Below are 55756 nucleotides of genomic sequence, written 5' to 3'. Positions count from 1 at the left end.
TCACGATTCCCACGGACTGTGTCACACGCCCAATGGTCCCATTCGGCCACCATCGCAGGCTCGAACCCCGCCAAGCCGCAGCCTAAAGCCAGGCCCCCGGCGCCTGCGAACAACTCCACTGATCTCACTTCATGACCGTACCGCAGTAGACGAAGACCAGGCCACAACATCGAACAGTTGGTCGAAAACCTGCAGGGGACGACGGTCAGCCGAGGCGGGTGACGACGGCGTCGCAGAGGAGTTCGAGGGCGGCGCGGGCGGGGATGTCGGGGAGGTTCGCCAGCAGAGCGCGGGCGGCGTCGGCCTCGGCCTGGACGTGGGCGCGGGCGGCGTCCATCGCGGGGTGGGCGCGCAGCGCGGCCAGGACCTCGGCGTGCTCGGCGTCGTCGGTGAGCGGCTTGCCCAACAACTCGCGCAGCCGGGCGTCGGCCGGGTCGTCGGAGGCGAGCGCGATGAGCACCGGCAGGGTCGGCACGCCCTCGCGCAGGTCGGTGCCGGGAGTCTTGCCGGAGTCGCCTGTCTCGCTGGCGACGTCGATGATGTCGTCGGCCAGCTGGAAGGCCGCGCCGATGCGCTCGCCGAACTCGGTCAGCGCCCGCTCGACCCCCATCGGGGCCGCCGCCATCATCGCGCCGAAGCGCGCGGCGGTGGCGATGAGCGAGCCGGTCTTGTCGGCCACGACGTCCAGGTAGTGCTGCAACGGGTCGGCGTCGCCCGGGCCGATGGTCTCGCGGATCTGCCCCTGCACGAGCCGGGCGAAGGTGCGCGCCTGGATGCGCACCGCCTCCGGGCCGAGCCCCGCGACCACGTCGGAGGCCTGCGCGAACAGATAGTCGCCGACGAGGATCGCGAGGGTGTTGTCCCAGCGGGCGTTGGCGCTGTCGGCCCCGCGCCGCTTGTCGGCCTCGTCCATGACGTCGTCGTGGTAAAGCGTCGCCAGATGGGTCAACTCGACCACGACCGCCGCGGGCACGACCCCTGGCGCGGCGGGGTCGCCGAACTCGGCGCACAGCGTCACCAGCAGCGGACGGAAGCGCTTGCCGCCGGCGCGCAACAGGTGCGACGCGGCATCGGCGACGAACGGCTCGTCGCTGTCGGCGGCCTCGGCCAGCTGCCGCTCGATCTCGGACACCCCGGCCAGAATGCGAGCCTCCAGCGCGGGGTCGTCGATGTCGAACGGAAGAACAGACGACGGGTCCTGCACGGTCTCTCCCTCATCGGACGGTCACAGCGGCATCAGGTCGAGCACCGGGCCCGGCATGACGCCGAGGGTCACGGTACCCACGGCCGCGGCGACCACGACACAGGTGGTGAGCGTCCGGCCCGGCACGACCGCGAGGCCGTCGGGCTCGGCGAAGAACACCACCGCGATCATACGCACATAGAAGAAGGCCGCCGCCGCGCTCGCGAGCACGCCCAGCACGACCACCCACCAAAAACCTGCCGCCCCGGCCTGGGTGAACACCGCCCACTTGCCGATGAAGCCGCCGGTCAGCGGAATGCCGGCGAAGGACAGCATGAACACCGCGAGGCTCGCGCCGAGGACGGGCCGCTGTCGTCCGAGCCCGGCCCAGCGCGCCATGGCGGTGGCCTCGCCCGACGCGTCGCGCACCAGCACGACCAGCGCGAAGGCGCCGAGCGAGGACAGGCCGTAGACGAAGACGTAGAACAGGACCGCGCCCGCGCCGCCGTCGCCCAGCACGCCGGTCAGCAGGAAGCCCGCGTGCGCCACCGACGAGTAGGCGAGCATGCGCTTGACGTCGGTCTGCGCGACGGCCAGCAGCGATCCGCCGATCATCGTCACCGTCGCGAGGACGGCGACCGTCGGCTGCCACTCGACGCCGGTCGCCGAGGACAGCACCCGCAGCAGCGCGACCATCGCGGCGGCCTTCGTGCCGGCGGCCATGAAGGCGGTGACGGGCGTCGGGGCGCCGGTGTAGACGTCGGGCGTCCAGGCGTGGAAGGGGGCCGCGCCGATCTTGAACAGCAGGCCGACCGTCATCAGCGCGAGCCCCGCGACCCCGACCTCGTCGCTCGTGTCGAGGTCGGCGAGGGCGAAGGAGCCGGACGCCCCGAAGGCCAACGCCACGCCGTACAGGAAGACCGCCGAGCTGAACGCGCCCAGCACGAAGTACTTCATCGCGGCCTCTTGGCTGAGCAGGCGGCGGTGGCGGGCGAGCGCGCACAGCAGGTACAGCGGCAGGCTCAGCACCTCCAGCGCGACGAACAGCGTCAGCATGTCGGCGCTCGCGGCGAAGATCATCATGCCGAGCAGCGCGAACATCGCCAGCGGGAACACCTCGGCGTGCTCCAGGCGGGCGCGGGTCGCCTCGGCCTCCTCGGGCGTTCCCGGACGATCGGCGGCGCGGCCGGTGAACGCGCTGAGGCCGCCGCCGGGCGCGCGGTCGGCGAACAGCAACACCGCCAGCGCGGCGAACAGCGTCAGCAGGATCCAGGCGAGCACCGCGACCTGATCGGCGACGACCGTGTGGCCGGGGTCGTCGGCGACGCCGAAGTCGCCGGCCCGCCACAGCCACACGCTCGCGGCCAGCGCGGCGAGCGACCCGATGAGCGCCAGCGCGGCCTGGGTCGAGAAGCGCCGCGAGCGGGGTCCGAAGGCCTCCACCAGCACCCCGAGCAGCGCCGTCGCGGCGACGATCAGCAGCGGCGACAGCCGGGCGTAGTCGAGTTCGGGGGCCGGGATCATGAGAGGCCTCCCATCGTCGCGGCGACGGCCGGGCCGACGAGGTCGAGCAGCGGCTGCGGATACAGGCCGAGCCCGATGATCAGCACGACGAGCGGCGACAGCGCGGCCGTCTCCCGCACGCTCAGGTCGGTGACGACGCCGGCCTGCGGGCCGAGCGGTCCGGTCATCGTCCGCTGGTACAGCACCAGCACGTAGACGGCGGCGAGCACAATGCCGAGCGTGGCGAGCACGCCGAGCGGCGTGGAGACCTGGAAGGTCCCGGCGAGCACCAGGAACTCCGACACGAAGGGCGCGAGACCGGGCAGCGACAGGCTCGACAGGCCCGCGATCAGCAACATGCCCGACAGCACCGGGGCGATCTTCTGCACGCCGCCGAAGGCCGCGATGTCGGCCGAGCCGCGCCGCGCGATCATCACGCCGGTCACCAGGAACAGCGCGGCGGTCGACAAGCCGTGGTTGAACATGTAGAGCACCGCGCCGACGCCGGAGGTCTGCGTGAAGGCGAAGATCCCGAGAATGATGAAGCCGAAGTGCGACACCGACGTGTACGCGACCAACCGACGGATGTCGGTCTGCCCGACGGCGGCGAGCGCCCCGTAGAGCACGCTGACCGCGGCGAGCGCCATCACCGTCGGCGAGGCCCACTGCGCCGCCTCCGGGAACAGTTCCAGCGCCCACCGGATCATGCCGAAGGTGCCGATCTTGTCGATGACGCTGACCATGAGCACCGACGTCGCGGGGGTCGCCGAGGCCGCAGCCTCCGGCAGCCAGGTGTGCAGCGGCCACAGCGGCGCCTTGACACAGAACGCCGCCATGAAGCCGACGAACAGCCAGCGGGCGGCGCCCTCGTCCATCGGCAGCGCGGCGAGGTCGACGAGGCGGTAGCTGGCCTCGCCATGCTGCGCGGAGACGACGTGCAGACCGATGACGGCGGCGAGCATGAGCAGCCCGCCGAGCAAGTTGTAGATCAGGAAGGTCATCGCCGCCCGCCGCCGGTCGCCTGTGCCATAGCTGCCGATCAGCACGTAGATCGGGATGAGCGTGGCCTCGAAGGCGACGTAGAACAGGAAGGCGTCGGTCGCGGCGAACACGCAGAACGCGAGGCCCTCCAGCACCAGCATCCACGCGACGTAGGAGTTGGCGCTGCGGCGGCCGGGCAGCTCGTCGCGGTAGGACGCCAGGATCACGACGGGGGTCAGCACGGCGGTCAGCAGCAGCAACGTCAGGCCGATCCCGTCGACGCCGACCGAGTACCAGGCGCCGAGCGGTCCGATCCACTCGTGCTCGCGGGCGAAGCGGTAGCCGCCGGAGCCGGTGTCGAAGCGGGCCGCGAGCACCAGCGTCAGGCCGAGCGCGACCATGCTGACGAACAGCGCCGCGTGCCGGGCCATGAGCTGCTGCGCGGCGGTCCGGCGCGGCAGCGCGGTGACGACGAGCGCGCCGAGGATCGGGGTGCAGATGAGCAGCGAGATCATCGCGACACCACCGCCAGCAGCACGAGCGTGACGACGAGCGTTCCGGTGGCGAGGACGAGCGCGTAGCTGCGGACGTAGCCGTTCTGCCAGGTCCGCATCCCGTCGGCGGCCTCGCCGAGCAGCCGTGCGACACCGACGAGCGCGGCGTGCAGGCCGTGCCGGTCGAACCAGGCGAGGCCGCGCGCGAGGGCCATCGTCGGGCGGACCGCGACCCACTCGTTGACGGCGTCGCCGTAGAGGTCGTTGCGGGCGGCGCGGGTCAGCACCGACACCTTCGTCGGAGCCTCGTCGGGGGTGTCGCGGACGGTCAGCCAGGCGATCAGCACACCGACCGCGACCACGACAGTGACCAGCGCCGACACCGCGATGGGCGGCCACTCGGCGCCGGCGATCACCACGTGGTGCCCCCCTCCGTGATGGTGCTCGGCGTGCCCGACGACCGGCTCCAGCCAGTCGGTGATCCAGCCGCCGAGCAGCATCACGCCGCCCAGCACGGAGGCCGCGGCGAGCAGGACCAACGGGGTGGTCATCACGCCGGGCGACTCGTACGGGTGCACGTTCTCGCGCCAACGCTTCCGTCCGGCGAAGGTCATCAGCATGAGCCGGGTCATGTAGAAGGCGGTCACGCCCGCGCCGACGACCGTGGCCAGGCCGATCCAGACGTTATGGGCGAGCGCGGCCTCGATGATCTTGTCCTTGCTGAAGAAGCCCGACAGCCCGGGGAAGCCGATGATGGCGAGGTAGCCGAGGCCGAAGGTCGCGAAGGTGACCGGCAGGGCTTTGGCGAGCGCGCCGTAGTGCCGCATGTCGACGTCGTCGTCCATCGCGTGCATGACCGATCCGGCGCCGAGGAACATGTTCGCCTTGAAGAAGCCGTGGGTGAGCAGGTGGAAGATCGCGAAGGCGTAGCCGGCGGGGCCGAGGCCGGCGGCGAGCGTCATGTAGCCGATCTGGCTCATGGTCGACCCGGCGAGCGCCTTCTTGATGTCGTCCTTCGCGCAGCCGATGATCGCGCCGGCGATGAGCGTGACGAGGCCGACGACCACGACGGCCGTGCGAGCGGTCTCGGAGGCGTCGAAGATCGCGTGGCTGCGGACGATCAGGTAGACGCCCGCGGTGACCATGGTGGCGGCGTGGATGAGCGCCGAGACGGGAGTCGGGCCCTCCATCGCGTCGAGCAGCCAGGCCTGCAGCGGCACCTGGGCGGACTTGCCGCACGCCCCGACGAGCAGCAGCAGGCCGAGGGCCGTGATGGTCGTGGCCGCGGTGCCCGGCACGGAGTCGGCCACGGCGGCGATCTCGGTGGTGCCGAACTCCCGGATCATCAACAGCAGCGCCAGCACCATGCCGACGTCGCCGACCCGGTTGACGACGAAGGCCTTCTTGGCCGCGGCGGCCGCCGACGGCTTGTGCTGCCAGAAGCCGATGAGCAGGTAGGACGCCAGGCCGACGCCCTCCCAGCCGAGGAACAGCACGAGGTAGTCGCCGGCGAGCACCAGCGTCAGCATCGCCGCGACGAAGAGGTTGAGGAAGGCGAAGAAGCGGCGCCGACGCGCGTCGTGGGCCATGTAGCCGATGGAGTAGACGTGGATGAGGGTGCCGACGCCGGTGATGAGCAGCGTGAACACCGCCGACAGCGGGTCGAGGACGAGCAGCGCCTCGACGTGCAGCGATCCGGCCGAGATCCAGGTGAACAGCGACTCGGTGACCGTCCGGTCGCCGGCGTCGCGTCCGAGCAGATCGGCGAACAGCCACAGCGCCCACCCGAAGGACAGCGCGGACGCGGCGGTGGCGATGAGGTGGCCGAAGCGGTCGCTCTCCTTGCCCCAGGTGAGCAGCAGCGCGGCGCCGAACGCGGGCAGCGCGATGAGGATCCAGATCATCCGCGGGCCTGCCTCAACTCGTCGAGGTCGATCGTGCCGCGGGCGCGGTGGATCGCGATGACGATGGCCAGTCCGACGACCACCTCGGCGGCGGCCACGACCATCACGAAGAAGGCGGCCAACTGTCCGTCGAGGCTGCCGTGCTCGCGGGCGAAGCCGACGAAGGCGAGGTTGGCGGCGTTGAGCATGAGCTCGACGCACATGAACACGATGAGCGCGTTGCGCCGCACCAACACCCCGACCGCGCCGATGGTGAACAGGATCATCGACAGCCCCAGCAGCTCACTCATCGTCGTCCCCATCCGTCGGAGCGAGGGGCGGACGGACCACCTGGCCGCGCTCCACGAGACTGCCCGGCACCGACTCCGGCACGGGCGTGCCGTCGGGCAGCAGGGCGGGAACGTCGACGGCGTTGTGCCGGGCGTAGACGCCGGGGGTCGGCGCGTTGCCGGGGTGGCGTCCGGTCTCGGCGTACTCGCGCAGCCGGGCGGCGGCCCGTTCGGCCTGGGTCGGCGGCGCGGTCAGCCGCTCGCGGTGGGCCAGCACCATCGCCCCCAGCACAGCGGTGACCAGCAGCGCGGCGGTGAACTGGAAGGCCAGCACACAGGGGCCGAACATGAGCGCGGCGAGCCCTTCGACGTTCTCGTCGGCCACGGCGGCGACCGGCGTGCTGAACCCGCCCGCGACCCCTTGCGCGACACCGACCAGCAGCATCGCCGCGAAGCCGAGCCCGACGAAGGCCGCCGCGACCCGTTGTCCGGGCAACCGTTCGGCGACCGCGCTCGGCCCGGACTCGACGCCGACCAGCATCACCACGAACAGGAAGAGCATCATGACCGCGCCGGTGTAGACGATGATCTGCACCGCGAAGAGGAAGGGCGCCCCATTGGCCGCGTACAGCACCGCCAGCCCGATCATCACCGCCGCCAGGCACAGCGCCGCGTGCACCGCCTTGCGGCAGAACAACAACCCCAGCGCCGCGACCACGATGATCGGCGCGACCACGTCAAAGGCGCTCATGCGACCTCCCGGAGACGCAGAATGATGCCTTTGGGCAGCCCCAGCGACCTCAATCCATCATTCTCCGTCTCAGACGGAACTGAGAATGATGGCTTTAGGTAGCCCGGACGACCGAAACCCATCATCGTGCGTCCCCCGCCTCGACGATGGGGAGCTGCTTGCCTCGGTAGTAGTCGTGGTGGTCGTCGCTGAGGAGCATGGCGTGCGGGGGCTCGGTCATGCCGGGCAGGAGCGGGGCGAGCAGGTCGGACTTCTCATAGATGAGGTCGGCGCGGTTGTCGTCGGCGAGCTCGTACTCGTTGGTCATGGTCAGCGCGCGGGTCGGGCAGGCCTCGATGCACAGGCCGCACAGGATGCAGCGCAGGTAGTTGATCTGATAGACCCGGCCGTACCGCTCGCCGGGACTGAACCGGCCGGAGCCGTCGGGGCGATCCTCGTTCGGCGCACCCTCGACGTAGATCGCGTCGGCCGGGCAGGCCCACGCGCACAGCTCGCAGCCGACACACTTCTCCAGCCCGTCAGGCCAACGGTTGAGCTGATGGCGGCCATGGAAACGCGGCGCGGTCGGCACCTTCTCGAAAGGGTACTGCTCAGTGACGACCTTCTTGAACATCGTCCGGAAGGTGACGCCGAAACCCGCCACCGGATCCCACAGATTCTCTTTCACACTCATCGGGAAGCCTCCTCATAGCGAAGCGGGACCGGGTAGCCGTCGTCGGCCGTGCCGGTCGCCTGCTCGGGGCGCGGCGGGGACGGCTTCTCCCGGCGCAGCGCGATCACCGCCAGCAGCAGGGCCGCCACCGCGACGCCCGCAGCGTCGACCGTCAGATCGCTGACGAGCCCCTCGTTCTGGGCCTTGCGCAGCAGCACGACCACGAAGATCCAGGCCAGCGAGACCGGGATGAGGATCTTCCAGCCGAAGGCCATGAACTGGTCGTAACGCAGGCGGGGCAGCGTGCCACGCAGCCAGATGAACACGAACATGAACGCGAGCGTCTTGCCGAGGAACCACAGCACCGGCCAGTAGCCCTCGTTCGCGCCCTCCCACACCTGCGCCAGGCCGAACGGGGCGCGCCAGCCGCCGAGGAACAGGGTCGTGGCGAGCGCCGAGACAGTGACCATGTTGATGTACTCGGCGAGGAAGAACAGCGCGAACTTCAGCGACGAGTACTCAGTGTGGAAGCCGCCGACCAGTTCGCCCTCGGCCTCCGGCAGGTCGAAGGGGGCGCGGTTGGTCTCGCCGACCATCGAGATGACGTAGACGACGAAGGACGGCAGCAGGGGCAGGAAGTACCAGAGGTCGGTCTGCGCGGCGACGATCTCCGAGGTCGACATGGTGCCCGCGTAGAGGAAGACCGTGACGAAGCTCAGGCCCATCGCGACCTCGTAACTGATGACCTGGGCGCTGGACCGCAGACCGCCGAGCAGCGCGTAGGTCGAGCCGGACGACCAGCCGGCCAGCACGATCCCGTAGACGCCGATCGAGGTGACCGCGAGGATGTAGAGCACCGCGACGGGCAGGTCGGTCAGTTGCAGCGGCGTGACCGTGTCGGTGAACGGGATGCGGACCTCCGGCCCGACCGGGATGACCGCCCAGGCGAGGAAGGCCGGGATGACCGCGAGGATCGGCGCGAGGACGTAGACGACTTTGTCGGCCGCCGTGACGACCAGGTCCTCTTTGAGCGCCAGCTTCACGCCGTCGGCGAGGCTCTGCAACAGGCCGAAGGGGCCGTGGACGTTCGGCCCGACGCGATGCTGCATGCGCGCCACGACGCGTCGTTCCAGCCAGATGTTGAACAGGGTGTAGACGACGAGGATCACGAAGATCAGCCCCGCCTTGAGCGCCACCACCCAGAACGGCTCGTTCCCGAAGAGGTCGCTCATCGCGCACCGCCCGACTCGGCCGTGGTGAGGCTGCCATGACCCAAGCCCAGCTCGCGGAGGTTGACGCCGTTGTTCCCGGGGACCCAGACGACGCCGTCGGGGAGGTCGTCGGTGACGGCGGGGAACTCGGCCCGACCGGCGAGCACGACCCGGCCGCCGGGGCGCACGCCGAGCGCGGCCCAGGTGGCGGCGTTGGCACGGGCGACGGCGGGGCGGGCGCTGACGCGGTACTCGTCCTGTCCGTCCTGGCCGCGTCCATTGTCGACCATTTGTCGCCATATCGATAGAACGACTTGTCCCTTCGGTGGGCGCTGACCGGTGTCGGCGACCGCCCACGGGGCCTCGGCGCGGTCGCCGTCCCAGAGCCCGAGAGCGTCGTGGTCGGCGCGCGCCTCGGCGGGCGTGCGGAAACCGAGCGGGCGGCCCATCTCCTGCGCGATCCCGGCGAGCACCCGGACGTCGGGGACCGAGCCCGGCTCGGCGAGCACCTGGTCGAACGGGCGACGACGGCCCTCCCAGGTGACGAACGTCCCGGCCTTCTCGACTGGCGGGGCGACCGGCAGCACGACGTCGGCCGCCTGCGTCACCTCGCTCTCCCGCACTTCCAGACTGACCACGGCGGCACGGGCGAGCGCCTGGCGGGCGAGGGTCGGGTCGGGCAGGTCGGCGACCTCGACCCCGCCGACCAGCAGCGTCCCCAACTCGCCGGTGGCGGCGGCCTCGACGATGCCAGCGGTGTCGCGACCGCGCACGGCCGGTAGCGACGACCGCCCCCACGCGGCGGCGAGGTCGGCGCGCGCCTCGGCGGAGGTGAGCGGACGGCCGCCCGGCAGCAGATTCGGCAGGAGCCCGGCCTCGACGGCGGCCCGGTCGCCCGCCCGACGCGGGACCCAGGCCATGCGAACCTCCGGCGGCAGCTCGGCCACCATGGTCAGCAGGCCGGGAACCAACGCGGCACGCTCCCCCACCAGCAGCACGTCGCCCGGGCCGAGGTCGAGTCCGGCCAGCGCGGCGGCCTCCTGGCCGGGGACGGCCTGGACGAGGGTCGCGTCCAGCTTGCCCGCGCCCCGGCTGAGGTGACTCGCCACGGTCACCACCGACAGCCCGCGCCGACGGACGGCCTTGCGCAGCCGCAGGAAGAGCGTCGCCGCCTCGTCCTCGGGCTCCAGCGCGAGCAGCACCACCCGACGGGCCCGTTCGACCTCGGCGTAGGTGACGCCGACGCCCGTCCCGGCCACCTTCGCGGCGAGGAAGTCGGCCTCCTCCGGACCGATGGCGCGCGAGCGGAAGTCGACGTCGTGCGTGCCGAGCGCGACGCGGGTGAAGGCCGACCAGGCGTGCGCGTCCTCCAAGGTCAGCCGTCCGCCGGACAGCACGCCGACGGAGCCCTGACCGAGCAGACGGCCCGCGGCGGCGAGCGCCCCCGGCCACGACATCGGCTGTAGAACCCCATCGGAGTCCCGCACGAGCGGCGTGCGGAGCCGGTCGTCGCCGCGCGACCAGGCGAAGGCGAAGCGGTCCTTGTCGCTCACCCACTCCTCGTTGACCTCGGGGTCGTCCCCGGCGAGCCGTCGCACGACCTGGCCGCGCCGGTGGTCGACGCGGATCGCCGCGCCACAGGCGTCGTGCTCGGCCACCGACGGGACCGAGACGAGGTCGAAGGGGCGCGCCCGGAAGCGGTAGTCGGCGCTGGTCAGCGCGCCGACGGGACAGATCTGGATGGTGTTGCCGGAGAAGTAGGAGCCGCCGTCGGGCGAGCCCGCGCGCTGCGGTCCGGCGCCGACCTGTTGGCGCGCGCCGCGTTCGACGAGCGCGATGAACCGGTCGCCCGCCACCTGGTCGGCGAAGCGGGTGCAGCGGGCGCAGAGCACGCAGCGCTCCCGGTCGAGCAGGACCTGCGGGGTAACCGCGACGGGCTTGGGGAAGGTCCGCTTGGTCTCGGCGAAACGCGACTCCGCCCGACCGGCGCTCATCGCCTGGTTCTGCAGCGGGCACTCGCCGCCCTTGTCGCAGACGGGACAGTCGAGCGGGTGGTTGACGAGCAGCAACTCCATCGTGCCGCGCTGGGCGCGTTCGGCGACCTCCGAGGAGTGCTGGGTGCGCACCACCATGCCCGGCGCGACCTCCAGCGTGCAGGACGCCTGCGGCTTCGGGAAGCCCCGGCCGTTGCCCGCGTCGGGCACGTCGACGAGGCACTGGCGGCACGCGCCGACCGGTTCGAGCAGCGGGTGGTCGCAGAAGCGCGGAACCTCCACGCCGATCAGCTCCGCCGCCCGGATGACCAGCGTCCCCTTCGGCACCGACACGCTCACGTCGTCGACGGTGAGCGTCACCAGGTCGACGGGGACCTGGGTCTCGGCCCCCTCTGACTCATACCGTGCCTCGATGGTCACGCGCCCACCCCCTCGGCGGCGAAGAGGGTGGAGGCGACGGGCGGGAACAGCTCCCACGACGGCGTGTGCAGGCCCGCTTCGAACTCCTCGCGGAAGTGCTGGATGCCGGAGGTGATCGGGCTGGTCGCGCCGTCGCCGAGGGCGCAGAAGGAGCGGCCGAGGACGTTGCCGCACAACTCCTGCAGCAGCTCGATGTCGCCGGAGCGGCCCGCGCCCCGGTTCAGCCGGTCGAGCACCTGCACGAGCCACCAGGTGCCCTCGCGGCAGGGCGTGCACTTGCCGCAAGACTCGTGCTTGTAGAACTCGGTCCACCGCAGCACGCAGCGCACGACCGAGGTGGTCTGGTCGAAGACTTGCAGCGCCTTCGTGCCGAGCATGGAGCCCGCCGCGCCGACGCCCTCGTAGTCGAGCGGGACGTCGAGGTGCTCGGCGGTGAGCAGCGGCGTGGACGAGCCGCCCGGCGTCCAGAACTTCAACTCCGAGCCCGGACGCATGCCGCCGCCCATGTCCAACAGCTCGCGCAGCGTGACGCCGAGCGGGGCCTCGTACTGGCCGGGCCGGGCGACATGGCCCGACAGCGAATAGAGCGTGAAACCGGGGGATTTCTCCGTGCCCATGGACTGGAACCACGCCACGCCGCCACGCACGATGGCCGGGACCGAGGCGATGGACTCGACGTTGTTGATGACCGTCGGGCAGGCGTACAGGCCCTCGACGGCGGGGAACGGCGGACGCAGCCGGGGCTGGCCGCGACGCCCCTCCAGCGAGTCGAGCAGCGCGGTCTCCTCGCCGCAGATGTAGGCGCCCGCGCCCGCGTGCACGACGAGGTCGACGCCGGTGCGCTCGCCCAGGTGGCCCGCCTCGTACGCCTCGCGGACCGCCGCGCGCAGCCGCCGGACCACGTGCAGCACCTCGCCGCGCACGTAGATGAACGCCTGCCGCGCCCCGATGGCGCGCGCCGCGATGATCACGCCCTCGACGAGCGTGTGCGGGCTGGCCATCATGAGCGGGATGTCCTTGCAGGTGCCCGGCTCGGACTCGTCGGCGTTGACCACGAGGTATTTCGGCTTGTCAGTGTCGGTAGGGATGAAGGACCACTTCATGCCGGTCGGGAAGCCCGCGCCGCCGCGGCCGCGCAAGTTCGCGTTCTTGACGAGCGCGATGAGGTCGGCGGGCGTCATGGCGAGCGCCGTCTCCAGGGCCGCGTAGCCGCCGCGCCGCGTGTAGGCGTCGAGGGTCCAGGCCCGCTCGTCGGCCCAGTCGGCGCTGAGCACCGGGGTCAGGGGGTCAGTCATCGCTCGCCTCCCCGGGCAAGGGTGGGGCGGTCCAGCCGCGTTCCCGCGCGATCTCGACCCCGGCCAGCGAGGCCTCTCCGGCGGCGGGGCCCTCGTCGACCCGGCCGTCCTCGAAACCGGCGAGCACCCGTTCGGCCTCCCGCCAGGAGGTGATCGTCGCGCCACGCGGGGAGACGACCCGGCGACCCTCGCGCAGCTTGTCGACCAGCTCGACCGCCGACGACGGGTCTTGTCGGTCGAAGAACTCCCAGTTGACCATCATCACCGGCGCGTAGTCGCAGGCCGCGTTGCACTCCAGGCGTTCCAGCGTGACCGCGCCGTCCTCGGTGGTCTCGTCGTTGCCGACGTCGAGGTGGTCGCAGAGCCGCTCGAAGATCGCGTCGCCGCCCATGACCGCGCAGAGCGTGTTGGTGCAGACGCCGACGTGGTGCGTGCCCATCGGGCGACGTTTGTACATCGTGTAGAAGGTCGCCACGCCCGCCACCTCGGCGGTGGTCAGGCCGAGCAGTCGGGCGCACAGCTCGATGCCGCGCGGCGACACGTGCCCCTCGGCCGACTGCACCAGATGCAGCATCGGCAACAGCGCCGACCGGGGCTCGGGATAGCGGCCCATCAGCTCGCGTAGTTCCGCGACCACCGTGTCGTCCAACGCGCTCATCGGTCCACACCCCCCATCACGGGGTCGATGGAGGCGACGGCGACGATGACGTCGGAGATCATGCCGCCCTCGCTCATGATCGACGTGCCCTGCAGGTTCACGAAGGACGGATCGCGGAAGTGCACGCGGTACGGGCGGGTACCGCCGTCGGAGACCGCGTGGCAGCCGATCTCGCCGCGCGGCGACTCGACGGCCGCGTACGCCTGGCCGGCCGGCACGCGGAAGCCCTCGGTGACCAGCTTGAAGTGATGGATGAGCGACTCCATCGACTCGCCCATGATGCGGGCGATGTGCGCCGGGGAGTTGCCCTGGCCGTCGGCACCGACGCTCAGCTGGGCGGGCCAGGCGATCTTCTTGTCGGCGATCATCACCGGCTCGCCCTGGGAGGCCTCCAGCCGTTCCAGGCACTGCTCGACGATCTTCAGCGACTCCCACATCTCATCCAGGCGCACCCGGAACCGGCCGTAGGCGTCGGGCTCGTCCCAGGTGACGACGTCGAAGTCGTAGCCGTCGTAGCCCCAGTACGGCTGGGTGCGGCGCAGATCCCAGTCGTAGCCGGTGGCGCGCAGCACCGGTCCAGTGAGGCCGAGCGCGAGGCATCCGGCGAGCTCCAGGTGGCCGACGCCTTTGAGCCGACGTTTGAAGATCGGGTTGGCATTGCAGAGCGCGGCGTACTCGGGCAGCCGCTTCTTGAGCAGGTCGACCGTCTCGCGGACCCGCGTCAAACCATCGTCGGGCAGGTCTTGGGCGACACCGCCGGGCCGCAGGTAGGCGTGATTCATGCGCAAGCCGGTGATCGCCTCGAAGCAGTTCAAGATCAGCTCGCGGTCCCGGAAACCGCAGGTCATGACGGTCAGCGCGCCGATCTCCATGCCGCCAGTGGCGACGCAGACCAGGTGCGAGCTGATCCGGTTCAACTCCAGCATGAGGACCCGCAGGTCGAGGGCGCGCTGCGGGATCTGGTCCTCGACGTCGAGCAGCCGCTCGACCGCCGCGACATAGGCCGCCTCGTTGGAGAACGGCGCGACGTAGTCCATGCGGGTGCAGAAGGTCACGCCCTGGGTCCAGGTGCGGAACTCCATGTTCTTCTCGATGCCGGTGTGCAGGTAGCCGATCCCGGCGCGGGCGTCGGTGACCGACTCGCCGTCGAGCTCCAGGATGAGCCGGAGCACGCCGTGCGTCGAGGGGTGCTGCGGACCCATGTTGACCACGATCTTGTCGCCGCCCGCGAGCGCGGGGTCGATGGAGTCCCAGTCCTGTCCGGTGACGGTGAAGACGGGCCCCTCGTCGGTCGCGGAGGCCCCCGCGTACGGGTCGGCGGCGCTCACGCGTACCGCCTCCGCTCGTTCGGCGGGGGCGTCGTCGCTCCCTTATATTCAACGGGGATGCCGCCTAAGGGATAGTCCTTGCGTTGCGGGTGGCCGGGCCAGTCGTCGGGCATGAGGATGCGGGTCAGCGCGGGGTGGCCGTCGAAGACGATCCCGAACATGTCCCACGCCTCGCGCTCGTGCCAGTCGGCGGTCGGGTAGACCGGGGTGACGCTCGGGACGTGCGGGTCGGCGTCGGGCGCGGCGACCTCCAACCGGACGCGACGTCGGAAGCTCATCGACAGCAGATGGAGCACGACGTGCAGCTCGCGCCCCTCGTCGGTCGGATAGTGGACGCCCGAGACCGACGAGCAGAACTCGAAGCGCAGGGACGGGTCGTCGCGCAGGTGGCGGGCGACGTCGAGCAGCCGCTCGCGGGCGATGTGGAAGGTGATCTCGCCCCGGTCGACGACGACTTTCTCGACCGCGCCGCCGATCCCCGCGTCGAGACGCTCGGCGACCTCGTCGAACCAGCCGCCGTGGACGGGCGTCGACGCGCAGCTCATCGCAGCAGCCCCTTCATCTGCGACAGGGGGACGAACGCCAGCGCCTCAGCCTCGCGCTCGGCGATCTCCTTCTCGCGGTGCGCGCCGAGCTTGGCGTGCTGGATCTTGTCGTGCAGTTTCAACACCGCGTCGATCAGCATCTCCGGGCGCGGCGGACAGCCCGGCAAGTACATGTCGACCGGGACGATGTGGTCGACGCCCTGCACGATCGCGTAGTTGTTGAACATGCCGCCGGAGCTGGCGCACACGCCCATCGCCAGCACGTGCTTCGGCTCGGCCATCTGGTCGTAGATCTGCCGCAGGACCGGGGCCATCTTGTTGCTGACCCGGCCCGCGACGATCATCAGGTCGGCCTGGCGCGGGCTCGGCCGGAACACCTCCATGCCGAAGCGCGAGGAGTCGAAGCGCGGGGCGCCGAAGGTCATCATCTCGATGGCGCAGCAGGCCAGGCCGAAGGTCGCCGGCCAGAACGACGCCTTGCGCATGTAGCCGGCCAGCCCCTCGACGGTCGACAGCAGGACGCCGCTCGGCAGCTTCTCCTCCAGGCCCATCAGGTCCACTCCATTCCGCCGCGCCGCCACTCGTAGGCGTAGACGATCGTGAGGTTGACCAGGAACAGCAGCACCGCGAACACCGCGAACCACGTCAACTGGTCGAAGGCCACCGCGAAGGGGTAGAGGAAGACGATCTCGATGTCGAAGACGATGAACATCATCGCGGTGAAGAAGTACTTGACGCTGACCTTGCCGCCGCTGTCGGGCAGCGGACTGGGGCTGATGCCGGACTCGTAGCGGTCGAGTTTGGCGCGGTTGTAGCGGCGCGGTCCGGTGAGCGGGGCGATGGCGACGCTGAACACCGCGAAACCGGCCGCGAGCGCGCCCAGCGCGAATATGGGCATGTAGGCGTCCATGTCACCTCCCGCACAGGTTTCGGGCCAGGTCAGAGGCATGTGACGGGTGTCACTCACCTCGTCGCCAACCTACGCCGGAGCGGGGGTCACGATGTTGCTTAGGTCACACTAAACCTCAGGCGAGGGGCGCGAGGGCCGTGCGCCGCCACGCCAGCCGTGCTTGACCGCTACGACAAGCGGTCGTGGACCGGGGCACGGTCCCGGCGATCGTGCACCACCGCAATGACCTCAACGACCTGCGGCTCAGCGTGAACGAGGTACCAGACGTCATACGGGAACACCTTCAAATGGGCGCGTCTCGCCTCACTCCGCAGAACGGGAAACATCATCGGGTGCTCGACGATGAGACCGAACATGTCATCGAGCTCTGCTTCGAACCGGTCGACCTGCTCCGGCGCCTCAACCGCATACCAGTGGCGGACCTGCCGCAGGTCCTGCTCAGCACTCGGACGAATCAGCAGCGACCAGGTCAACGCTCGCGGCGCCAATCAGCCTTGATGTCCTGCCACGATCGCCCGACCAGCGGGTCTGCCGCCGCCTCGGCAACTCGCGCGTCAACCAGGGCCGCCGTCGACGAGGGCACTGGCCGGCCTTGGTGGTCGATGCTGTCCCACAAGGCGCCGATCACGGCCAAGCGCTCATCCACGGACGATTGCTTGGCCTGCTCCAACAAGGACTGATCGATCACCACTTCATGGTAACCGCCCAAACCGACATCCGGTCAAGCCTGTTTGACCGAGTGGTGCAGGGCGACGATGCCGGCGGAGAGGTTGTGCCACTCGACGCGGCTCCAGCCGGCCTCGACCATGCGCAGGGCGAGGCCCTTCTGGTCCGGCCAGTCGCGGATCGACTCGGCCAGGTAGACGTAGGACTCCGGATTCGACGACGTGCGCCGCGCGATGGCCGGCAGCGCGCGCATCAGATAGTTCTGGTAGATCGTCCGGAACGGGCTCCACGTGGGCGTGCTGAACTCGCAGACCACGATGCGGCCGCCCGGCTTGGTCACCCGACGCAGCTCGCGCAGACCCTCGACCGGGTCGTGGATGTTGCGCAGCCCGAAGGAGATCGTCACCGCGTCGAAGGAGTCGTCGGCGAAGGGCAGCCGCATCCCGTCGCCGGCGGTGAACGCCAACTCCGGATACTGCTGTTTGCCGACGCGCAGCATGCCGAGGGAGAAGTCGCACGGCACCACATGGGCGCCCGCCTCCGCGAACGGCAGACTCGACGTGCCGGTGCCCGCGGCGAGGTCGAGCACCCGCTCCCCGGCGCGCGGGGCGACGAGGTCGACCACCTCGCGGCGCCACCGACGGTCCTGTCCCAGCGACAAGACGTCGTTGGTGAGGTCGTAGCGCGCCGCGACCTGGTCGAACATGCGCGCGACGTCGCGGGGGTCCTTGTCCAGTCCGGCTCGGGTCACCCCGTCACTGTGCCACGGGTAGGCTCACAGGTCGTGACCAACCCCGTCGGCCCGATCCCCTCGGCCACCCCGACCCCGCGCCTCGTCGTGCGGACCCGGGCCGTCGAGGTCGCCGATCTGCTGCCGCTGCTGCCCGAGCGCGACTTCCTCGCGTGGGTGCACGGCGGCGACGGCATCGTCGGCTGGGGCCGCGCCGCGACTCTCGCGACGAGCGGCGCGGGCCGTTTCGCCGACGCCGACCGCTGGTGGAGCGACCTGCGCCAGCACGCGGTCGTCCGCGACGAGGTCGACGCCCCGGGCTCCGGCCTGGTGGCGTTCGGCTCCTTCGACTTCGCCGACGGCGGCGACGGTCTGCTGATCGTGCCGGAGGTGGTCGTGGGTCGTCGCGGCGACCTCGCCTGGGTCTCGACCGTCGGCCAGACGCTCGCCCCGGCCCCCGACCTCGCCGCCACGGACACGCCCCGCCCGCCGGGTCCGGTCGCCTTCGACGACGGCGACACCGACGGCTGGCAGCGCATCGTCGCCGAGGCGGTCCGGCACATCGCCGACGCCGAGCTCGACAAGGTCGTGCTGGCGCGTGACTGCCAGGCGACGTTCGAGCGTCCCCTCGACGCCCGCTGGCCGGTGGCCCGGCTGGCCGCCGACTACCCGGCCTGCTGGACCTTCCACGTCGACGGCTTCTTCGGGTCGACGCCGGAGATGCTGGTGCGCCTCGACCGGGGCCTGGTCACCTCGCGGGTGCTCGCCGGGACCATCCGGCGCACCGGCGACGACGCCGAGGACGCCACCCGCGCGGCCTCGCTGTCGCGGTCGAGCAAGGACTTGGAGGAGCACGAGTACGCGGTGCGTTCGGTGGCCGACGCGCTGTCGCGGCACTGCTCGGCGGTGACCCGCTCCGAGGCGCCGTTCGTGCTGCACCTCCCCAATGTCATGCACCTGGCGACCGACGTCGCCGGGGTCGTCCCGGACGGCACGTCGGTGCTGTCGGTGGTCTCCGACCTGCACCCGTCGGCGGCGGTCGGCGGCACCCCGACGGCTGAGGCGGTCGAGTTGATCGCCCGGATCGAAGGCCTCGACCGCGGCCGCTACGCCGGCCCGGTCGGTTGGATCGACGGGCGCGGCGACGGCGAGTGGGGCATCGGCCTGCGCTCCGGCCTGCTCGCTGACGACGGCTTGTCGGCCCGCCTGTTCGCCGGCTGCGGCATCGTCGCCGACTCCGTCCCGGCCGACGAGCTCGCCGAGTCCGAGGCCAAACTCATCCCCGTGCGCTCGGCGCTGAGCTGACGCTCAGGCGTCGATCTTCCAGTCGCCGTCTTCTTTGACCACCGTGATCTCCTGCGTGTTATCGCCGTCGGAATAATCCTCGAAGTACTCCGCGATGTCGTCGTCATCGCCCGTGTACGTCGTGGTTCCCCTCACCTCCACGACCACCTTGCGGTCGCTCTTCTCATCGACGTCGGCCACTTCGATCTCCAGCTCGAGGTCTTCTCGGAGCTCCTCCCATGGAACGCCGAACTCCTCGTCGCTCCAGTCGTACTCCTCTTGCTCTTTTTCCATCTCTTCGGCGAACTCGCCGCAGTCGTCGACGTCATAGCTGTCGAACGAGTCCTCACGGTCTTCCTCCGTGCTGAGCTCGCAGACCTTCGCCCAGTCCCGGTCAGCCGCAGCCTCGACGTACTCGACCGCCACGTCCTCCGGGCTGCCGCCGGACAGCGCCAGCACCAGGACGAGCGGCAGCACGATCAACAGCAGCACACCGCCCACCGCTCCGCCGATGATCGCGAGGGTCTTACCGCTGACCCCTCTGCCTCCGCCGCCGACCGGACCCGTCGGGGCAGCGCCGGGGGCCTGCTGCGTCTGCTCGGTCCACGCCGTGCCGTCCCACCACCGCTGACCCCCTCGACCATCGGGATACCACCCGGCGGGAGTGGACGAAGGCTGCTGATCGGACATGCTCTCTCCTCGCGCTCAACGAATTCTCAGCCGAGTCTGCCCGACTCCCGTCCGACCCCCGCCACCACCCTCCGGTGACTCAGAGATCCCGGGCCGGGACCATGACCGCGTGGCGCGGATTGAGGGCGTCGCCTGACGACGTGCCACGCAGGCGTCGGCCGATCCAGGGGGCCGCGTGGCGACCGGCCCAGGCCGCGTTGGCCGCCGCGCGCAGCAGCAGCGCCGACGACGGCGGGTCGGGCAGCGGCAGCGGCGCGAGGTCGTGGCGCACGCCGAGCGCGTCGGCGACCGCGACGGCCATGCGCTGATGCCCGACGCTCGACATGTGGATGCGGTCGACGTCCCAGTAGCGGCCGTCGCGGTACTCGCGCATGCGCCAGAAGTCGACCAGCGTGGCGCCGTGCCGCTCGGCGATCTCACGCACCATCTCGTTGTAGATCGCGAAGCGTCCCCGCAGCATCGCGAAGATCGCGTCGCCGCCGGGGTCGTAGGCGGTGAACATCACCACGTGCGCCGACGCCGACAGCCGCGCGATGGCCGCGTCGTAGTCGTCCATCAGCGCGTCGATGTCGATCGACGGACGCAACACGTCGTTCGCCCCGGCGTAGATCGACACGAGGTCGGGACGCAGCGCGAGCGCGGGCTCGACCTGTTCGGCCAGGATCGCCCGCATCTTGCGTCCGCGGATCGCGAGGTTGGCGTACTGCAACTCGGGCAGCCGCGCGCCCATCGCCCCGGCGAACCGGTCGGCCCAGCCGCGCACCCCGTTCGGCCGCCCGGCGTCCGGGTCGCCGACCCCCTCGGTGAAGGAGTCCCCCAGCGCCACATACCTCTGCCACGTCATGAAGATCAGTGTGTCAGAGCGCCCCGGGGAGACGCAGGATGATGGATTTGGGTTGCTCCGACGACCTCAAACCATCATCGTCCGTCCCCTGGGGCCTGAAGGATGATGGTTTGAGGTAGCGATCACGACCCCAAACCATCATCCTGCGTCCCCGCCAGCGGTCAGCGGATGGTCTTCTTGCCGCCGTAGAGGAGGTTGAGCAGCAGGGCGACGGTCTTGTCGGTCTTCTCGTCGCGGGCGAAGGTGGTCAACTCCAGCGGGGCCTTGAAGCGCTGACGGGTGATGGCCTTGGCGTAGGTGAACTCGCGCAGACCGTCGGCGCCGTGGATACGGCCGAAACCCGACTCGCCGACGCCGCCGAAGGGCAGCGACGGGACGGCGGCGAACATCGCCACGGCGTTGATCGACGTCATGCCCGACCGCACCCGCTCGGCGATGCTCTGCGCCCGGCGCTTGCCGAACACCGACCCGGCCAGTCCGTACGGCGTGGCGTTGGTCAGCTGGACCGCCTCGTCCATGTCGTCGACCGGGTTGACGACGAGCGTCGGGCCGAAGGTCTCCTCGCGGACGGCCGACGAGTCCTCCGGGACGTGCGTGATGATCGTCGGCTGCACGAACCGCTCGCCGACCGCGTCGGAGCCGCCGAGCACGACCCGGCCGCCGCGCTCGATGGCGTCGTCGATGTGCCGCTGGATGATCGGCAACTGCGTCGGCATCGTGATCGGGCCGAGCGGCGAGTCCGGATCGGCCTCGGCGCGCAGCTCGCGCGCCTGGCGCAGCAGCTCGTCCATGAACGGCTCGAAGACCGCCCGGTGCACGTAGACCCGCTCGGCGCCGATGCACGTCTGGCCCGCGTTCGACATGGCCGACCAGAGAGCGCCCTCGGCGGCGGCGGACAGGTCGGCGTCCTCGTCGACGATGACCGCGTCCTTGCCGCCGGCCTCGATGACGACCGGGGTGAGGTGCTGCGCACAGGCCGCCATGACCCGCTTGCCGGTGGCGGTCGAGCCGGTGAAGGCGACCTTGTCGACGCCCGCGTCGCACAGCGCCGCGCCGGTCGCGCCGAAGCCGGTGACCAGCTGCAGCACCGGGCGTCCGCCGACGACCTCGGTGAAGGTGTCGACGAGCCACTGGCCGACGCCGGGGGTGTACTCGCTCGGCTTGAACACGACCGTGTTGCCCGCCGCGAGCGCGTAGGTGATCGAGCCGAGCGGCGTGAACACCGGGTAGTTCCACGGGCCGATGACGCCGACGACGCCGAGCGGGTTGTAACGCACCGACGAGGCCTGGTTCATCGCAAGGACGCCCGACGACACCCGCTGCGGACCGAGCACCTTGCGGGCGTTCTTCGCCGCCCAGTGGACGTGGTCGATGGCCAGGCCGACCTCCAGCTGCGCGTCGCCGTGCGGCTTGCCGGTCTCCAGATGGACGAGGTGGACCAGCTGCGCGAGGCGTCGGGTGATGACGCTGCGCCACTGCAACAGGTACTCCTTGCGGCCCTCGAAGCCGATCTCGCGCCACCAGACGCCCGCCAGCCGAGCCCGCTCGACGGCCTCGTCCACCTCCTCGGCACTGTGCACGGGATGCACGCCGACGACGTCGCCGTTGCGCGGGTTGAGCGACTCGAAGGTCTCCCCCTCACGCACCGGCAGGGACGAGACGGGGGGCTCAGGTGTGGTCGTCATCGGGACTCCTTGATGAGGTCGGCGGCCTTCTCGCCGACCATGATGGCGGGGGCGTTGGTGTTGCCGCGCGGGACGCGGGGCATGACGGAGGCGTCGGCGACGCGCAGGCCCTCGACGCCCTGCACGCGCAAGTCGGCGTCGACGACCTTGCCGATCGAGCAGGTGCCGACCGGGTGGTAGATGGTCTGGGTGAGCCGCGCGACGGTGCTGCGGATCTGCTCGTCGGTGGGGTCCCAGCCGTAGGGGGCCCACGGGCTCGTGACGTGGTCGCGCAGCGGACCGGACGCGGCGATCTCCAGCGCCCGGCGGGTGCCGACGACCATGCGGTCGAGGTCGGAGGGGTCGGCGTAGTAGGCCGGGTCGATCTCCGGGTGCCAGGTGGGGTCGGCCGAGCGCAGCGTCACCTGTCCGGCGCTCTCCACCCGCACCAGCGTCGAGGCGATGACCATGCCGCGCTTGGTCGGCTCGTGCAGGCCGTTGTCCCAGAACGACGTCGGCAGCACGTGCAGTTGCAAGTCGGGGGCCGGCTGGTCGCCCGAGGACCGGAAGAACGCGCCCGACTCGGCGACATTCGAGCTGAGCGGGCCGCGTCCGAGCTTCTGCGCCAGGAGCAGGTTCGGCAGGTTGAGCAACTCGGCGAGGTCGGTGGCGCCCCGGGTGTCGAGCAGCACGCCGGAGACCGGGTGGTCCTGCAGGTTGCGGCCGACCTCCGGGGAGTCGACCACGACGTCGATGCCGTGCTCGCGCAGGTGCGCGCCCGGGCCGATGCCCGACAGCATGAGCAGTTGCGGGGAGTTGACCGCGCCGCCGGACAGGACGACCTCGGCGTCGGCGCGGACCTGCTCGGTCTGCCCGCCCCGGCGGTAGGTGACGCCGACCGCGCGGGTTCCGTCGAGGTCGATCTTGGTGACGAACGCGCCGGTGCGGACGGTGAGGTTGGGCCGCTCCATCGCGGGGCGGATGTAGGAGTCGGCGATCGACCAGCGACGGCCCTTGCGGCAGGTCACCTGGTACAGGCCCGCGCCCTCCTGCTCGGCGCCGTTGAAGTCGTCGGTGGGCTTCAACCCGGACGCGACGGCCGACTCGACGAAGGCGTGGGTGAGCTCGTGGTTGTAGCGACGGTCCTCGACGTGCAGCGGTCCGTCAGTCCCGTGGAACTGGCCGCCGAGACGCTGATTGCCCTCCGACTTCTTGAAGTAGGGCAGAACGTCGTCATAGCCCCAGCCCTCGCCGCCGTAGGCGTCACGCCACTCGTCGTAGTCGGCGCGGTTGCCGCGGATGTAGATCATCGCGTTCATCGAGGTGCAGCCGCCGAGCGCCTTCATGCGCGGCCAGTCCGAGCGGCGGCCCATCAGGTGCTTCTGCTCGGTGGTGCGGTACGACCAGTCCCACTTCGTCTTGAACAGCGTCGAGAAACCGGCGGGCAGACGGATCATGTCGTCGTCGTCGACCGGCCCCGCCTCGAGTAGGAGCACCCGCGTCTGCGGATCCTCGCTCAGGCGCGCGGCGACGACGCCGCCCGCGCTGCCGGAACCGATGACGATGTAGTCGAAGGACTCGCTGTTGTGACCCACGCCACCACGGTACTCCCGGGTAAGGACCGTGTCACCGTCGCTGTTCCATCGACGTCGCCACGGCCGCTGCGATGGCCTCGGACTCGGCGCGGCGGCGGGTCCGGTCGAGGGGGACCTCGATCACGCTGATCCCGTCGGGCGCGGTGGCGAGGGCGTCCGCCAGCTCGTCTACCGCGACGCGACGGTGGGGCACGCCGTGGGCCTGACAGAGCGCGGCGATCTGGGTTCCGGTGGGCGTCGCGTAGACCCGTTCGAAGGCGCTCGCATAGGCCGGATCGCCCTGTTCCAGCAGGGAGAAGATCGCGCCGCCGTCGTCGGAGGCCACCACGACGGCGAGGTCGGGGCGCGGCTCCCGGGGGCCGATGAGCAGGCCGTTGGCGCCGTGGCAGAAGGTGAGGTCGCCGACGAGCGCGTGGGTCGGGCGGCCGGCACCGAGGGCGACGCCGACGGCGGTGGACAGCAGGCCGTCGATGCCGGCCAGGCCCCGGTTGGCGACCACGACGTCCGGGGCGGGGCCGGGGCGGACGAGGTCGAGGTCGCGGGCGGCCGAGGACGAGCCCATGACGAGCGCGCCTCCGGCGGCGGCCGACCAGACGGTCTCGGCGAGGCGCAGGGCGTCGGTCTTGAGGTCGTCAATGGCGGCGCGGGCGGCCTCGTCGACGGCTCGCCAGGTTTCGCGCCAGGCGGGGTCGGCCTGGCCGTTCGGGATCACGTCGTCGGTGAGGACGACGTTCGGCCCCGGCACGCCGGGGAAGGTCGACGCGTCGCCGAGATGCACGACGTCGAGGTCGGGTCGCGTGAGCAGTCCGGTGACCGGCCGGGACAAGGTGGCGTGGCCGAGGCTCACCACCTGTTCGATCTGGTCGCCCAGCGGTCCGGCGAGCAGCAGCCGGTAGGCGCCGAGCGCCCGCTCGTCGCGGACGCCCGAGCTCGGCTCGGCCAGCAAAGGCCAGCCGAGGGCGTCGGCGAGCGCGCGGGCGCGTGGCCCCGCGCCGTCGCCCGCGACCACGACTCCGCGCTTCGACCCTTCGCACGTCGTCGCTCCCCGAGTGGAGGCACCTCCCGTTCTCGGAGGATCGAAGGGACGTCGGTCGAACCGCCACTCCACCGCCTCGACCAGCGGTTCGTCGAACTCCAGATTCACCTGGACCGGACCGTCGAGCGGTCCCAGTTCGCTGATGTCGTCGGTGAAATCGACACCGGGGAAGATCGCCCGCTGGTCGGTGGTCTGGTTCGCGCCGGTGCCGCGCAGGCGTCCGGGCCGGTCGGCGGTGAGCGCGATGACGGGGACGCGGGTGTGCAGCGCCTCCAGCATGGCCGGATGGAGGTTGGCGACGGCGGTCCCCGAGGTGGTGACGACCGGGACCGGCCGCCCGGAGGCCTTGGCCAACCCGAGCGCGAGGAAGCCGGCCTCCCGTTCGTCGACCCGCACGTGCAGCCGCATCAACCCCTGGGCGTCGGCGGCGTGCAGCGCGAGCGCCAACGGCCCCGACCGCGACCCCGGCGCCAATACCGCCTCACTCACCCCGAGCCCCAGCAGCCGCTCCACGACCTCCCCGGCCCGCCCCGTCGCCTCACTCATGGGGTCGCCTTCCTCCCAGATTTGCTGACTTATCCACCTTTTCCTCGCCCTCAAACGGTGGATAAGCCAGCAAATCTGGGACTCGGGTGAGACGGTCGAGCCACCACCTTTGACGATCGACGGGGGCGGCGGGGAAGGTTGCTCGGTTGACGCTCGGGCGACGGACGGGGAGGAAGCCGGACTCCGGCCGCAGCGGCTCGTCGGTCACGTCGGCCAGCAGCATCGCCCCCGTGCCGAGGCCGCAGGCGTAGGGCAGATCCGGGAGGGCGGCGGCCAGCGCGACCCCGGCCGCGAGCCCCACCGAGGAGTCGATCGCGCTGGACACGACGACCGGCAGGCCGATCTGCTCGGCCACGTCGAGGCAGGCGCGCACCCCGCCGAGCGGCGCGACCTTGAGCACCGCGACGTCGGCGGCCTCCAGCTCGGCCACCCGCAGCGGGTCGTCGGCCTTGCGGATCGACTCGTCGGCGGCGATCAGCACCGACGTCTCGCGGCGCAGCGTCGCCAACTCCTCCACCGTGCGACAGGGCTGCTCGACGTACTCCAGCCCGACCTCGGCGTCGAGCGCGGTCACCGCCGCCAGCGCCTCGGCCACCGTCCAGGCCCCGTTCGCGTCGACCCGCACCCGCCCCTGCGGACCGATCGCCTCACGCACGGCCGCGACCCGCGCGAGGTCGTCGGCGGGCGTCTGCCCCGGCTCGGCCACCTTCACCTTCGCCGTCGCGCAGCCGGACCCCGCGACGATCTCGGCCGCGCGCTCCGGCCCGACCGCCGGGACCGTGCCGTTGACCGGCACCCGGTCGCGCACCGGCGCGGGCCACCCGACGAACGCCGCCTCGTAGGCCGCCGCCCACCAGCTGGCCGCCTCGGCGTCGTCGTACTCGACGAAGGGCGCGAACTCGCCCCATCCCGCCGGACCCTCGACCACCACCCCCTCGCGGACCGTCACCCCTCGGAAACGGTCGCGCAGGGGCAGGGAGAACACGAGCGGCGTCACGGCAGCGAGCCTAGCCTCCACATAGGGTGGCCTTATGGCCACGATCGCGATCGTCGGGGGCGCGGGGCAGATCGCCCGTCTCCTCCACCCCCGCCTCCTGCACGCCGGACACCGGCCGCGCGCCCTGGTCCGTCGGCCCGAACAGGCCGAGGAGCTGGCCGCCACGGGCGTCGACACCCGCCTGTTCGACATCGAGAACGACGGCGACGACGCCCTCCGCTCGGCCCTGCGCGGCGCCGACGCCGTCGTGTTCGCGGCCGGCGGCGGACCCGACGGGAGCGTCGAACGCAAACAGACCGTCGACTTGGAGGGCTCGCTGCGCTCCATCGCGGCCGCCCAGGCGCTCGGCGTCGCCCGCTTCGTGCAGGTGTCGGCCATCGACGTCGACGAGCCGGTCGCCGAGGAGGCCGGCGACGTCTGGCGCGCCTACGTCGCCGCCAAGCGCGACGCCGACGCGGCACTGCGGGCGACCGACCTGTCCTGGACGATCCTGCGACCGGGAAGGCTGACCGACTCGCCGGGTTCCGGCAGGATCATCCTCGACCGCGACGTGGAACGCTCCGACATCCCGCGCGAGGACGTCGCGGCGACCATCGCCGCCGTGCTCGACGACGGCCGCGCGGTCCGCCACCAGTGGAATCTGGTGGCCGGCTCCACCCCCATCCTGGAGGCCGTCACCGAGGCCACCCGCGACGAGCCCTGGTGAGCCTCAGCGGGTGAAGACCGCCTGCGCGGCGAGGCGGTCGGGTTTGCCGTTCGGGAGCATGGGCAGGGCGTCGACCAGCTCGACGCGGCGCGGCGCCCACGACCTCGGCAGGCCGCCGTCCTCGACGGCGTCGCGCAGCCGCTCGACCCGCACCGCGTCCGGACGCACCGCCTCGCCCGGCACGACCAGCGCGACGACCTGCGTCCCCCACTCCTCGTCGGGGATCCCCACGCACAGCGCGTCGGCGACCCCGTCGGCCTCCGCCAGCGCGGCGGCGACCGCCGGGAGCGGCACGTTGACGCCGCCGCTGACCACGATGTCGTCCATCCGCCCCAGGACGCGCAGCTCGCCGCCGGTGATCTCGCCGCGGTCGTTCGTGGCGAACCACTCCCCCTCGCGCGGCCGTCCGACATAGCCGTCGAAGAGCACGTCGCCGGCGAGCAGGATCTGGCCGTCCTCGACCTTCATCCGCACGCCGTCGAGCGGGAATCCGTCGTAGACGCAGCCGCCGCAGGTCTCGGACATGCCGTAGGTCCGCACGACGTTCAACCCGGCCTCGGCCGCCCGTTCGACCAGCGACGGACGGATCGGGCCGCCGCCGACGAGCACCGCGTCGAGGTCGGCCCACGGCCCGGCCTCCCCGGCGAGGAGCAGCCGGTGCAGTTGCGTCGGCACGAGCGAGGCGTAGCGGCGATCGGCGGTGTAACCGTCGAGCGAGGCGACCGGCTCCAGCCCGGCGAGCAGCGACCTCACCAGCACTTGCAGACCCGCGACCCCGGTCGGCGGCACCGCCAGCAGCCACTGCCCCGCCCCGCCGAGCCGGGCGTGGGTGGCCTCCGCCGACGCCCGCACCGCGCGCGGCGACAGCACGACGTCCTTGGGCCGTCCGGTGCTGCCGCTGGTGCGCACCCACAGCGGCTCGCCACCGTCGAGCCAGTCGCGCAGCAGCGGGACCAGCTCGGCGGCGTCACCGCTGACCGGCCGCAGCCCGGCGCTCACGCCTCCTCCTTCGGCGGCTCGGCCCACCGGTCGACGACCTCCTGCGCCTCCCGTTCGACGGCCTCGGCGCGCTCCCGGTCGCGTTGCGTCATCTGATAGCCGAGCGCACAGGCCACGACGATCACCGCGAGAAGGCCGCCGTAGCGCACCCAGCCGTCGTCGACGGTCGACGTGCCCCACCCCAGCAGGACACCGATGACGACGAGCCCCCACGGGAACGGACGATCCACCCCGCCACCGTACCGAGCGCCCGGCTGGCAGACTCGTGCCCCATGACCGATCAGCCGACCGCGACGCCCCCGCACGGACTGCGCCTCTGGCTCGCCGGGGCGCGCCCCCGCACGCTGCCCGCCGCCGTGGCCCCCGTCCTCGCCGGAACCGGGGCGGCCGCCTGCGCCGACTCCGTCGTCTGGGGCAAGGCCCTGTTGGCGCTCGGCGTCTCGCTCGCGCTGCAGATCGGCGTCAACTACGCCAACGACTACTCCGACGGCGTCAAGGGCACTGACGACGACCGCGTCGGCCCGCTGCGCCTCGTCGGCTCCGGCCTGGTCCCGGCGCGACAGGTGAAGATCGCGGCACTCGGCTTCCTGGCCCTCGGCGCGGTGTTCGGATTGGTCCTGGCCGCGACGACGACGTGGTGGCTGCTCCTGGTCGGCGCGGCGGCCCTCGGCGCGGCGTGGACCTACACCGGCGGCCCGAACCCCTACGGCTACCGGGCGCTCGGCGAGGTGAGCGTGTTCGTGTTCTTCGGGCTCGTCGCCGTCGTCGGCACCGCGTACGTGCAGATCGAGGAGGTCACCTGGCCCGCCGTCGCCGCGTCGATCGGCGTGGGCGCGCTGGCCTGCGCGATCCTCGTCGCCAACAATCTGCGCGACATCCCGACCGATATCGAGGCCGACAAGCGCACGCTCGCGGTGCTGCTGGGCGACCGCCGCACCCGCGTGTTCTACCTCGTCTTGCTGCTCACCGCGCTGGCCACGGCCGTCTGGGCGGCAGTCGCCTTCACCCCGTGGGCGCTGCTCGCCCTGCTCGCCACGCCGTGGGCGGTCCGCAGCGCGCGGGTCGTGCTCGGCGGCGCGACCGGCCCGGCCCTCATCGCCGTCCTGCGCGACGCGGGACTCATCGAACTGGTCTTCGCCGCCGGCCTGGCGGCAGGGCTCGCCGCCGGTTGATCAGTCGGTGACGGCCGCCACGACCCGGTCGAGCAGGTCGAGCATGGCCGCGCGGACCGGCAGGAAGGCCACCACGTCGGCCGCCGTGCCGATCAGGCCGGGCGAGTCGTAGGCGAACCGCATGGTCACCAGCGACTCGGCGGAGCCCTTCGGCCGGACCATCACCCGGAAGCGGTGGTCGATGCCGGTGAGCGTCACCCAGGCGAGGTCGCGGGCCTCCCGGTAGTCGACGACCTCGACGGTGGAGCCCAGCGGCACCGCGCCGACATGCAGCGCGGTACGGTACCGCGCGCCCGCCCCCGGCGTCTGCGCCTCGCCCAGCTCCTCGACCTCCAGCCGGCCGCTGAGCCCGCCGAGGCGCAGCGGGTCGCCGACGATCTGCCACGTCTGCTCCGGGGTCGCCGCGACGCGGACCCTCTTCTCGAACCTCATCCGATCACCGGCAGTCGTCGTTCGCCGCTCATTCTCGTCAGTGTCTCCTGCATCAGTCCGGTGATGTGCTCGTAGATCTCGTCGAGGTCGGGGTCCTCGCCGAACTCGGCCCGCAGGTCGATCGGCTCCAACACCTCGATGTGGATCTTGGCCGGCGCGGGCAGGTGCGGCAGCGGGCCGAGGTGCAGGCCGAAGGGCAGCGCCAGCATGACCGGCAGCACCTTGAGCCGCATCGACTTGTCGACGCCGAGGAGGCGCGCCAGCCCCTCGCCCTGGGTGAGGAAGAGCGCCGTCTCCTGTCCGCCGAGGGTGACCATCGGCACGAGCGGGACGTTCTTGGCCAGCGCGAGCCGGATGAAGCCCTTGCGGCCGTCCATGTCGATCTTCGCCGACTGCCAGCTCGGCCGGAAGACCTCGTGGTCGCCGCCGGGGAAGACCGTGACGATGGCGCCCGCGTCGAGCGCCTTGACCGCGTTGCCCGGATCGGCCTCGACCGTGCCGAAACGGCGCACGATCCAGCCGACCGGCGAGTTCAGCACCATGCGGTGGGCGAGCTGGTAGTGCAGCCGCTCGACGCCGAAGTAGGTGCTGAAGGCGAGCTGCGAGATGAGCACCTCGGGCGAGGCGATGCCGCCGGTGTGGTTGCCGACGACCAGCACCGGACCCTCTTTCGGGATGTTCTGCAGGCCGCGGATCTTCGGCCGGAACCACGCGGTGACGCCGAGCCACAGGCCCGGCATGATCTCGCGCATGAAGTCGGGGTCGCGGTCGTCGAGGTCGCCCGGTCGGAAGCGGGGGCGCAGCGCGTCGGCCGCCCGGCGCGCCGGCGACGTCGCCGCGCCGACCAGCGCCAGGGCGGAGGAGGGGAAAGCCATGGCGGAATAGTGTCCTACGCCACACTCGCGTCGCGCACCGACCCACGGAACTGCCCCGTGCGGGCGAAGTGGTCGAGGACGGCGGCGGGGCCGGCGAGGTCGAGACCCTGGGCGGCGATCCAGTCGTCGTCGAAGTAGGTGTGGGCGTAGCGCTCGCCGCCGTCGCAGAGCAGCGTGACGACGCTGCCCTCCTCGCCCGCGGCGCGCATGCGCTCGGCCACCGTGAGACAGGCCCAGACGTTCGTTCCGGTGGAGCCGCCGACGGGGCGGCCGAGCCGGTCCGACACCCAGCGGGCGGCGGCGATGGACGCGGCGTCGGGCACGCGCAGCATGTCGTCGACCACGCCGCCGACGAAGGACGGCTCGACGCGCGTCCGGCCGATCCCCTCGATCCGCGAGGACCGCGTCGTCACCGCGTCAGAGGTGTCGCGTCGCCAGCCGTCGAGGAAGGCGGAGTTCTCCGGGTCGGCCACCATCAGGCGCGTGGCGAAGCGGCGGTACCGGACGAACCGCCCGATCGTCGCCGACGTGCCGCCGGTGCCCGCGCCGACCACGACCCACGCCGGCACCGGATGCCGCTCGGCGCCCATCTGCTCGAAGATCGACTCGGCGATGTTGTTGTTGCCCCGCCAGTCCGTCGCCCGCTCGGCGTAGGTGAACTGGTCCATGTAGTGCCCGCCGCGCTCGGCCGCGAGCAGGCGCGCCTCGTCGTAGATCTGCGACGGCTCCTCGACGAAATGGCACTCGCCGCCGTGCCACTCGATCAGCGCGACCTTCTCCGGGCTCGTGCCCGACGGCATGACCGCGACGAACGGCAGGCCGAGCAACCCGGCGAAGTAGGCCTCGCTGACGGCGGTCGACCCGCTGGACGCCTCGACGACGGTCGTCCCCTCGGCGATCCAGCCGTTGCACAGGGCGTAGAGGAACAGCGAGCGGGCGAGCCGGTGCTTGAGGCTGCCGGTCGGGTGGACCGACTCGTCCTTCAGGTACAGGTCGACGCCGGGCGTCGGGATCGGCAGGACGTGCAGATGGGTGTCGGCGCTGCGGTTCGCGTCGGCCTCGACCAACCGGACCGCCTCGGCGATCCAGTCCCGCTGCTCAGTCGACGTCTTCGGCACGGCGCGACTCCTCGATCCGCGCCTGGACCTTCTCGGCCCGTTCCTGCAGCCGCAGCGCCAGCGCCTCCCGCTGTCGGGCGAGCGTGAAGAACGAGACGACCGACGAGACCACGAGCGCCAGGAACAACACCAGCAGGTTCGTGGTGTCGCCGAACTCCATCAGGCCGAGCCCGAAGACGGCCAGCGCGAACACCGCGTACGTGACGGCGAAGAGCCCGAGGCGGGCGAGGGTGTAGGACCAGAACGGCGACATGGCCCCAGCCTACGGATCCGCGTGTTCGCTACGGTGAACGCCATGGGCAAGGCCATTCTCGTCGCCGTCGCGGTCGTTCTGGTGATCTACGCCTTCTTCGACGCGCTGGCCACACCGTCCGACCGGGTACGGGGACTGCCCAAGCCGCTGTGGGTCGCGGTGGTGCTGCTGGTGCCGGCGGTCGGCGCGCTCGCCTGGATCCTGCTCGGCACGACCCGGCTCCGACCGAACGGCCCCCGCCGGCCCCGGCCCGGCCCGCGCGGCCCCGACGACGACCCGGACTACCTGCGCGGCCTCTGACGCCTCAGGTCGCGTCCCAGCGGAACAGCTTGGCCGAGATCGTGGTGAACACCGCCGCGAAGGCGAGAAGGACCAGGACCGGCACGACGACGGCCGAGGGTCCCTGGCCGCGCACCATCACGTCGAGCATGCCGTCGTTGAGGTGGCGCAGCGGCAGCGCCCGGCTGACCGCCTGGATCCACGACGGCGCGCCGTCGAGCGGGAAGAAGCTGCCCGAGAGGAAGGCCATCGGCAGCACGATGAAGTTCGCCAGGCCGACCGCCGCCTCCTCGGTCTTCGCGACCGCTCCGGCCAGCATGCCGATCGACAAGAAGGCGAGCGTGCCTGCCAACAGCAGCGGGACCACGAGCGGCCACCAGCCGGTGAGCGTGAGTCCGAAGGCGAGCACGCCGAGGCCGATGAAGATGGCGGCTTGGATCAACGCGACGACGAGGCTCACGCCCACCCGGGCGGTGACGATGGAGCCGGTCGAGATCGGCGCGAGGCGCAGCCGTCGCAGCAGCCCGTTCTTGCGCCAGACGACGAGGTTGGCGGCCGCCCCGAAGGTCGCGCTCATGGCCACGGCCCAGCCGAGCAGGCTCGGCGTGACGTACTGGATGGCCTGCATCGACTCGTCCTCGACCTGGCTCGTGGTCATCGTGAAGGCCGGTGCGTCGCCGGTGGTCTGCTGGTAGATCGCGGTGTTGGCCTGCTGCACGACCGCCTGCATGACCCCCTGGACCTGCGCGGCGGTGACCATGTCGGCTTCGGAGTAGTGCACCTCGACCTGGCCGTCGCGCTGGGTGACGACGGCCGCCGCGTCGCCCTCCTCGACCTTCGCCAGCGCGGCGTCGAGGTCCTTCGACCGGGTGACGTCGAGGACCTGGTCGATGCCCTCGCGCGCCTCGTCGGGCGCGTGGTCGAGGACCGCGACGTCGCCGACGACGATCACCGGCGTGGGGCTCGCCTCGTCGGACCCGGCGAAGACGCCGCCGAAGAGCACCAGGAACATCAGCGGGAAGGCGATCGACCAGAACAGGGTCATGCGGTCGCGGATGAAGCCCTTGAACATCGCGACGGTGAGGGACGCCAACGGCGTGCCCCGCACGGGGGTGGACTGCTCGCTCATGCGCGGTACTCCCGTCCGGTCAGATGCAAGAAGACGTCTTCGAGCGACCCTTGCGAGACGCTGAGGCCGGCCAGCGCCTCACGTCGGCCCAGTTCGGCCAGCACGGTGGGCACGTCGCGGGTGCTCAGCACCAGCGAGCCGCCGCTCGCCCGCGCCTCCTCGACGCCGGGCAGCGACCGCGCCTCGTCGAGGCTGAGCGCGTCGGCGTCGAGGCCGACGCGCGTGGCGGCGTCGAGGCTGCGGATCAGCGCGGTGGGCGTGTCCAGCTCCAGGAGTCGGCCGTGGTCGACGATGGCGACCCGGTCGCACAGCTCCTCGGCCTCCTCCATGTAGTGCGTGGTGAGCACGACGGTGCGGCCGGAGTCGTTGATGCCGCGCAGCACGTCCCAGAGGTTGCGTCGTGCCTGCGGGTCGAGGGCCGCGGTGGGCTCGTCGAGGAAGACGATGTCGGGGTCGTGCACGAGCGCGCAGGCGATGGACAGCCGCTGCTTCTGCCCGCCGGACAGGTCCTCGACCTGGGCGTCCGCCTTCTCGGTGAGCCCGACCTGCTCCAGCAACTCGTCGAGCCGCGCGGAGGCGACGCCGTAGAGGGCGCCGAAGGTGCGTAGCTGCTCGACGGCGGTGAGCCGCTCGAAGAAGGACGAGGACTGCAACTGCACGCCGATACGACGTTGCAGGTCCGGCTCACGGCGGGCCGGGTCGCGCCCGTCGACGCTGACGCTGCCGCTCGTCGGCGCGCGCAGCCCCTCGACGGTCTCCAAGGTGGTGGTCTTGCCCGCGCCGTTCGGCCCGAGCAGCCCGAAGAACTCCCCCGGCTCGACAGTGAAACTGACATCGTCGACAGCCGTGACCTCGCCGTAGCGCATCGTCAGCCGGTCGACCTCGATTCGTGCCCCCATGTCGACGACGCTACCCCTGCCCAGTGACAGTTCCACCCGCCACGCCGGTTCACCCCGCGACGACCACCGCCGTGAAGAGGCCCGTGAGGCAGATCGGCCCGTTCTCGCTGTCGACGCCTTCATCACCGGCCTCGCCCCCTCCGGAGACGCACGATGATGCCTTGAGGTAGCCATCACTACCCCGACCCATCATCGTCCGTTACCCCGCGCACACAGAATGATGGATCCGGGTAGCGATCACGACCCGAACCCATCATTCTGCGTCCCGGCGGGACGCCGCCTCACTTGGCGTAGGAGTGCAGGCCGGGGACGAAGATGTTGACGCCGTAGTAGCTGAACAGGAAGGTCGCGAAGCCGATCAGGGCGATGACCGCGGCACGGCGTCCGCGCCAGCCGGCGGTCGCGCGGGCGTGCAGGTAGCAGGCGTAGACGACCCAGGTGATGAACGCCCAGACCTCCTTGGGGTCCCAGCCCCAGTAGCGGCCCCAGGCGTAGTGCGCCCAGATCGGACCGGCGATCAGCGCGCCGAAGGTCCACAGGACGAAGCCGACGGCCGTGACCCGGTAGGCGATGCGGTCCATCGCGGCGATCACCGGCAGGCGCGACAGGATCGGACCGGCCGTAGCCCGCTGCTCGGCGCGCTCCTTCACCAAGTACAGCGCCGAGGCCGCCGCGCCCACCAGGAACAGCGCCCCCGCGATCATCACCGCGGCGACGTGGATCACCAGCCAGTACGAGTGCAGCGCGGGCACCAGCGGACCGGCGGGCACGTAGGCGTCCGTCGCCAGACCGAGCAGCGCCAGGCCGAAGCCGCTGACGATCGGGCCGACCCACTGCACCGCGACCAAGCGCACCATGACGAGGTAGACGACGAGCGCGATGGACACGCCGGTCAGGCCGAACTCGTACATATTGCCCCACGGGACCCGCTCGGCGGCCAGTCCGCGCGTGACGACGGCCGCGACCAGCAGCCCCGCCGACACCACGGTAAGCGCCACCCCGATCCGCGAGAAGACCGCCGAACGCTTCTCGGCCGGACCCTCCTCCTCGGCCACCAGCACCTCACCCGACTCCGCCGCGCCGACCACCGCCGGGACCTTCGCCTCCTGGCGGACGAAGACCAGCTCGGCCAGGTACGACAGGAACGCCAGCGCCAGCACGATCGTGCCGGAGGCGGCGGCATAGTTGGAGAACTCGGCGTAGTCGGCGAGAGTCATGACGGCTCCTGTGGGTCGACCGCCGCGCGCAGGCGGCCGATGAAGGCGGTGAGGTCCTCGGGGAGGTCGTCGCGGGGCACGCGGTCGAGCGCCGCGACCTCCACCACGGTACGGGAGCCGTCGCGACGCGCCCGGACCCAGGTGCGACGCGGCCGCACGAACAGCGACAGCACCAGTCCGCACAGCCCGGCGACCACGCCGCCGAGCGGCAGGCGCGCCAGCGGCGACGAGGCGATCTGGAAGCGGGCGAACTGCCGCAGCTCCACGAACTCCACGACCGTCCCGTCCGGCAGCGTCGTCTCCTGGCCGGGCTGCAGCTCGATCCGGAACGGGTCGCCGTCCTCGTTCGTCATCTGAGTCATCTCGTCGGTGTCGAGCACGTAGACCGACTGGGGCGTCCCCTCGTCGAGGCCGAGGTCGCCGCTCCACGCCTGCATCGCCAAGTATGGGTTCGCGGCGGCCGGGAACAGCGACACCGACGCCTCGTCCTCGCCCATCGTGACCGCCGTCGGCAGGAAGAAGCCGCGCATCCCCAGCTGTTCTGGCTGGGCGTCGGGCACCTTCACGACGCCGCCGGAGGTGTAGGTGGCGTCCTCGGGCAGGAAGGGCACCGCCTCGTCGAAGACGACGTTCCCCTCGGCGTCGGTCACCTTCAGCACCGGCGAGTAGCCCTGGCCGACGAGGAAGACGTCGGTGGAGCCGACGCTCAGCGGGTGGTTGACCCGGATGGAGTAGGCCTCCGGCTCCCCGTCGACCCCCTCGACGAACGTGCCGTCCGCCTCGAACAGGCGCGGGGCGCCGCGCTGCGGGCCGTCGAGCTGGAACTTCGCGACGAGGTCGTCGAGCTGGACGCTGAACGCGGGCAGGTCGTCGGGGTCGAACCAGGTGCCGGAGCTGAACTCGTCGTACTGGGTGAGCACGTTCGAGAAGCGGTCGCCCTCGGTGATCGTGGCCGTGCCCCGGTAGCCGAGCAGCGCGCCCGCCGCGACCCCCACCAGCACAACGACGACGCTGACGTGGAAGAGGAGGTTGCCGAACTCGCGCAGGTAGCCGCGCTCGGCGCGGACCTCGCCCGCCTCGTCCTCGACCACGACGTCGATCCGGGCGCGGCCGAGCAGCCGCTTCGCCTCGGCCAGCACCGTCTCGACGTCGGCGGACGTCTCGAACGACCCCGACGCGGGCAGCCGCTCGAACCGCTTCGGCGCCTTCGGCGGCCGCGAGCGCAACGCCCGCCAGTACACGCGGGCACGCGGCAGGATGCAGCCGATCAGCGAGACCATGAGCAGCAGGTAGACCGCGCTGAACCACGGCGAGCTGTAGACGTGGAACACGCCGAGCCGTTCCAGCCAGGGCGACAGGTCGGGGTGACGCAGCCGGAAGGCCTCGACCGCCCGCGCGTCGACGCCGGTCTGCGGCACGAACGACCCCGGCAGCGCCGCGACCGCCAACAACAGCAGCATCATGAGCGCGGTGCGCATCGAGGTGAGCTGGGTCCAGATCCAACGCGCGAACTCCCAGGGGCCGAGGGCCGGCGCGGCGCCCTGCCGCTTCGACGGGGGGCTCACAGCGGCGTCCCGAAGCCGCCGGACCACGACTGCAGGTCAGAGATCAGCACATCCCACCATCCCGTCAACAACAGCACACCGACGATCGACAACAACACCGCCCCGGCGATCTGGACCCCGCGCTGATGGCGTTTGACCCAGGCGGTCGACCGGCCGAACCGGGCGAAGCCGAGCGCCGCCAGCACGAACGGCACGCCGAGGCCGGCGCAGTAGAACACGGTCAGCAGCGCCCCGCGCCCCGCCGTCGCCTCCTGCCCGGAGAGCGCGAGCACCGCGCCGAGGGTCGGGCCGACACACGGCATCCAGCCCAGCCCGAAGAACACGCCGAGCACCGGCGCGACGGCCAGCCCGACGCGCGGCACGGCGTGCACCCGCCAGTCGCGCTGCAGTCGCGGGACCGCGCCGAGGAAGACCAGCGCCAACGCGATCACCAGCAGCCCGGCGACGATCGAGAAGGTCCGCTGATGTTGCGCGAGCCGCAGCCCGAAGGCCCCGAACAGCGCGCCCCCGGCGACGTAGACCGCCGAGAAGCCGACCACGAACAGCGCCGCGCCGACCACGACCCGACCCCGACGGTCGCTGTCGAGGTCCTGCACGCCGACGCCGGACACATACGACAGATAGCCGGGCACGAGCGGCAGCACGCACGGCGAGAAGAAGGAGACGAGCCCGGCGACCACCGCGACCGGGACCGCCAGCAGCAGCGACCCGGACAGCACCGTGTCGCTCAGCCACTCGTTCACGGGTCGACCAGTTCGTCGATGATCCCGCCGAGGATGTCGGCGTCGACCTCGCCGAGCACGCGCGCGGCGACCCGGCCCTCGGCGTCGATCACCCAGGTCGTCGGGATGGCCTGCGACGGCAGCGAGTCGACGAAGCGCAGCTCGAGGCTGCCACCGGAGTCGGCGAAGCTCGGATAGGCGATGCCGTAGGTGTCGTTGAAGGCCTGCGCGGCGGCGTTCTTGCTGCGGTTGACGATGCCGAGGAACTGCACCGGCGCGCCCTCGGCGGCGTAGGTCTCGGAGAGCTCTTTCAGGATCGGGGCCTCGGCGCGGCACGGCGGGCACCAGGAGCCCCACACGTTGACGACGAGCACCTGGCCGGCGTAGTCGTCGGTCGACAGCGGCTCGCCGTCGAGGTCCTCGCCCTCCAGCGTCGGAGCCTTCTCACGGTCGCCGGGGTCGACGACCGTCACGCTCCCGTCGTTGCTGACGTAGCCGCTCGTCGTCCCCTCCTGCCCCCCCGAGCAGGCGGCGAGCACGAGCAGGAGCAGCCCGGCGACGAAGGCTCGCACGTCAGGCGCCGCCGACGAAGTCGCCGCTGTCGGGCAGCAGGTCGGCCGACGGCTCGGCGTACTCGAAACCGACGTACGTGTCGTCGTCGAAGATCAGGCTGGTGACGCTGGCGAGCGTGCACTCGCGGTTACGGGGGTCGTGCGCGAACGGCTTGCCCTCGAAGGCGAGGCGCGCCACCCACACGGGCAGCTGGTGCGACACGATGACGGCCTCGTGGCCGCGGGCGGCCTCACGCGCGTCGACGACGGCGATCTTCATGCGCTCGGCGATCTCGGTGTACGGCTCGCCCCACGACGGCTTCCACGGATTGCGCAGCAGCCACCAGTTCGACGGCTTCAAGAAGGCCTTCGGACCGACGCCGACGACCTTGCCCTCGAACTGGTTGCCCGCCTCGATGACCCGGTCGTCGGTGGCGATCCGCAGGTCCTTGGCCTCGGCGAGCGGCTGCGCGGTCTGCTGGGCGCGCTCCAACGGCGAGGCGACCAGGTGCGTGACGTCGCGCTCGGCCAGGTAGGCGCCGGAGCGGCGGGCCATCTCGTGGCCGAGGTCGCTCAGGTAGAACTCGGGCAGCCGCCCGTACAGGACGCCGTCGGGGTTGTGGACCTCTCCGTGACGCATCAGGTGCACGATGGTGCGAACGCTCATCTGTCCTCTTACTCGCTCGGGGTGGCGGCGGCCGCGGCGGTCGCGGCGACGGGCAACGCCGCCACGATTCTAGAGAGCGCCTCCTCGTCGTGCGCCGCCGAGACGAACCAGGCCTCGAAGGCGCTGGGCGGCAGGTACACCCCGGCGTCGAGCATCGCGTGGAAGAAGGCCCGGTAGCGCCACGCCTCCTGGGCCTGCGCCTCGTCGAAGTCGCGGGCGCCGTCGACCCCCCAGAACACGCTGAACATCGACCCGGCGGTCTGGATCGCGTGGGCCACGCCCGCCGCGCTGAGCGCCTGCGACACGGCGCTCTGGAGTTGGCCGGAGAACGACAGCAGCCGTTCGTAGACCTCCGGTGTCGCGTGCTGAAGCGTGGTGAGACCGGCGGTCGTGGCGACGGGATTGCCCGACAGCGTGCCGGCCTGGTAGACGGGGCCGGACGGGGCGAGCAGGTCCATCAGCTCGGCCCGTCCGCCGAAGGCCGCCGCCGGGAAGCCGCCGCCCATCACCTTGCCGAAGGTGAGCAGGTCGGGCGTCCAGCCCTCGACCGCGCCGTCGAGGCCCCACTGGCCCGAGCGGGTGACCCGGAAGCCGGTCATCACCTCGTCGCTGACGAAGAGCGCGCCGTGCTGGCGGCAGGTGGCGGCGAGGAAGGCGTTGAAGCCGGGCTCGGGCGGGACGACGCCCATGTTGCCGGGGGCGGCCTCGGTGATCAGGCAGGCGATCTCGTCGCCGTGCTCGGCGAAGGCCGCCGTGACGGCCGCGCGGTCGTTGTAGGGCAGCACGATCGTGTCGGCGGCGACGTGGTCGGGCACGCCGGGGGTGCCGGGCAGGCCCAGCGTGACGACCCCCGAGCCCGCCTGGGCCAGCAGCGGGTCGACGTGGCCGTGGTAGCAGCCGGCGAACTTCACGACGAGGTCGCGGCCGGTGGCCGCGCGGGCCAGCCGCAGCGTCGACATCGTCGCCTCGGTGCCCGACGACACGAGCCGGACCCGCTCGACCGGCGTGCGCGCCACGATCTCCTCGGCGAGCGCCACCTCCGGCTCGCTCGGCGTGCCGAAGGAGGTGCCGCGCGCGGCCGTCTCGGCGACGGCGGCGAGCACCGCCGGGTGGGCGTGGCCGAGCAGCATCGGCCCCCAGGAGCCGACGAGGTCGACGTAGCGGTTCCCGTCGACGTCGGTCAGCCAGGCCCCCGCGCCGGAGCGCATGAACCGCGGTGTGCCGCCGACCGCTCCGAACGCGCGCACGGGCGAGTTCACCCCGCCCGGCGACACCGCCCGCGCTCGCGCAAACAACGCCTCTGACCCGCTGACCTGCGTCGACTCGTCCATTCCCCCATCGTCGCATCGACCTCGGCGGGCCGACGAGGACCTCGCGTCCGACTCCTCGCGTAACCCCCGTCACCATGGATCGTTGAACGAGTGCCGCCGCTCTGTGGCGCTGGGTGTCACATCCAGTTAACATAGTCAGCGGCGTGATCCCGAAGGTCGGGATCTTCGACCGGAGGGATCTCAATGCGGGCAGGAAAGTTGACCCGGTGGCAGAAGGCCGGCGCGCTGGTGCCGATGGCCGTTCTGGTGGGGGCGTGGGGCGTGGCCCTCGCCAACTCAGGCTTGGCCTCTGCTGTCGACGGTCAGAGCGACAGTGACATCCCTGCGGTCCCCAGCACCGCCTTCGACGACCCGGCCAGCGTCCAGGAGACGCCGGCCGGCATCGACCCGCGCGCCGGCACCGAGGGAACGGTGGCGACTCTCTCGACCGACGGCATCCCCAACGCCGCACTCTCGGCCTACAAGCGTGCCGAGACCCTGCTCGCGCAGGCCGACGCCGGCTGCAAGCTGCCCTGGAGCGTGCTCGCCGCCATCGGCCGCGTCGAGTCCAACCACGGCCGCATCAACGGCAACTCGCTCGACGCCTCGGGCGCGGCCACGCCGGGCATCTACGGCCCGCAGCTCGACGGCTCCAGCGGCTTCGCCAAGATCTCCGACACCGACGGCGGCGCGCTCGACCAGGACCCGGTCTACGACCGCGCGGTCGGCCCGATGCAGTTCATCCCGGGCACCTGGAAATCGGTCGGCGTCGACGCCGACAACGACGGCGCGAAGAACCCCCAGGACGTCGACGACGCGGCCACCTCGGCGGGCATCTACCTGTGCGCCGGCCCCGGCGACCTGTCCACGCCCGACGGCCTGCGCACTGCGGTGCTGCGGTACAACCAGTCCGACTCCTACGCCAGCACGGTGATCGCCATCGCCGACGCGTACGCGCAGGGCAACTACACCGCCGCCCCGAACACCGTCGGCTCGTCGGCCCCGCTCGTCCACCGTGGCTCCGACCAGTCGATCTCGGAGAGCGACCGCCAGGCGGCCATCGCGGCCGAGCAGCAGGCCAAGGCAACCCCGACGGCCACGGAGACGTCCGGCAGCACGTCGTCGTCGACCACCCCGAGCACGACGACGACGCCGAAGTCGACCTCGTCCTCCGGCTCGACGCCGCAGCCGACCACCGCCGCTCCGACGGCCAGCAGCTCGGGCAACGTCACCCAGCTGGTCGAGGACATCACCGAGGGCGACATCCCGGCGGTGACCACCTGGGCCGAGGCTAAGACGCTGTGTGTGGCCAACGGCGTCTCCGCGCTCGACTTGATCGGCCTGAGCAACTGCATCAGCGATCTGCTGAAGGTCGGCTGACCCCAGCGCTCGAACCACGCCACGCCCCCGCGTCACTCCCTCCCGACGCGGGGGCGTGGTGCGTCTGGGGCAGGCCGGTCGGCTCAGCGCCGGCGGCGGGCGACCTTGGCGGCCCAATACGTGAGCACGATGTCGGCGCCCGCGCGACGGATCGAGGTGATCGTCTCGTCGATGGCGCGGTCACGGTCGATCCAGCCCCGCTCGGCGGCGGCCTCGACCATCGAGTACTCGCCGGAGACGTTGTAGGCGGCGACCGGCACCGTGACGTGGCTGCGGATCAACGGCAGCAGGTCGAGGTAGCCCAAGGCGGGCTTGACCATGACGACGTCCGCGCCCTCAGCCACGTCGAGCAGCGCCTCGCGCAACGCCTCACGGGCGTTCGCGGGGTCTTGCTGGTACGTCCGGCGGTCGCCCTGCAAGGAGGAGTCGACGGCCTCGCGGAACGGCCCGTAGAAGGCCGAGGCGTACTTCGCGGCGTACGCCAGGATCGCCACGTCGGTGTGCCCGGCGGCCTCCAGCGCCGCGCGGACGACGCCGACCTGGCCGTCCATCATGCCGCTGGGGCCGACCATGTGCGCCCCGGCCTCGGCCTGCGCCACCGCCATCCGTCCGTAGACCTCCAGCGTGGCGTCGTTGTCGACCCGACCCTCGGCGTCGAGCACGCCGCAGTGGCCATGGTCGGTGAACTCGTCGAGACAGAGGTCGCTCATCACCACCAGCGCGTCGCCGACCTCGGCGCGCGCGTCGGCGACGGCGACGTTCAAGACGCCGTCCGGGTCCAACGCCCCGGAGCCGACCGCGTCCTTGCGCTCGGGCACGCCGAACAGCATGACGCCGCCGAGCCCCAGCTCGGCCGCCTCGGCGATCGCCCGGCGCGCGGTCTCGCGCGTGTGCTGCACGACTCCCGGCATCGAGCCGATCGGACGCGGCTCGGCCAGCCCCTCGGCGACGAAGAGCGGAAGGACGAGCTGCGAGGGCTCGGTCCGCGTCTCACTCACCAGCCCCCGCATCGCGGGAGTGGCGCGCAGACGTCGGGGCCGGTCGGCCGGGAACACGCGATCAGCTCTTACGACGCGAGGTCTTCGTGCGCTGCGACGGCCGGGTCACCGGCTCGCCCGCCTCGATCATCGCCACCCGACGCTCCGCGCCGAAGGCCGCCAAGGCGTCGGCGAGCACCTCGACCGACGGCGTCTCGGCCTGCACGTCGACCCGCAGGCCGTGCTCCTCGGCGGTCTTGGCCGTGGCCGGGCCGATGCAGGCGATGACCGTCGACGGGTGCGGCTTGCCGGCGATGCCGACGAGGTTGCGCACCGTCGAACTCGACGTGAACAGGACGGCGTCGAACTTGCCCGACTTGATCGCGTCGCGCGTGGGCGCGGGCGGCGGGGCCGCCCGGACGGTGCGGTAGGCCGTGACGTCGTCGACCTCCCAGCCGAGTTCGATCAGGCCCGCGACCAGCGTCTCGGTCGCGATGTCGGCGCGCGGCAGGAAGACCCGGTTGATCGGGTCGAGCGTCTCGTCGTAGGGCGGCCAGTCCTCGACCAGTCCGCGGGCGCTCTGCTCGCCGGACGGCACGAGGTCGGGCTTGATGCCCCAGGTGCCGACGGCCTCGGCGGTCTTCTCGCCGACGGCGGCGATCTTCAGACCGGAGAACGCGCGGGCGTCGAGGCCGTACTCCTCGAACTTCTCCCGGACGGCCTTGACGGCGTTGACGCTGGTGAAGGCGACCCACTCGTAGCGGCCCTCGACGAGGCCGCGGACGGCCTTGTCCATCTGCTGCGGGTTGCGCGGCGGCTCGACCGAGATGGTCGGCACCTCCTCGGAGACCGCGCCGTAGCCGCGCAGACGGGCGGCCAGGCCCGCCGACTGCTCCTTGGTGCGCGGCACGAGGATGCGCCAGCCGTACAGCGGCTTGGTCTCGAACCACGACAGCGCCTCGCGCATCTGCACGACCTCGCCGACGACGGTGATCGCCGGGGCGCTCATGCCCGCGACGGCGGCGTCGGCGGCGATGTCGGCGAGCGTCGAGACGACGGTCGACTGCTCGGTGGTGGTGCCGACGCGGGTCATCGCGACCGGGGTCTTGGGCGAGCGGCCGGCGGCGATCAGGCCCTCGGCGGCCTCGCCGATGCGCGCGACGGCCGACAACAGCACGAGGGTGTCGTCGCCGCCGAGCTCGGCCCAGACGACGTTGGCGTCGCCGACGCTGACCACCCGGAACTCGCGGTGCTGACGGTTGGTCAGCGGCACGCCCGCGTAGGCCGGGACGGCCTGCACCGAGGAGATGCCCGGCACGATCTCGAACTCGATGCCGGCCTTCGCGCAGGCGGCGGCCTCCTCGGGGCCGGTGGCGTAGGTGAAGGGGTCGCCGCTGATGAGCCGCACGACGTGGGCGCCGGTCTTGGCGTGGCGCACGACGAGGCGGCCGCGCTGCGCGTGGGTGAGCGGCTCGCCTTTGTCGTCACGGCCGCCGTCGACGACCTCGGCCTCGGTGGTCACCAAGGAGGCCTGCTCGGGCAGCTCGGTGATGACGACGTCGGCCTGGGCCAGCAGCTCGGCCGCGCGGACGGTCAGCAGGCGGGCGTCGCCCGGACCGGCGCCGACGAAGCTGACGCGACCGAGTGGCTTGCTCGGCTTGGTCGCCTTCTTGGCGGGGGGCGCCTGCTCGGTCACGGGGGCCTCCGGCGTCGCGGTGGTGGTGGTCACGTTTTCTTTCCTCACTGGGCAGAACGGGTCTGCGTTGGGGGTGTCGGGTCGGCGCCGATCAGACCGCTGGGGACATGATCTGGTCGGCTCCCTCGGACAACATCTCGGTGGCGAGCTGTCGGCCGAGCGCGGCGGCGTCGCTGGGGACGCCGGTCGCGGACAGGCGGATGGACGGGTTTCCTGCGGGATCGGCCACGACGGCGCGCAGCCAGAGCTCAGGGTGCTCCTCGCCCTCGACCACCTCGGCGAGCGCGCCGACCGGGGCCGTGCACCCCGCCTCCAAGGCAGCCAGGAGCGCCCGCTCGGCGGTGACCGCCGCGCGGGTGTCGGCGTGGTCGAGGCCGCGCAGCAGCTCGATCAGCGCCGTGTCGTCGGAGCGGCACTCGACCGCGAGGGCGCCTTGGCCCGGCGCGGGCAGCACCTGCAGCGGGTCGAGCACCTCGGTGGCGACGTCGGCCCGGCCCAGTCGGGCGAGTCCGGCGCGGGCCAGCACCACGGCGTCGACCTCGCCGGCGTCGACCTTGCCGAGGCGGGTGTCGACATTGCCGCGGATCGGGACGACCTGGACGCCGAGGCCGAGCGCGTTGAGCTGCGCTGCGCGGCGCGGCGAGCCGGTGCCGACGCGGGCGCCGACGGGCAGCTCGCCGAGGGTGAGACCGTCGCGGGCGACGAGCACGTCGCGGGGGTCCTCGCGCGGAGGGATCGCGGCGACCACGAGGCCCGGGTCCTCGGCGGTCGGCAGGTCTTTGAGCGAGTGGACGGCCAGGTCGATCTGTCCGTCGATCAACGCCTCGCGCAATGCCGCGACGAACACGCCGGTGCCGCCGATCTGGTCGAGCGGCGCCGAGGAGCGGTCGCCCTGGGTGCTGACGGTGACGAGCTCGACCTCGCGGCCGGTCAGCGCGCGCAGGGCGTCGGCCACGTGGCCGGACTGGGTGCGGGCGAGCTGGCTGCCCCGGGTTCCGAGGCGCAGCGGAGTGGTCATGAGGCCTCCCCGACGCGGGAGACGGCCTCGACGGTGGAGGCGTCGAGGGCGAACAGGTCGGACAGCGCCTCGGCGTAGGTCAGGCCGGACGGCCCGTTGACGAGCTGCTGGACGCGCACGGTCGGCTGGTGCAGCAGCTTGTCGGAGACGCGTTTGAGCGCGTGGCGCACCTCGGCGCGCTGGTCGTCGGTCAGGTCGCCGAGGCGCGACTCCAGGCGCGCGGACTCGGCCTGGACGATCTCGGTGGCCATGGAACGCAATGCGACGACGGTCGGGGTGACGCGGGCGGCGGCCTTGGCCGACAGGAAGCTCTGCACCTCGGAGTCGACGATCTGGCGCACCTGCTCGACGTCGGCGACGACCTCGGAGTCGGCGGCGCGCTCGGCGAGCACCTTCATGTCGACGTGGCGCACGTGCGGCAGCTCGACGACGTCGGCGGCGATGTCACGGGGCAGGGCGAGGTCGACCAAGGTGATCGGACGGCCGCCCTCGGTGGCGCGGGCGACCCGCTCGCGGTCGAAGACGACGCCCGCCGCGCCGGTGCAGCTGATGAGCACGTCGGCGGCCGACAGCTCGACGTCGAGCGCCTGCCAGCGCACAGCGCCCACGCCGAAGGTCGCGACGAGCTCGTAGGCCCGCTGATAGGTGCGGTTGGCGACCATGATGCGCGCGGGCTTGACGCCTCGCTCGACCAAGGTGCGGACGGCGAGGCTCGCCATCGTCCCGGCGCCCGCGACGAGGTAGCGGGTGTCAGCGTCGCCCTCGCCCGCGGCGTCGAGGGCCGCAGTGACGACCGACGGCGCGAGCCGGTCGATGCCGGTCTCGGCGTGGCCGCGCTTGCCGACGCGCAGAGCCTGCTGGAACAGGGCGTTGAGCGCCGGGCCGACGGTGGACTCGGCCTGCGCCGACTGCAGCGACTGGCGGACCTGGCCGAGGATCTGGCTCTCGCCGAGGATCATCGAGTCCATGCCGGAGGCGACGCCGAACAGGTGCGCGACGGCGGCGTCGTCGTAATGGACGTAGAGGTGGTTGACCAGGTCGTCGCGGCCCACTCCGGCGTGCTCGGCGAAGAGCCGGGTCAGCTCCTCGATGGCGCCGTGGAAGCGCTCGGCCTCGACGTACACCTCGACGCGGTTGCAGGTCGAGATGACGACGGACTCGCTGATGTGCGGGGACTCCAACACCTGCAGCGACAGCTTCACGCCGTCGTCGGTGTCGAGGGAGGCACGCTCCAGCACCTCGATGGGTGCCGTGCGGTGCGACATACCCACCACAAGGACGCTCACGCCATCACTCCGTCCAGGCAACGCCGTGCCCGAGGGGCGACACAGGCCAGAATCGTCACAGTGCTCCTGCGCCGGGTGACCTCAGGATTTCCCTGTCGGGACAGGTCCCAGGCGCTCGGACAGTCTATGAGCGCCGGTGGTTGTTCACCAAATCGTCACATGAAACGTGACCTGTCTCACGTGGCGACCAATTCGAGGGCGGAGGTAGCTCAGTGACCTCACGCCCCCTTTGAAAGGTTCCTAGTCCACCTCCCAACACGCGGAAAGGTTGCTGACGTACCTCCCCCGCTCTGGTCAACAGCCCCGTCACCCGGGCCAGGACACGACGGAACGACGCCGGGCTCGCATGGCCCCGACGCGCGTCAGGCGAGCGAGAAAAACTCAGGCGCCCAGCGCGGCGCGCAGCCTCGCCGGGTCGACCCGCCAGAAGTCGTGCTGGCGGCCGTCGACGAAGGTCACCGGGACCTCGTCGGTGTAGCGGGCCTTCAGCTCGGGGTCGGCGTCGACGTCGACCGTCGTCCAGGTGTCGCCGGTCTCGGCCGCCACCGCCGCGACCGTCTGCTCGGCGACCTCGCACAGGTGGCAGCCCTGACGGGTCAGCACGACGACCCGCGCCCGGCCCGCCGCCTCCGGAACCCTCATCGCAGGCCGAGCGCCGCGCCGCGGGCGAGCGAGCGCAACCGCCCTTTGGCGACCTTGCCCGTCGCCGAGTAGGGCAGTCCGTCGACGATCTCCACGACGGTCGGCTGCTTGAACCGCGCGAGCCGCTCGGCACACGCCGCCGTGATCGCCTCACGCACCTGGGCGTCGTCGGCGTCGGCCGCAGTGACCACGAAGGCCACGACCTGTTCGCCGGTCTCCTCGTGCGGCAGGCCGACGACGGCGACCTGCGCCACGCCCTCGACGTCGCCGACGACGTCCTCGACCTCGCTGGGGTAGACGTTGAAGCCCGAGACGATCACCAGCTCGCGCAGCCGGTCCACCAGGGTCAGCTCGCCGTCGTCGTCGAGGAAGCCGACGTCGCCGGTGCGGTACCAGCCGTCGGCGTCCGGGCCGCCGGCGCCGTCGGGCCAGTAGCCGGTGAGCAGGTTGTCGCCGCGCACCCACACTTCGGCCGGATCGCCGGGAGCGGCCTCCTGCCCCCCGGACGGCTCCACGATCCGCACCTCGACGCCGGGCAGCAGGCGGCCCACCGAATAGGGCTTCGGACCGCCGCCCTCGGCGCGGGTGGCGCCGACCGTCACTGCGATGACCGGGGCGGCCTCGGTGAGCCCGTAGCCCTGCTCGATGGCGTGGCCCGACGACGCCCGGAAGTCCTCGGCGAGGTCGGGGTCGAGGGCCGACGCGCCGGAGACGATCAGCCGCACCCCGGCGAGCTTCTCGCGCAAGTCCTCCCGTGAGGACCACGCGGCCACGACCGGCGGCGCGACCGGCACGTTGGTGACCTTCTCGGCGACGATCAGGTCGAGCAGACCGCCCGGGTCGAAGCCGTCGACCAGCACGAGCGGCGTGCCTTGGAAGACCGCCTGGCCCAGCACGCAGTTGAGCCCGTAGACGTGGAACATCGGCAGCAGGCCCAGGCTCACGTCGCCCGACTCGACGACGCCCGCCTCGGCGACCTGCGCGATATTGGCCAGCAGCGCCCGGTGCGAGAGCATGACGCCGCGCGGCGTGCCGCTGGCGCCGGAGGTGTAGAGGAGCACCGCGAGCGCCTCGGGGTCGGCCGGGGCGGCGGGCGCGGCGTCGACAGCGGCGTCGAGGAAGTCGGCGAAGGCGATCTCCCCCTCGACCGGCTCCGGGCCGCTGACGACGACGGACAGCTGCGGCAGCTCGGCGGCGGCCGCGCGCACCGCGTCGACGGCGGCCTCGTCGGCCAGCACCAGGCGCGCCTCGGAGTCGGCGAGCATGCGGCCGATCTCGGACCGGGTGGCCCTCGGGTTGACCGGCATCGCGACCATGCCGCCGCGCAGCACCGCGAAGTAGGCGATGACCAGGTCGACCCCGTTGGCCATGACCAGTCCCACCCGGTGACCTGCGCGCAAGCCCCGGGCGCTCAGGCTGCGGGCGACCGCGTCGGCGGCCCGGTCCAGCTCGGCCCAGGTGAGCGCGCGACGCTCGCCGCGCACCTCGATCAGCGCCGCGCCGTCGGGGTCGCGGCGCGCGGCGACGCCGAGGATCTCGCTGACGTTCACTGGCATAAACGCCACTCTTCCATATCCGGGCGCCAGCCGTCCCCCGGAGCGGTAGCCTCATGGCATGAGTCGCCCCCCGCACTCCCCCCAGCCGGTCTCGCCCGCCGACCGCCGCCCCAATCTGAAGTCCCGCTCGGTGCTCGCCGGACAGGCGGCGGCCGCTGCGGCCGAGGTCGAGGTGGCGCTGGCCCCCGACCTCGACCCCACGGCCGCGGCCTTCTTCGACGTCGACAACACGATCATGCAGGGGGCGTCGATCTTCCACCTCGCGCGCGGGCTCTACCAGCGCGACTTCTTCTCGGCCGGCGACCTCGCCAGCGCGATCTGGCAGCAGGCGTACTTCCGGATCTCCGGCGTCGAGGACCCCGAGCACATCGCCAAGGCCCGTGCCTCGGCCCTGTCGTTCATCGAGGGGCACTCGGTGGCCGAGCTGGAGCAGATCAGCGAGGAGGTCTTCGACGAGCACATGGCGCACAAGATCTGGCCCGGCACCCGCGCGATGGCGCAGACCCACCTCGACCGGGGCGAGCGCGTCTGGCTCGTCACCGCCGCGCCGGTGGAGATCGCCCGCGTCCTGGCCCGCCGCCTCGGCCTCACCGGAGCGCTCGGCACCGTCGCCGAACAGGCCGACGGCGTCTACACCGGCCGCCTCGTCGGCGAGATGCTGCACGGCGAGGGCAAGGCCGTGGCCGTGCGCGCCATCGCCGAGCGGGAAGGCCTCGACCTCGCCCGCTGCTCGGCCTACTCCGACTCCAGCAACGACCTGCCGATGCTCTCGCTCGTCGGCCATCCCTGCGCGGTCAACCCCGACACGACGCTGCGCGCACACGCCAAGGCGAACGGCTGGGAGATCCGCGACTACCGCACCGGACGTCGCGTCGCCGTGGCCGGCGTGAGGACTGCGGCGGCCGCCGGGGCCGCGGCCGCCGCCTGGCAGATCGCCCGTCGCCTGCGCCGTTGAGGCCTTCCCCTCGTGCCTGCGCGCGTTGGCGCATTGGACCGACGACGGTTTAGACTGCGAGGGATCTGGGAGGGATCATGAGGGAGTTGGCGGGCGTCTCACGTCAGACGCCGACGGCAGGCGAGGCTCGTCGCGACGAGCCCGCCCTCGGGGTTCCTGCGGTCCCCGTCGACTCCGCCCCCGTCGCGACGGGTTCGACCGCGGCCGAGCCCGAGCGCGACGACCCCGAGGCGGCACGGCTGCACGCCCTGGTCGACCTGGCCGTGCACGGCGACTCCGAGGCTTTCGGCCAGCTCTACGACCACTACGTCACCGGCGTCTACCGCTTCATCTACTACCGGGTCGGCTCCACCCAGCTCGCCGAGGACCTCACCAGCGAGACCTTCGTGCGCGGCCTGCGCGCGATCAACCGTTTCAGCTGGCAGGGCAAGGACTTCGGCGCCTGGCTGACCACCATCGCGCGCAATCTCATCACCGACCACTTCAAGTCGAGCCGCTCCCGCCTGGAGATCGTCTCCGACGCCGTCCCGGAGGGCAAGGCGAGTCCGCCGACACCGGAGGACGAGGTGCTGGTCCTCGCCACCAACGAACTTCTGCGCGCGGCCGTCGACGAGCTTCCCCCCGAGCAGCGCGACTGTGTGCTCATGCGCTTCATGCAGGGCCTCACCATCGCGCAGACTGCGGCGGCCCTCGGCCGCAGCGAAGGAGCGGTCAAACAACTCCAGCTGCGGGCCGTCCGCCGTCTGGCCAAGAACGTCCCACGAGATCTGCGATGAGGCCGCCCGAAGAGAAGTGCGCCACGTCGCATAACCCCACCCCCTGTGACGTCGTTCGACAGATGGAACACCTTTCGCGAACGAGGCGGGAACGATGACGATGAGCGGACGCCGAGCCGACGCCTTCGATCAGGCGTTGCTCCACGGCGTGGACGACCGGGCTCTGCACGAGTTGATCGCCCAGGTGGAGGCGATGCGGGACTCTGCGGCGACTGTCGCGCCGAGCGCTGACTTCCGCTCGTCGCTGCGCGCCCGGCTGCTCGCCGAAGCTCCGGCGGCGCTCGCCCGCCCCGCGACGCCCCGCACCCCGCGCCAGGTCGTCGGTCAGCGCGGCCTGCGGCGGCGACTGGTCGGCGTCACCGCCGCTGCGGTGGTCTCCGTCGGCGGCGTCGGCGTGGTCGCCTCCAGCGCGCACGCCGTGCCCGGCGACCTCCTCTACGGCGTGAAGCGCGGCGTGGAGCACCTCGAACTGTCGATGCAGCGTTCCGATGCCGCTCGGGGCGACTTTCAGCTGGCGCAGGCGCAGGAGCGTCTCGCCGAAGCCCAGTACCTGGTCGGCCAGGGCGCGGAGGAACAGTTGGCCGACACCCTCGACGACTTCCGTGAGCAGGCTGTCGCGGGCAGTCGGCACCTGTTCGACGCCGCGCACGCGTCCCGGTCACCTGAGCCGGTGCGCACTGTCAGCGACTTCGCGAGCGAGTCGGCCGAAGTCGTGTCCCGGATCTCCGAGGCGTCCCCCGGCCCCTCGGTCGCGCTCGCCATGCAGACGATCCGGGAGATCGCCGGACAGGCCGACGCGCTCTGCGTCGAGTGCCCGCCGCTCCGGCTGCCCGCCGCGTCACCCGCGACGGCTGCTCCCGCCACGCCGACGGCGACCCCCGAGTCGTCGCAGGTCTCGACGGAGGACGCGGACGCCACGAGCCCGGCGAGCCCGCCTCCCTCGGTGCCCTCGTCACCGACTTCCCACCCCTCGACGCCGCCCGTCGTCCCCCCGACGAGCGACCTGCCGACGGACGTCCCCGTGCAGATCCCCCTCGTCTCTCCGCTGGTCGACGGGCTGCTCAGCGGCACGGGCCTGCTCGGCCTCAACTGAGCGGGCCTCTGCCGAACGTGCCGCTGCGCACCAGCATCTGCCGTCTCTCCCGCAGAGGAGGACGGACCGTCAGAAGAAGGCGCTGCCCCGGTCGACCAGCAGCCGGTAGAGCGTCTGCTGGATCGTCTCTCGCACCTGGTCGGTGACGTTGAACAACAGCATCGGGTCGTCGGCGGCGTCCGGCTCGTAGGCATCGGTGCGGATCGGCTCGCCGAACTCGATGATCCACTTGCTCGGCAGCGGAATGAGGCCCAGCGGGCCGAGCAGCGGGAAGAACGGCGTGATCGGCAGGTACGGCACGCCGAGCAGGCGCGCGAGCGACGGCACATTGCCGATGAGCGGGTAGATCTCCTCGGCGCCGACGATCGAGACCGGCACGATCGGCACCTGCGCGCGCATCGCCGAGGAGACGAAGCCGCCCCGGCCGAAGCGCTGCAGCTTGTACCGCTCGGCGTAGGGCTTGCCGATGCCCTTGAAGCCCTCCGGCCAGACGCCGGCCAGCTCGCCGCCGGACAGCAGTCGCTCGGCGTCGTCGGTGCAGGCGAGCGTCGCGCCGACCTTGCGGGCCACCTGCCCGACGAAGGGCAACGAGAAGACGAGGTCGGCGCCGAGAGGGCGCAGGTCGCGGCCGCTGTGCTTCTTGACCGCGTAGCCGGTGATGACCCCGTCGATCGGGACCGTGCCGGAGTGGTTGGCCACGAGCAGTGCGCCGCCGGTGGTCGGGATGTTCTCGACGCCCCGCACCTCCAGCCGGAACCACTTCTCGGCCAGCGGCTCGACCGCTTGGGCGAGGACCTCGGTGATCTGCGGGTCGAAGCCGAACTCGTCGATCTCGTAGTCGCCGCTCAGCCGCTTGCGCAGCGCCGCGAACAGCGTGGCGAGCCGGGTGTCCCACTCCGAGCCGAGCACCCGTTGACTCGCGCCCAGGACGGCGGCCACGATCTCGCCGATGGGGATGCCCGCGGCGGCCGGGGCCGGGCCGGCCGTGCGCGTCTGACGCTGCGCCTCGGCGGCGGCCTCCGCGGCCACGCGGGCGGCATCGTCCTCGGTGACCGCGCGCAGCCGGGTGCCGGTGGCGGTGCTGCGGGCCGAAGCGCTGGGGGTGACCTTCTCCTTGGCGGGAGCGGCCTCGGGTGCCTTCTCAGCCGTCTTCTTGGCAGCCGTCTTGGCCTCGGCGGGCGTCGCCTTCTTCGCCGACGCCTTCTTCGCCGGCGCCTTCTTGACCGGCGCCTTCTTGGCGTCGCCGCCAACGAGCGACCGGGCCGCCGAGGAGGGCGAGGAGCGGCCGTCGCGCGGCTTGGCCGACTTCGCGCCGATGTTCTTGCGGGGATCCTCGCTCATGACCGACCTCCCACGATCGACAGGACGCCCGGGCGGACCGAGGCGCGGAACTGTTCGACGACCTCCTCGGTCGTCTGGCTCAGCTCGAAACCGAAAATGTCACGCAGGGCCGTCGTGTCGACCGCTCGGCCGTAGGTGAGCAGCCGGTGCAGGTCGGGGGTGATGTCCGAGCCGACGGCGCGCAGCACGCGCCGCGCGGCCCCGGCGAAACCGACCGGAGGCAACGGCACGACGGGACGGCCGAGTCGGCGGGCGATCTGCGAGAGCAGCGCCACGCCGTCGCCGGCCACGTTGAAGGTGCCCGGCCGGTCGTGCGCGACGGCCTCGACGAGGACGTCGCGCAGGTCGGGCACGCTGACGAACTGCAGGCGCGGGTCGAAGCCCAGCGCCGCGGGCAGCACCGCGCTGCGGAAGTACTGGCCGATGGGCGAGAAGTGCTCGGCGTCGAGGAAGTGCGCCGCGCGCAGGGTGGTGATGAGGACGTCGGGGCGACGGCGCGCGAAGCCGCGCGTGTACGACTCGACCTCGACGATGTCCTTCGGGAAACCGGTCTTGACGCCGCCGCGGGCGCTGGACGACTCGCGGAACATCGCCGGGTCGCACGGCGAGGAGCCGTAGACCGCCGTCGACGAGCCGAGCACCAGCTTGCGCACCATCGGCGAGCGCTGGCAGGCGGCCAGCAGCTGCATCGTGCCGATGACGTTGAGCTCTTTGCCGCCGCCGTGCCCGCGCATCTGCGGGTGCAGCGACAGGTGGACGACGGTGTCGATGTCCTCGACCGCCATGACCTTGGCGATCACCGGCGTCCGGATGTCGGCCCGGACGAACTTGACGCCGCCGAGGCTGCCCTCGGGCAGCACCGTGTCGACGCCGACGACTCTGGCGACCGTCGGGTCCTCGGCGAGGCTCCGCGCCACGAGCGTCGCGAACGAGTCGGACACTCCGGTGACGAGAACGACCTTCCCGCTCATCGGCGACGCGAGATCACTTGCCGAGGCGACGACGCTGGACGCGCGTGCGCTTGAGCATCTTGCGGTGCTTCTTCTTCGACATGCGCTTGCGTCGCTTCTTGATGACAGAACCCACGGATTTTCCCCAGTCTGACGGAAATGAGATGACGGCTCAGCCTACCGGCCGCACGACGGAAAGGCTCGATGGCCCCGGCGGGCCGGGTCAGCCCGCCTGGTAGAAGGAACGGTTGATGAAGGCGTCGACCGCCTGCTGCGTGACCCGGAAGGAGCGACCGACGCGCACGGCCTCGAGGTCGCCGCTGTGGACGAGACGGTAGACCGTCATCTTCGAGACGCGCATCTGAGCCGCGACTTCGGCAATCGTGAGGAATTCGCCAGCGGACGCCATCTGCGGTCCCCTTTCACTGCTAGGTACGCCTTCCAGACTAACCGCCGGAGGACAACGCGCGGAGAGGCGGGTCCCAAAAGTCCCCTGTGGCACTCTCAGAACACCAGTCACAGGAGCTTGCGTCAGTAACCCGGGTCGACGCCGAAGAACGGCAGGACTTCCTTGCGGGTGGCCTCGATGGAGCGGTCGAGCCAGCTGGCCGGGTCGAAGCCGAACTCCCAGGGGCGGTAGGAGGCGGTGCGGCCGTCGGTCATGCGGGTCGGCGGCGACTCCCCGGTGCGCGAGCGGGCGAGCCGCTGCCAGTCGGCCGGGGTCGGCGCCTCGGGGTCGATCGGACAGTCCGCGACAATGCCGAGCAGATGAGTCCAGGCGCGCGGGACCACGCCGGAGACCGCATAGCCTCCGCCGCCGGTGGCCACCCACTTGCCGTCGCACAGCTCGTCGGCCAGCTCCCGCAGCGCCGTGTAGGAGTGACGTTGTCCGTCGACGCTCAGCATGAGGTTCGTCAGCGGGTCGTCCATATGGGAGTCGCAGCCGTGCTGGGTGACGAGGATCTGCGGCGCGAACTGACGCAGCACCGGCGGGACGACGGCGTGGAAGGCGCGCAGCCAGCCCGCGTCGGAGGTCCCGGGCGGCAGCGGGATGTTCACCGCCGAGCCGGGGGCGCCGCGGCCGCCGGTCTCCGTCCACGCGCCGGTGCCGGGGAACAGCGTCTGCGGCCCCTCGTGGATCGAGACCGTCAGCACCCGGGGGTCGTCGTAGAAGATCGTCTGGACGCCGTCGCCGTGGTGGGCGTCGACGTCGACGTAGGCGACCCGCTCGGCGCCGTGGTCGAGCAGCCACCGGATGGCCAGGGCGACGTCGTTGTAGATGCAGAAGCCGCTGGCTTTGTCGGGCATGGCGTGGTGCAGGCCGCCGGCGACGTTGGCCGCACGGATGGCCTCGCCGGTCCACACCCGTCGGGCCGCCTCGACGCTGGCGCCGGCGATCAGCGCGCTCACCTCGTGCATGCCGGCGAAGATCGGATTCTCCTCGGTGCCGAGGCCGACGGTGGGGTCGGCGTAGACCGGATGCCTGCTGAGGTTCACCACCCGTTCGATGTAGAACGGCGTGTGGACGCCCGTCAGGTCGTCGAGCGAGACCGGCTGGGCGGCCACCTGGTCGAGCCGGTCGAGCACGCCGAGCGACCCGGCGAGCTCCATCGTGAGCTTGACCCGGACCGGAGCCATCGGGTGGGTCGCGCCGAAGTCGTAGGCCGTCACCGCCTCGTCGAAGACGACGCACGGGCGCGGGGTCTCGCTCATCCCCCGAGCGTAAACCCCACTCTCGTCAGCCCGACAGCTCGGCCGACCTGCGGGCCGCCGCGACGATTCCGGCGCGCAGTCCGGCGTCGACCCCGGCCGCGTCGAAGGCGGCGACGGCAGCCGCCGTGGTGCCGTTCGGCGAGGTGACCCGGCGACGCAGCTCGGCGGCCTCGTCGCCGGACTCGTCCAGCAGCGCGGCCGCCCCGACGAGGGTCTGCGTGGCGAGCACGCGGGCGGTGTCGGCGTGGGGGGCGGGCGCGACCCCCCCCCCGCGCAAAAGCGCGACCAACTAGAAAAAGATGGCCGGACCCCGGGCCGAGACGGGGGGG

At 71.7% G+C, this 55756-nt stretch carries 58 protein-coding genes and 1 pseudogene (1 of these 59 cut by a window edge); 8 read left to right on the top strand and 51 right to left on the bottom strand.

Translation table 11 applies throughout. The features are described 5' to 3' along the window. From QM621_RS14460 to QM621_RS14370, 19 genes and pseudogenes are all read right to left on the bottom strand, one after another. Window positions 1–170, bottom strand: the beginning of a protein-coding gene (locus QM621_RS14460) for a DNA cytosine methyltransferase (RefSeq protein WP_414991087.1). 1090 nt of this gene lie to the left of the window's left edge; the window shows 170 of its 1260 coding nt (coding positions 1–170); it begins with the start codon at window positions 168–170; its stop codon lies off the left edge, out of view. Window positions 171–205: 35 nt separating this feature from the next. Continuing rightward, the gene (locus QM621_RS14455) at window positions 206–1204 is read right to left on the bottom strand and encodes a polyprenyl synthetase family protein (RefSeq protein WP_414991086.1); all 999 of its coding nucleotides are present in this window, start codon (window positions 1202–1204) and stop codon (window positions 206–208) included. Between the two features lie 21 nt (window positions 1205–1225). Further along, window positions 1226–2707 carry an NADH-quinone oxidoreductase subunit NuoN gene (nuoN, locus tag QM621_RS14450; protein WP_414991085.1) on the bottom strand — a complete coding sequence of 494 codons (1482 nt, stop codon included), beginning with the start codon at window positions 2705–2707 and terminating at the stop codon, window positions 1226–1228. Further along, on the bottom strand, window positions 2704–4167 hold the full coding sequence (locus QM621_RS14445) for an NADH-quinone oxidoreductase subunit M (protein WP_414991098.1): 1464 nt from the start codon (window positions 4165–4167) through the stop codon (window positions 2704–2706). The genes nuoN and QM621_RS14445 overlap by 4 nt, the downstream gene beginning before the upstream one ends. Window positions 4168–4178: 11 nt before the next feature. Beyond that, window positions 4179–6065 (bottom strand): NADH-quinone oxidoreductase subunit L, encoded by a 1887-nt coding sequence (gene nuoL, locus QM621_RS14440; RefSeq protein WP_414991084.1) that lies wholly within the window; start codon window positions 6063–6065, stop codon window positions 4179–4181. After that, the gene (gene nuoK / locus QM621_RS14435; protein ID WP_414991083.1) at window positions 6062–6355 is read right to left on the bottom strand and encodes an NADH-quinone oxidoreductase subunit NuoK; all 294 of its coding nucleotides are present in this window, start codon (window positions 6353–6355) and stop codon (window positions 6062–6064) included. Before nuoK ends, nuoL begins: the two co-directional genes overlap by 4 nt. Further along, on the bottom strand, window positions 6348–7139 hold the full coding sequence (locus QM621_RS14430; protein WP_414991097.1) for an NADH-quinone oxidoreductase subunit J: 792 nt from the start codon (window positions 7137–7139) through the stop codon (window positions 6348–6350). Before QM621_RS14430 ends, nuoK begins: the two co-directional genes overlap by 8 nt. A gap of 67 nt (window positions 7140–7206) precedes the next feature. Then, window positions 7207–7758 carry an NADH-quinone oxidoreductase subunit NuoI gene (nuoI, locus tag QM621_RS14425; RefSeq protein ID WP_414991082.1) on the bottom strand — a complete coding sequence of 184 codons (552 nt, stop codon included), beginning with the start codon at window positions 7756–7758 and terminating at the stop codon, window positions 7207–7209. Further along, window positions 7755–8969 carry an NADH-quinone oxidoreductase subunit NuoH gene (gene nuoH, locus QM621_RS14420; protein WP_414991081.1) on the bottom strand — a complete coding sequence of 405 codons (1215 nt, stop codon included), beginning with the start codon at window positions 8967–8969 and terminating at the stop codon, window positions 7755–7757. Before nuoH ends, nuoI begins: the two co-directional genes overlap by 4 nt. Next, window positions 8966–11362: an NADH-quinone oxidoreductase subunit G gene (locus tag QM621_RS14415; RefSeq protein ID WP_414991080.1), complete on the bottom strand. Its 2397-nt coding sequence runs from the start codon at window positions 11360–11362 to the stop codon at window positions 8966–8968. Before QM621_RS14415 ends, nuoH begins: the two co-directional genes overlap by 4 nt. Next, window positions 11359–12657, bottom strand: a complete 1299-nt coding sequence (gene nuoF / locus QM621_RS14410) for an NADH-quinone oxidoreductase subunit NuoF (RefSeq protein ID WP_414991079.1) — start codon at window positions 12655–12657, stop codon at window positions 11359–11361. Before nuoF ends, QM621_RS14415 begins: the two co-directional genes overlap by 4 nt. Beyond that, window positions 12650–13315 (bottom strand): NADH-quinone oxidoreductase subunit NuoE, encoded by a 666-nt coding sequence (gene nuoE / locus QM621_RS14405; RefSeq protein ID WP_414991078.1) that lies wholly within the window; start codon window positions 13313–13315, stop codon window positions 12650–12652. Before nuoE ends, nuoF begins: the two co-directional genes overlap by 8 nt. Then, on the bottom strand, window positions 13312–14643 hold the full coding sequence (locus QM621_RS14400; protein WP_414991077.1) for an NADH-quinone oxidoreductase subunit D: 1332 nt from the start codon (window positions 14641–14643) through the stop codon (window positions 13312–13314). Before QM621_RS14400 ends, nuoE begins: the two co-directional genes overlap by 4 nt. Next, a pseudogene (locus QM621_RS14395) lies at window positions 14640–15164 on the bottom strand (NADH-quinone oxidoreductase subunit C); the annotation flags it as partial. The gene QM621_RS14400 and the pseudogene QM621_RS14395, both read right to left, overlap by 4 nt. Window positions 15165–15184: 20 nt before the next feature. Continuing rightward, the gene (locus QM621_RS14390) at window positions 15185–15739 is read right to left on the bottom strand and encodes a NuoB/complex I 20 kDa subunit family protein (protein WP_414991096.1); all 555 of its coding nucleotides are present in this window, start codon (window positions 15737–15739) and stop codon (window positions 15185–15187) included. Continuing rightward, complete coding sequence (locus QM621_RS14385; RefSeq protein WP_414991076.1) at window positions 15739–16098, bottom strand: NADH-quinone oxidoreductase subunit A; 360 nt, start codon at window positions 16096–16098, stop codon at window positions 15739–15741. Before QM621_RS14385 ends, QM621_RS14390 begins: the two co-directional genes overlap by 1 nt. A gap of 167 nt (window positions 16099–16265) precedes the next feature. Further along, a complete protein-coding gene (locus QM621_RS14380) occupies window positions 16266–16571 on the bottom strand; it encodes a type II toxin-antitoxin system RelE/ParE family toxin (RefSeq protein WP_414991075.1) in 306 nt (101 codons plus the stop codon). Continuing rightward, a complete protein-coding gene (locus tag QM621_RS14375; protein ID WP_414991074.1) occupies window positions 16568–16786 on the bottom strand; it encodes an addiction module protein in 219 nt (72 codons plus the stop codon). The genes QM621_RS14380 and QM621_RS14375 overlap by 4 nt, the downstream gene beginning before the upstream one ends. Before the next feature lie 33 nt (window positions 16787–16819). Then, a complete protein-coding gene (locus tag QM621_RS14370; protein ID WP_414991073.1) occupies window positions 16820–17515 on the bottom strand; it encodes a demethylmenaquinone methyltransferase in 696 nt (231 codons plus the stop codon). A 33-nt stretch (window positions 17516–17548) separates the two neighbouring features. Here QM621_RS14370 and QM621_RS14365 point away from each other — a divergent pair, with 33 nt between their 5' ends. Further along, window positions 17549–18799: an isochorismate synthase gene (locus tag QM621_RS14365; protein ID WP_414991072.1), complete on the top strand. Its 1251-nt coding sequence runs from the start codon at window positions 17549–17551 to the stop codon at window positions 18797–18799. Between the two features lie 3 nt (window positions 18800–18802). On the opposite strand, the gene QM621_RS14360 is transcribed toward QM621_RS14365, so the two are convergent. The 6 genes from QM621_RS14360 to QM621_RS14335 form a co-directional block, all read right to left on the bottom strand. Beyond that, window positions 18803–19468: a DUF2510 domain-containing protein gene (locus tag QM621_RS14360; protein WP_414991071.1), complete on the bottom strand. Its 666-nt coding sequence runs from the start codon at window positions 19466–19468 to the stop codon at window positions 18803–18805. A gap of 79 nt (window positions 19469–19547) precedes the next feature. Beyond that, on the bottom strand, window positions 19548–20312 hold the full coding sequence (locus tag QM621_RS14355; RefSeq protein WP_414991070.1) for an SGNH/GDSL hydrolase family protein: 765 nt from the start codon (window positions 20310–20312) through the stop codon (window positions 19548–19550). 161 nt (window positions 20313–20473) lie between these two features. Further along, window positions 20474–21997 (bottom strand): aldehyde dehydrogenase family protein, encoded by a 1524-nt coding sequence (locus tag QM621_RS14350; RefSeq protein WP_414991069.1) that lies wholly within the window; start codon window positions 21995–21997, stop codon window positions 20474–20476. Continuing rightward, window positions 21994–23571: a GMC family oxidoreductase gene (locus QM621_RS14345; RefSeq protein WP_414991068.1), complete on the bottom strand. Its 1578-nt coding sequence runs from the start codon at window positions 23569–23571 to the stop codon at window positions 21994–21996. Before QM621_RS14345 ends, QM621_RS14350 begins: the two co-directional genes overlap by 4 nt. 31 nt (window positions 23572–23602) lie before the next feature. Next, window positions 23603–25153 (bottom strand): 2-succinyl-5-enolpyruvyl-6-hydroxy-3-cyclohexene-1-carboxylate synthase, encoded by a 1551-nt coding sequence (menD, locus tag QM621_RS14340; protein WP_414991067.1) that lies wholly within the window; start codon window positions 25151–25153, stop codon window positions 23603–23605. Continuing rightward, the gene (locus tag QM621_RS14335; protein ID WP_414991066.1) at window positions 25146–26150 is read right to left on the bottom strand and encodes an o-succinylbenzoate synthase; all 1005 of its coding nucleotides are present in this window, start codon (window positions 26148–26150) and stop codon (window positions 25146–25148) included. The genes menD and QM621_RS14335 overlap by 8 nt, the downstream gene beginning before the upstream one ends. A gap of 34 nt (window positions 26151–26184) precedes the next feature. Between QM621_RS14335 and QM621_RS14330 the strand changes: the two genes are divergently transcribed. Then, complete coding sequence (locus QM621_RS14330) at window positions 26185–26856, top strand: SDR family oxidoreductase (RefSeq protein WP_414991065.1); 672 nt, start codon at window positions 26185–26187, stop codon at window positions 26854–26856. 3 nt (window positions 26857–26859) lie between these two features. On the opposite strand, the gene QM621_RS14325 is transcribed toward QM621_RS14330, so the two are convergent. Next, the gene (locus QM621_RS14325) at window positions 26860–27855 is read right to left on the bottom strand and encodes an AMP-binding protein (protein WP_414991064.1); all 996 of its coding nucleotides are present in this window, start codon (window positions 27853–27855) and stop codon (window positions 26860–26862) included. Further along, entirely contained in the window at window positions 27852–28085 is a 234-nt protein-coding gene (locus QM621_RS14320) for a hypothetical protein (protein ID WP_414991063.1), read from the bottom strand. Before QM621_RS14320 ends, QM621_RS14325 begins: the two co-directional genes overlap by 4 nt. Window positions 28086–28127: 42 nt before the next feature. Between QM621_RS14320 and QM621_RS14315 the strand changes: the two genes are divergently transcribed. Then, the gene (locus QM621_RS14315) at window positions 28128–29027 is read left to right on the top strand and encodes a 1,4-dihydroxy-2-naphthoate polyprenyltransferase (RefSeq protein WP_414991062.1); all 900 of its coding nucleotides are present in this window, start codon (window positions 28128–28130) and stop codon (window positions 29025–29027) included. Here QM621_RS14315 and QM621_RS14310 read toward each other — a convergent pair whose 3' ends face one another. The 4 genes from QM621_RS14310 to QM621_RS14295 are packed head-to-tail and all read right to left on the bottom strand — an operon-like array spanning window position 29028 to window position 31705. Beyond that, window positions 29028–29459 (bottom strand): SRPBCC family protein, encoded by a 432-nt coding sequence (locus tag QM621_RS14310; protein WP_414991061.1) that lies wholly within the window; start codon window positions 29457–29459, stop codon window positions 29028–29030. Continuing rightward, entirely contained in the window at window positions 29456–30334 is an 879-nt protein-coding gene (locus QM621_RS14305; RefSeq protein ID WP_414991060.1) for a 1-acyl-sn-glycerol-3-phosphate acyltransferase, read from the bottom strand. The genes QM621_RS14310 and QM621_RS14305 overlap by 4 nt, the downstream gene beginning before the upstream one ends. Before the next feature lie 14 nt (window positions 30335–30348). After that, on the bottom strand, window positions 30349–31452 hold the full coding sequence (locus QM621_RS14300) for a PLP-dependent cysteine synthase family protein (protein WP_414991059.1): 1104 nt from the start codon (window positions 31450–31452) through the stop codon (window positions 30349–30351). After that, complete coding sequence (locus QM621_RS14295) at window positions 31433–31705, bottom strand: DUF4229 domain-containing protein (protein ID WP_414991058.1); 273 nt, start codon at window positions 31703–31705, stop codon at window positions 31433–31435. The genes QM621_RS14300 and QM621_RS14295 overlap by 20 nt, the downstream gene beginning before the upstream one ends. A 42-nt stretch (window positions 31706–31747) precedes the next feature. On the opposite strand from QM621_RS14295, the gene QM621_RS14290 reads away from it, so the two are divergent. Further along, the gene (locus QM621_RS14290) at window positions 31748–32005 is read left to right on the top strand and encodes a PLDc N-terminal domain-containing protein (protein ID WP_414991057.1); all 258 of its coding nucleotides are present in this window, start codon (window positions 31748–31750) and stop codon (window positions 32003–32005) included. A gap of 4 nt (window positions 32006–32009) precedes the next feature. Here QM621_RS14290 and QM621_RS14285 read toward each other — a convergent pair whose 3' ends face one another. From QM621_RS14285 to hemL, 8 genes are all read right to left on the bottom strand, one after another. Then, the gene (locus tag QM621_RS14285; protein WP_414991056.1) at window positions 32010–33113 is read right to left on the bottom strand and encodes an ABC transporter permease; all 1104 of its coding nucleotides are present in this window, start codon (window positions 33111–33113) and stop codon (window positions 32010–32012) included. Continuing rightward, entirely contained in the window at window positions 33110–34012 is a 903-nt protein-coding gene (locus tag QM621_RS14280; protein WP_414991055.1) for an ABC transporter ATP-binding protein, read from the bottom strand. The genes QM621_RS14285 and QM621_RS14280 overlap by 4 nt, the downstream gene beginning before the upstream one ends. A 281-nt stretch (window positions 34013–34293) precedes the next feature. Next, window positions 34294–35229: a c-type cytochrome biogenesis protein CcsB gene (gene ccsB / locus QM621_RS14275; RefSeq protein WP_414991054.1), complete on the bottom strand. Its 936-nt coding sequence runs from the start codon at window positions 35227–35229 to the stop codon at window positions 34294–34296. Continuing rightward, window positions 35226–36794 carry a cytochrome c biogenesis protein ResB gene (locus tag QM621_RS14270; protein WP_414991053.1) on the bottom strand — a complete coding sequence of 523 codons (1569 nt, stop codon included), beginning with the start codon at window positions 36792–36794 and terminating at the stop codon, window positions 35226–35228. Before QM621_RS14270 ends, ccsB begins: the two co-directional genes overlap by 4 nt. Further along, complete coding sequence (locus QM621_RS14265; protein ID WP_414991052.1) at window positions 36791–37537, bottom strand: cytochrome c biogenesis CcdA family protein; 747 nt, start codon at window positions 37535–37537, stop codon at window positions 36791–36793. Before QM621_RS14265 ends, QM621_RS14270 begins: the two co-directional genes overlap by 4 nt. Continuing rightward, window positions 37534–38088, bottom strand: coding sequence for a TlpA family protein disulfide reductase (locus tag QM621_RS14260; protein WP_414991051.1), 555 nt, complete (start codon window positions 38086–38088; stop codon window positions 37534–37536). Before QM621_RS14260 ends, QM621_RS14265 begins: the two co-directional genes overlap by 4 nt. A gap of 1 nt (window position 38089) precedes the next feature. Next, entirely contained in the window at window positions 38090–38734 is a 645-nt protein-coding gene (locus QM621_RS14255) for a histidine phosphatase family protein (RefSeq protein ID WP_414991050.1), read from the bottom strand. 8 nt (window positions 38735–38742) lie between these two features. Then, window positions 38743–40065: a glutamate-1-semialdehyde 2,1-aminomutase gene (gene hemL, locus QM621_RS14250; RefSeq protein WP_414991049.1), complete on the bottom strand. Its 1323-nt coding sequence runs from the start codon at window positions 40063–40065 to the stop codon at window positions 38743–38745. Window positions 40066–40248: 183 nt separating this feature from the next. On the opposite strand from hemL, the gene QM621_RS14245 reads away from it, so the two are divergent. Continuing rightward, complete coding sequence (locus QM621_RS14245; protein ID WP_414991048.1) at window positions 40249–41424, top strand: lytic transglycosylase domain-containing protein; 1176 nt, start codon at window positions 40249–40251, stop codon at window positions 41422–41424. 83 nt (window positions 41425–41507) lie between these two features. Here the strand turns inward: QM621_RS14245 and hemB are convergent, their stop codons facing one another. The 6 genes from hemB to QM621_RS14215 all read right to left on the bottom strand — a co-directional run bounded on the left by hemB (window position 41508) and on the right by QM621_RS14215 (window position 48599). Then, the gene (hemB, locus tag QM621_RS14240) at window positions 41508–42479 is read right to left on the bottom strand and encodes a porphobilinogen synthase (protein WP_414991047.1); all 972 of its coding nucleotides are present in this window, start codon (window positions 42477–42479) and stop codon (window positions 41508–41510) included. A gap of 4 nt (window positions 42480–42483) precedes the next feature. Continuing rightward, window positions 42484–44130 carry a uroporphyrinogen-III synthase gene (locus tag QM621_RS14235; protein WP_414991046.1) on the bottom strand — a complete coding sequence of 549 codons (1647 nt, stop codon included), beginning with the start codon at window positions 44128–44130 and terminating at the stop codon, window positions 42484–42486. Between the two features lie 58 nt (window positions 44131–44188). After that, entirely contained in the window at window positions 44189–45115 is a 927-nt protein-coding gene (hemC, locus tag QM621_RS14230) for a hydroxymethylbilane synthase (protein ID WP_414991045.1), read from the bottom strand. Further along, window positions 45112–46401 (bottom strand): glutamyl-tRNA reductase, encoded by a 1290-nt coding sequence (locus QM621_RS14225; RefSeq protein ID WP_414991044.1) that lies wholly within the window; start codon window positions 46399–46401, stop codon window positions 45112–45114. The genes hemC and QM621_RS14225 overlap by 4 nt, the downstream gene beginning before the upstream one ends. 381 nt (window positions 46402–46782) lie before the next feature. Beyond that, window positions 46783–47043: a glutaredoxin family protein gene (locus tag QM621_RS14220; protein ID WP_414991043.1), complete on the bottom strand. Its 261-nt coding sequence runs from the start codon at window positions 47041–47043 to the stop codon at window positions 46783–46785. After that, on the bottom strand, window positions 47040–48599 hold the full coding sequence (locus QM621_RS14215) for a class I adenylate-forming enzyme family protein (RefSeq protein WP_414991042.1): 1560 nt from the start codon (window positions 48597–48599) through the stop codon (window positions 47040–47042). The genes QM621_RS14220 and QM621_RS14215 overlap by 4 nt, the downstream gene beginning before the upstream one ends. A gap of 58 nt (window positions 48600–48657) precedes the next feature. Between QM621_RS14215 and QM621_RS14210 the strand changes: the two genes are divergently transcribed. The 3 genes from QM621_RS14210 to QM621_RS14200 all read left to right on the top strand — a co-directional run bounded on the left by QM621_RS14210 (window position 48658) and on the right by QM621_RS14200 (window position 51423). Further along, on the top strand, window positions 48658–49554 hold the full coding sequence (locus QM621_RS14210; protein ID WP_414991041.1) for an HAD family hydrolase: 897 nt from the start codon (window positions 48658–48660) through the stop codon (window positions 49552–49554). A 77-nt stretch (window positions 49555–49631) separates the two neighbouring features. Beyond that, entirely contained in the window at window positions 49632–50330 is a 699-nt protein-coding gene (locus tag QM621_RS14205) for a sigma-70 family RNA polymerase sigma factor (RefSeq protein WP_414991040.1), read from the top strand. A 100-nt stretch (window positions 50331–50430) separates the two neighbouring features. After that, window positions 50431–51423: a DUF5667 domain-containing protein gene (locus QM621_RS14200; RefSeq protein WP_414991039.1), complete on the top strand. Its 993-nt coding sequence runs from the start codon at window positions 50431–50433 to the stop codon at window positions 51421–51423. 69 nt (window positions 51424–51492) lie between these two features. Here QM621_RS14200 and QM621_RS14195 read toward each other — a convergent pair whose 3' ends face one another. The 6 genes from QM621_RS14195 to QM621_RS14170 form a co-directional block, all read right to left on the bottom strand. Then, a complete protein-coding gene (locus QM621_RS14195) occupies window positions 51493–52764 on the bottom strand; it encodes a lysophospholipid acyltransferase family protein (protein WP_414991038.1) in 1272 nt (423 codons plus the stop codon). After that, window positions 52761–53735, bottom strand: coding sequence for an NAD-dependent epimerase/dehydratase family protein (locus QM621_RS14190; RefSeq protein WP_414991037.1), 975 nt, complete (start codon window positions 53733–53735; stop codon window positions 52761–52763). The genes QM621_RS14195 and QM621_RS14190 overlap by 4 nt, the downstream gene beginning before the upstream one ends. A 13-nt stretch (window positions 53736–53748) precedes the next feature. Then, window positions 53749–53850 carry a 30S ribosomal protein bS22 gene (locus QM621_RS14185; protein ID WP_019143756.1) on the bottom strand — a complete coding sequence of 34 codons (102 nt, stop codon included), beginning with the start codon at window positions 53848–53850 and terminating at the stop codon, window positions 53749–53751. Window positions 53851–53937: 87 nt separating this feature from the next. Then, window positions 53938–54123: a helix-turn-helix domain-containing protein gene (locus tag QM621_RS14180; protein ID WP_414991036.1), complete on the bottom strand. Its 186-nt coding sequence runs from the start codon at window positions 54121–54123 to the stop codon at window positions 53938–53940. Window positions 54124–54245: 122 nt separating this feature from the next. After that, complete coding sequence (locus tag QM621_RS14175) at window positions 54246–55427, bottom strand: acetoin utilization protein AcuC (RefSeq protein WP_414991035.1); 1182 nt, start codon at window positions 55425–55427, stop codon at window positions 54246–54248. A gap of 25 nt (window positions 55428–55452) precedes the next feature. Continuing rightward, window positions 55453–55704: a pyrroline-5-carboxylate reductase family protein gene (locus QM621_RS14170; RefSeq protein WP_414991095.1), complete on the bottom strand. Its 252-nt coding sequence runs from the start codon at window positions 55702–55704 to the stop codon at window positions 55453–55455. Window positions 55705–55756 lie beyond the last annotated feature (52 nt).

The organism is Aeromicrobium sp., from assembly GCF_047606445.1.
GTDB lineage: Bacteria > Actinomycetota > Actinomycetes > Propionibacteriales > Nocardioidaceae > Aeromicrobium.
This window is presented reverse-complemented; position numbering and strand designations above follow the sequence as displayed.

Bases quoted from the DNA above. Each gene is read 5' to 3' on its own strand.
- QM621_RS14310 (WP_414991061.1), bottom strand. From the start codon at position 29,459: ATGAGGTTCGAGAAGAGGGTCCGCGTCGCGGCGACCCCGGAGCAGACG.
- QM621_RS14315 (WP_414991062.1), top strand. From the start codon at position 28,128: ATGACCGATCAGCCGACCGCGACGCCCCCGCACGGACTGCGCCTCTGG.
- QM621_RS14175 (WP_414991035.1), bottom strand. From the start codon at position 55,427: ATGAGCGAGACCCCGCGCCCGTGCGTCGTCTTCGACGAGGCGGTGACG.
- QM621_RS14385 (WP_414991076.1), bottom strand. From the start codon at position 16,098: ATGGACGCCTACATGCCCATATTCGCGCTGGGCGCGCTCGCGGCCGGT.
- QM621_RS14330 (WP_414991065.1), top strand. From the start codon at position 26,185: ATGGCCACGATCGCGATCGTCGGGGGCGCGGGGCAGATCGCCCGTCTC.
- QM621_RS14350 (WP_414991069.1), bottom strand. From the start codon at position 21,997: ATGACGACCACACCTGAGCCCCCCGTCTCGTCCCTGCCGGTGCGTGAG.
- hemL (WP_414991049.1), bottom strand. From the start codon at position 40,065: ATGGACGAGTCGACGCAGGTCAGCGGGTCAGAGGCGTTGTTTGCGCGA.
- QM621_RS14390 (WP_414991096.1), bottom strand. From the start codon at position 15,739: ATGGGCCTGGAGGAGAAGCTGCCGAGCGGCGTCCTGCTGTCGACCGTC.
- QM621_RS14210 (WP_414991041.1), top strand. From the start codon at position 48,658: ATGAGTCGCCCCCCGCACTCCCCCCAGCCGGTCTCGCCCGCCGACCGC.
- QM621_RS14190 (WP_414991037.1), bottom strand. From the start codon at position 53,735: ATGAGCGGGAAGGTCGTTCTCGTCACCGGAGTGTCCGACTCGTTCGCG.
- menD (WP_414991067.1), bottom strand. From the start codon at position 25,153: ATGAGTGAGGCGACGGGGCGGGCCGGGGAGGTCGTGGAGCGGCTGCTG.
- QM621_RS14290 (WP_414991057.1), top strand. From the start codon at position 31,748: ATGGGCAAGGCCATTCTCGTCGCCGTCGCGGTCGTTCTGGTGATCTAC.
- QM621_RS14245 (WP_414991048.1), top strand. From the start codon at position 40,249: ATGCGGGCAGGAAAGTTGACCCGGTGGCAGAAGGCCGGCGCGCTGGTG.
- QM621_RS14215 (WP_414991042.1), bottom strand. From the start codon at position 48,599: ATGCCAGTGAACGTCAGCGAGATCCTCGGCGTCGCCGCGCGCCGCGAC.
- nuoL (WP_414991084.1), bottom strand. From the start codon at position 6,065: ATGATCTGGATCCTCATCGCGCTGCCCGCGTTCGGCGCCGCGCTGCTG.
- nuoN (WP_414991085.1), bottom strand. From the start codon at position 2,707: ATGATCCCGGCCCCCGAACTCGACTACGCCCGGCTGTCGCCGCTGCTG.
- nuoE (WP_414991078.1), bottom strand. From the start codon at position 13,315: ATGAGCGCGTTGGACGACACGGTGGTCGCGGAACTACGCGAGCTGATG.
- QM621_RS14355 (WP_414991070.1), bottom strand. From the start codon at position 20,312: ATGACGTGGCAGAGGTATGTGGCGCTGGGGGACTCCTTCACCGAGGGG.
- QM621_RS14360 (WP_414991071.1), bottom strand. From the start codon at position 19,468: ATGTCCGATCAGCAGCCTTCGTCCACTCCCGCCGGGTGGTATCCCGAT.
- QM621_RS14220 (WP_414991043.1), bottom strand. From the start codon at position 47,043: ATGAGGGTTCCGGAGGCGGCGGGCCGGGCGCGGGTCGTCGTGCTGACC.
- QM621_RS14180 (WP_414991036.1), bottom strand. From the start codon at position 54,123: ATGGCGTCCGCTGGCGAATTCCTCACGATTGCCGAAGTCGCGGCTCAG.
- nuoH (WP_414991081.1), bottom strand. From the start codon at position 8,969: ATGAGCGACCTCTTCGGGAACGAGCCGTTCTGGGTGGTGGCGCTCAAG.
- nuoI (WP_414991082.1), bottom strand. From the start codon at position 7,758: ATGAGTGTGAAAGAGAATCTGTGGGATCCGGTGGCGGGTTTCGGCGTC.
- QM621_RS14280 (WP_414991055.1), bottom strand. From the start codon at position 34,012: ATGGGGGCACGAATCGAGGTCGACCGGCTGACGATGCGCTACGGCGAG.
- QM621_RS14255 (WP_414991050.1), bottom strand. From the start codon at position 38,734: ATGAGCGTTCGCACCATCGTGCACCTGATGCGTCACGGAGAGGTCCAC.
- QM621_RS14205 (WP_414991040.1), top strand. From the start codon at position 49,632: ATGAGGGAGTTGGCGGGCGTCTCACGTCAGACGCCGACGGCAGGCGAG.
- nuoF (WP_414991079.1), bottom strand. From the start codon at position 12,657: ATGACTGACCCCCTGACCCCGGTGCTCAGCGCCGACTGGGCCGACGAG.
- nuoK (WP_414991083.1), bottom strand. From the start codon at position 6,355: ATGAGTGAGCTGCTGGGGCTGTCGATGATCCTGTTCACCATCGGCGCG.
- QM621_RS14295 (WP_414991058.1), bottom strand. From the start codon at position 31,705: ATGTCGCCGTTCTGGTCCTACACCCTCGCCCGCCTCGGGCTCTTCGCC.
- QM621_RS14305 (WP_414991060.1), bottom strand. From the start codon at position 30,334: ATGGCTTTCCCCTCCTCCGCCCTGGCGCTGGTCGGCGCGGCGACGTCG.
- QM621_RS14200 (WP_414991039.1), top strand. From the start codon at position 50,431: ATGAGCGGACGCCGAGCCGACGCCTTCGATCAGGCGTTGCTCCACGGC.
- hemC (WP_414991045.1), bottom strand. From the start codon at position 45,115: ATGACCACTCCGCTGCGCCTCGGAACCCGGGGCAGCCAGCTCGCCCGC.
- QM621_RS14195 (WP_414991038.1), bottom strand. From the start codon at position 52,764: ATGAGCGAGGATCCCCGCAAGAACATCGGCGCGAAGTCGGCCAAGCCG.
- QM621_RS14285 (WP_414991056.1), bottom strand. From the start codon at position 33,113: ATGAGCGAGCAGTCCACCCCCGTGCGGGGCACGCCGTTGGCGTCCCTC.
- ccsB (WP_414991054.1), bottom strand. From the start codon at position 35,229: ATGACTCTCGCCGACTACGCCGAGTTCTCCAACTATGCCGCCGCCTCC.